Here is a 57,671-nt window from a genome sequence, read left to right as displayed (position 1 = left end):
TAACGGCTTTGGCCCGGCGCTGGACGACGTGCAGGCGGCGGAACAGGTTGAGATACAGGTAAAATATGAAGGGTACATTGCGCGTCAGCAGGAGGAGATCGAGCGCCAGCAGCGTAATGAGAACACTCTGCTGCCGGTCGATCTGGATTACCGCAACGTCAGCGGGCTGTCGAACGAAGTCATCGCCAAGCTGAACGATCACAAACCGGGATCCATCGGTCAGGCGTCGCGTATTTCCGGCATCACACCGGCGGCAATTTCTATTTTGCTGATTTACCTGAAAAAACAGGGTTTACTGCGTAAAAGCGCCTGATAACCGGGCGGCATCGCCCTCTTCTGTTTCCGGATGGTTCGCGCCGTCCGGCTGACCGCTGACCTGCGATTGATACTGTACGCGCAGGTGCTTTAACCGCCCTTAGTTACTGGAAGACGTTGTGATTAACAGACTCACTCAGCTGCTCAGCGCAGCCAATATTTCTCTGTCCGATCAGCAAAAACAGCAGCTGGTGGGCTATGTTGAGCTGCTGCATAAATGGAATAAGGCTTATAACCTGACTTCGGTGCGCGATCCGCAGGAGATGCTGGTGCGCCACATCCTCGACAGCATTGTGGTCAATCCCTGGCTGCAAGGGGAGCGCTTTATCGATGTTGGTACGGGGCCGGGCCTGCCGGGAATTCCACTGGCGATCGTACGCCCGCAGGCGCATTTTACCCTGCTGGATAGCCTTGGTAAGCGCGTGCGCTTTTTACGTCAGGTGCAGTTTGCGCTGGGGCTGAGCAACGTTGAACCGGTGCAAAGCCGCGTGGAAGCCTTCAATGCCGAGCCGCCTTTTGACGGCGTGATCAGCCGAGCCTTCGCCTCGCTGAACGATATGGTGAACTGGTGCCATCACTTGCCGGCGGAGCAGGGGCGCTTTTATGCCCTGAAAGGACAGCGTCCTGATGATGAAATCGCTGCGCTGCCGCCGCAGTTCCAGGTAACGGATATCGTGGCGTTAAGGGTTCCCGAACTGGAAGGGGAGCGGCATCTGGTGACGATTCAGAAACTGTGATGGTTTTACCGCCAGCGGCGCCGGGTTAACTTTGCGCTGTTGGCTGACGAACTGGTGAAAAAATGACCATTTAAACTGCATTTTTTCATGTCGCGGGCGAATAAATATTGTTGCAATAGTCTCAAAATCAAACACGGAAATTATCTGAAATCTTCCGTAATATTTAACTTGTGTATTACAAGTTATTATCACTAACGTTACGCGGCAAAAAAAGAATTCGACAATAATGCGTAACGTAAAGAAATAGCGCGGCTTAAACACGCGCGGCTGGTAATGATATTTTGGCGGTATAAATTTTCACTACGATGTCAAATTGCCCTTTTTATCAAGCTCTACGGGAAAACAGGCGATTTCTTTGTTTAACATCATGAGATAAAACGTTTTTATTCGAGATTTCGCTCAATTAGCTAAGATAAATCCTGAACGCTGTACCACGATTATATTGATGAATTGTGATCTATCGCACGCTTTATGAGCGCAAATTTGACGGAAATGTTGCCTGCGGCAACGGCTAATTTGTGCGCCAGATTTTTAAAAAACAGGGCTGTCGAAAGAAATTTAAATAATTGTTCACCTTTTCGCTACTTATCCATTGAAATCGCAGGTGCGGCCCGTATAATTTGCTCGTTTTTTGCTGCTTGACTCAAAAGAGCAAAGGCAGTTTTATACGACACGCGACATACCCCGATCGGGGCAGGAGAGTTTCAGCGTCATGTCAGTGTCTCTTTACAGTGTGAAATTAGCCCGAACCGTGCTGCTGTGGCAGCTGGCGACTCTGTTCGTTATCGGCGCGCTCTTTTTTGCCCTTAAAGATATCACGTGGGGCGTATCTGCCATCGCTGGTGGGCTGGCAGCCTGGCTGCCAAACGTGTTGTTCGTGATTTTGGCCTGGCGCCTGGGCGCGCAAGCACCGGCTAAGGGGCGTATCGCCTGGAGCTTTGCGCTCGGCGAAGCGCTAAAAGTGTTTGTCACCATTTTTTTGCTCATTCTGGCGCTGGGCGTGCTTGATGCGGTGTTTATACCTGTCGGGCTGACCTGGTTATCGGTGCTGGTGGTTCAGATTGTTGCACCGGCTGTAATTAACAACAAAGGGTAAGAGGCATCATGGCTGCAGGAGAAATCTCTACTCCGCAAGATTACATAGGTCACCACCTGAGTAACCTTCAGTTGGACCTGCGTACTTTCGAGCTGGTGAATCCGCACGACGCTCCGGCGACGTTCTGGGTGTTAAATATTGATTCCATGTTTTTCTCCGTGGTGCTGGGTCTGATTTTCCTGGTGCTGTTCCGTAAGGTGGCTAACAGCGCTACCAGCGGCGTGCCGGGGAAATTGCAGGCAGCTATTGAGATGGTGGTTGGCTTCGTTGACGGCAACGTCCGCGATATGTACCACGGTAAAAGCAAACTTATCGCCCCGCTGGCGCTGACCATTTTCGTCTGGGTTTTCCTGATGAACTTTATGGATCTGCTGCCAATCGATTTCCTGCCATATATTGGCGAGCATGTGTTCGGTCTGCCTGCGCTGCGCGTGGTGCCGTCCGCTGACGTTAACGTCACGCTCTCTATGGCGCTGGGCGTCTTTATTTTGATCCTGTTCTACAGCATCAAAATGAAAGGTGTTGGTGGTTTTGCTAAGGAGCTGACCCTGCAACCTTTTAACCATCCGCTTTTCATTCCCATCAACTTAATCCTTGAAGGGGTAAGCCTGCTGGCCAAACCGGTTTCTCTCGGTCTGCGACTGTTCGGCAACATGTATGCGGGTGAACTGATCTTTATCCTGATTGCGGGTCTGTTGCCGTGGTGGTCACAGTGGGTTCTGAGTGTGCCGTGGGCCATTTTCCACATCCTGATCATTTCGCTGCAGGCTTTCATTTTCATGGTCTTAACGATTGTCTATCTGTCGATGGCATCCGAAGAACATTGATTTTTTAATAACACTACTGCGTTTTAACTGAAACAAACTGGAGACTGTCATGGAAAACCTGAATATGGATCTGCTGTACATGGCTGCCGCTGTGATGATGGGCCTGGCGGCAATCGGTGCTGCGATCGGTATCGGCATCCTCGGAGGTAAATTCCTGGAAGGCGCTGCGCGTCAGCCGGATCTGATCCCTCTGCTGCGTACGCAGTTCTTTATTGTTATGGGTCTGGTGGATGCTATCCCGATGATCGCTGTAGGTCTGGGTCTGTACGTGATGTTTGCCGTCGCGGGTTAAGCGGCCAAACACGAGTTCATCGGCCTGGGGTTTAACGTCAGACGATGAGCGGATTCTGCGGGTTGTCTCTGATAACGGCAGAGTAAGTTAACTTAACGAGAGGCATTGTGCTGTGAACCTTAACGCAACAATCCTCGGCCAGGCCATCGCGTTCGTCCTGTTTGTCCTGTTCTGCATGAAGTACGTATGGCCGCCGATTATGGCTGCCATCGAAAAGCGCCAGAAAGAAGTCGCTGAAGGCCTTGCTTCTGCAGAACGCGCCAAAAAAGATTTGGATCTCGCACAGGCAACTGCGACCGACCAGCTGAAAAAAGCGAAAGAAGAAGCTCAGGTTATCATTGAGCAGGCAAACAAACGCCGCGCTCAGATCCTGGACGAAGTGAAAGCTGAAGCTGAGCAGGAACGTAACAAGATCGTGGCGCAGGCGCAGGCGGAAATTGAAGCCGAGCGCAAACGTGCGCGTGAAGAGTTGCGTAAGCAAGTCGCGATGCTGGCCGTGGCCGGCGCCGAGAAAATCATCGAACGTTCCGTGGATGAAGCTGCTAACAGCGACATCGTAGATAAACTGGTCGCTGAACTGTAAGGAGGGAGGGGCTGATGTCTGAACTAATCACTGTAGCTCGCCCCTACGCCAAAGCAGCTTTTGACTTTGCCGTTGAGCATCAAAGCATCGATCGTTGGCAGCAAATGCTGGCGTTCGCGGCAGTTGTCGCTCGCAACGAACAGATGGCCGAAATGATTTCCGGTGCGATAGCGCCGGAAACCCTGGCCGCCTCGTTCATCGCAGTCTGTGGCGAGCAACTCGACGAAGCAGGTCAGAACCTTATCAAGGTTATGGCGGAAAACGGACGTCTGTCCGCGCTGCCGGCAGTACTGGAGCAGTACATTCAACTGCGTGACGCCTGGGAGGCGACCGCTGAAGTTGATGTCATCTCTGCCAGTGCGCTGAGCGACGAGCAGCTGACCAAAATCAGCGCCGCAATGGAAAAGCGTCTGTCACGCAAAGTTAAGCTGAATTGCAAAATCGATAAGTCTGTAATGGCAGGCGTTATCATCCGAGCGGGTGATATGGTCATTGATGGTAGCGTACGCGGCCGTCTTGAGCGTCTGGCAGACGTCTTGCAGTCTTAAGGGGACTGGAGCATATGCAACTGAATTCCACCGAAATCAGCGAACTGATCAAGCAGCGCATTGCTCAGTTCAATGTCGTGAGCGAGGCTCACAACGAAGGTACTATCATTTCCGTCAGCGACGGCATCATCCGCGTACACGGCCTGGCCGATGTTATGCAGGGTGAAATGATCGCGCTGCCGGGCAACCGTTACGCTATCGCCCTGAACCTGGAGCGCGACTCCGTAGGTGCGGTAGTAATGGGCCCCTACTCTGACCTCGCCGAAGGCATGAAGGTTAAGTGTACCGGCCGTATCCTGGAAGTACCGGTTGGCCGCGGCCTGCTGGGCCGCGTGGTTAACACCCTGGGTGAACCTATCGACGGTAAAGGTCCGGTTGAGCATGACGGATTCTCTCCGGTTGAAGTTATCGCGCCGGGCGTTATCGAGCGTCAGTCGGTCGATCAGCCGGTGCAGACCGGTTACAAATCCGTCGATGCGATGATTCCAATCGGCCGTGGCCAGCGTGAGCTGATCATCGGCGACCGTCAGACGGGTAAAACCGCGCTGGCTATCGACGCCATCATCAACCAGCGCGATTCCGGCATTAAGTGCGTCTACGTAGCTATCGGCCAGAAAGCGTCCACCATCGCTAACGTGGTGCGCAAGCTGGAAGAGCACGGCGCGCTGGCCAATACCATCGTGGTAGTGGCCTCCGCGTCTGAATCCGCTGCGCTGCAATACCTGGCGCCTTATGCCGGTTGCGCCATGGGCGAATACTTCCGCGATCGCGGCGAAGATGCGCTGATTGTTTATGATGACCTGTCCAAACAGGCCGTTGCTTATCGTCAGATTTCTCTGCTGCTTCGTCGTCCGCCGGGCCGTGAAGCTTTCCCTGGCGACGTGTTCTACCTCCACTCCCGTCTGCTGGAACGCGCTTCTCGCGTCAACGCTGACTATGTTGAAGCCTTTACCAAAGGTGAAGTGAAAGGTAAAACCGGTTCGCTGACCGCCCTGCCGATTATCGAAACGCAGGCGGGTGACGTTTCCGCGTTCGTTCCGACCAACGTAATCTCCATTACCGATGGTCAGATCTTCCTGGAATCTAACCTGTTCAACTCCGGTATTCGTCCGGCGGTTAACCCCGGTATCTCCGTATCTCGTGTGGGCGGCGCCGCTCAGACCAAGATCGTGAAGAAACTCTCCGGTGGTATTCGTACCGCGCTGGCGCAGTATCGTGAACTGGCGGCGTTCTCTCAGTTCGCTTCCGATCTGGATGATGCAACCCGTAAGCAGCTGAGCCATGGTCAGAAAGTGACCGAGCTGCTGAAACAGAAACAGTATGCGCCGATGTCCGTTGCCCAGCAGGGTCTGGTGCTGTTCGCTGCCGAACGCGGTTACCTGAACGACGTCGAACTGGCGAAAATCGGTAGCTTTGAAGCTGCGCTGCTGGCGTATGCCGATCGCGAACATGCCGATCTGATGCAGGAAATCAACCAAACTGGCAACTACAACAACGAAATCGAAGAGAAGCTGAAAGGCATCCTCGAAACGTTTAAAGCAACCCAGTCCTGGTAATGTCTGGCGGCCTGTCTGAAAAGGCAGGCCGCAAGGCTTTGAGGAGAAGCTAATGGCCGGCGCAAAAGAGATACGTAACAAGATCGGAAGCGTAAAAAATACGCAGAAGATCACTAAAGCGATGGAAATGGTCGCCGCCTCCAAAATGCGTAAAACGCAGGAACGCATGGCGGCCAGCCGTCCGTATGCAGAAACCATGCGCAAAGTGATTGGTCACATTGCGTTAGGTAATCTGGAATACAAGCACCCTTACCTGGAAGAGCGCGACGTTAAGCGCGTCGGCTATTTGGTCGTTTCTACCGACCGCGGGCTTTGTGGTGGTTTGAACATTAACCTGTTCAAAAAATTGCTGGCAGAGATGAAAACCTGGTCTGATAAAGGCGTGCAGAGCGATCTGGCGATTATCGGCTCCAAAGGGGTAGCTTTCTTCGGTTCTGTTGGCGGCAATGTCGTGGCGCAGGTGACCGGTATGGGCGATAACCCATCCCTGTCTGAGCTGATTGGCCCGGTAAAAGTCATGCTGCAGGCCTATGATGAAGGTCGTCTCGACAAACTGTATGTGGTCAGCAACAAATTTAACAACACCATGTCCCAGACGCCAACCATTACTCAACTGCTGCCGTTACCGCCAGCGGAAGAGGAAGAAGAGTTGAAGCGTAAAACCTGGGATTATCTGTATGAACCCGATCCGAAATCGCTGCTGGATACCCTGCTGCGTCGTTATGTCGAATCACAGGTTTATCAGGGCGTTGTGGAAAACCTGGCCAGCGAACAGGCCGCGCGTATGGTGGCGATGAAAGCGGCGACCGACAACGGCGGCAACCTGATCAAAGAGCTGCAGTTGTTGTACAACAAGGCTCGTCAGGCCAGCATCACCCAGGAACTTACCGAGATCGTCTCGGGGGCCTCCGCGGTTTAACCAGGTATACCTCCGTCGTTGCCGCGGCCTTTCCGCCGCCGCAGCGAGTCGCGTCTCAGGCGCTGATTCGCCGCAGGGACAACGACGATGGGTAGAAACGAATTAGGTAGAGGATTCAAGATGGCAACTGGAAAGATTGTCCAGATCATCGGCGCCGTAGTTGACGTCGAGTTCCCTCAGGACGCTGTACCGCAGGTGTACAACGCCCTTGAGGTTAACAATGGTGATGCGCGTCTGGTGCTGGAAGTGCAGCAGCAGCTGGGCGGCGGCGTAGTACGTACTATCGCTATGGGTACTTCCGACGGCCTGAAACGCGGCCTCGAAGTTACCGACCTTAAGCAGCCGATTCAGGTTCCGGTAGGTAAAGCTACCCTGGGCCGTATCATGAACGTGCTGGGCGAGCCGATCGATATGAAAGGCGAGCTGAAAGAAGAAGACGGCAGCGACGTGGTGCACTGGTCTATTCACCGTGCAGCGCCTACTTACGAAGAACTCTCCAGCTCTACTGAGCTGCTGGAAACCGGCATCAAGGTTATCGACCTGATTTGTCCGTTCGCCAAGGGTGGTAAAGTTGGTCTGTTCGGCGGTGCGGGCGTAGGTAAAACCGTAAACATGATGGAGCTGATCCGTAACATCGCGATCGAGCACTCCGGTTACTCCGTATTCGCAGGCGTGGGCGAACGTACCCGTGAAGGTAACGACTTCTATCACGAAATGACCGAATCCAACGTACTGGATAAAGTTTCCCTGGTGTATGGTCAGATGAACGAGCCGCCGGGCAACCGTCTGCGCGTAGCGCTGACCGGCCTGACCATGGCGGAAAAATTCCGTGATGAAGGCCGTGACGTTCTGCTGTTCGTCGATAACATCTATCGTTATACCCTGGCAGGTACGGAAGTATCGGCGCTGCTGGGTCGTATGCCGTCTGCGGTAGGCTATCAGCCGACGCTGGCGGAAGAGATGGGTGTGTTGCAGGAGCGTATTACCTCCACCAAGACCGGTTCTATCACCTCCGTACAGGCCGTTTACGTTCCTGCGGATGACTTAACCGACCCGTCTCCGGCGACGACCTTCGCCCACCTTGACTCTACCGTTACCCTGAGCCGTCAGATCGCCTCTCTGGGTATCTACCCGGCCGTTGACCCGCTGGATTCCACCAGCCGTCAGCTGGACCCGCTGGTAGTTGGTCAGGAGCACTATGATACCGCGCGTGGCGTGCAGTCTATTCTGCAACGTTACCAGGAACTGAAAGACATCATCGCCATCCTGGGTATGGACGAACTGTCTGAAGACGACAAACTGCTGGTGGCGCGCGCGCGTAAAATTCAGCGCTTCCTGTCTCAGCCGTTCTTCGTGGCAGAAGTGTTCACCGGTTCTCCGGGTAAATACGTATCGCTGAAAGACACTATCCGTGGCTTTAAAGGCATTATGGACGGTGAATTCGACCACCTGCCAGAACAGGCCTTCTACATGGTTGGTTCCATCGACGAAGCCGTGGAAAAAGCGAAAAAACTGTAATTACTTCCCCGGCCGTCAGGCTGCGGTAAGCGTGTAAACCCGCTGCGTCAGAACAGGCTGCAGCGGGCCAGCCGCTAAACTTCAAGCAGCCTGAACGTTGGGGCGGTTTTCCGGGAGGTTAACTATGGCTATGACTTATCACCTGGATGTGGTCAGCGCTGAAAAGCAGATGTTCAGCGGCCTGGTGCAGAAGATTCAGGTGTCAGGCAGCGAAGGTGAGTTGGGGATCTATCCTGGCCATACGCCGCTGCTGACCGCCATTAAGCCTGGTATGGTGCATATCGTTAAGCAGCACGGCGAAGAGGAGTTTATCTATCTCTCCGGCGGCGTGTTGGAAGTTCAGCCGGGTTCGGTTACCGTACTGGCTGATACAGCGATTCGCGGTACCGACCTTGATGAAGCGCGTGCGCTGGAAGCGAAACGCAAAGCTGAAGAGCATATGAACAAAGCCCACGGCGATGTGGATTATGCGCAGGCTTCAGCAGAGCTGGCAAAAGCCATCGCCAAACTGCGCGTTATCGAACTGACTAAGAAAGCGATGTAATCAGGCTTAACAGCATCATCGATGCCAGCTCTTACGGGCTGGCATTTTTTATTGCCCTGCTCTTTTCTTCCAGTCTTGCTACTCGTCTAAAATTAAGCGGCTGAAATTAGCCATTTTTCATTGTATTTAGCCTTGATTCCGGTGCATCCTTTTTCGCTGCGATAGCGCGCAAGCCCGTTAATTTTGACATGAGAAAAATGTAGTAATCTCAGGGCGAAACCGTTTAACTTTCATCTGAAAAAATTCAATCAGGATAACTATGTCTAACAGCGCAATGAGCGTGGTGATCCTTGCCGCTGGCAAAGGCACCCGTATGTATTCCAGTCTTCCTAAAGTCCTGCATCTGCTGGCGGGAAAGCCAATGGTGCAACACGTGATCGATGCTGCAAAAGGTCTTGGTGCGCGCATGATCAACCTCGTTTACGGTCACGGCGGCGATCGTCTTCAGGCGATGCTGAACGATGAGACGCTAAACTGGGTATTGCAGGCGGAGCAGTTAGGCACCGGACATGCCATGCAGCAGGCTGCGCCCTTCTTCGCCGATGACGAAGATATCCTGATGCTGTATGGCGATGTGCCGCTGATTACCGTTGATACGCTGGCGCGGCTGCGGGCGGCGAAACCTGAAGGCGGCATTGGTCTGTTAACGGTAACGCTGGATAATCCAACCGGCTACGGGCGTATCGTGCGTGAAAATGGGCAGGTTGCCGGCATCGTAGAACAAAAAGACGCCACGCCGCAGCAGCTGGCGATACAGGAGATCAATACCGGTATCCTGGTGGCTAACGGCGGCGATCTGAAACGCTGGCTGAGCCAGCTGACTAACAATAACGCGCAGGGTGAGTATTACATCACCGATATTATCGCGCTGGCGTGGGCGGAAGGCCGACGTATCGAAACCGTGCAGCCGACGCGCATTAGCGAAACGGAAGGCGTGAATAATCGTCTGCAGCTGGCGACGCTGGAGCGCATTTATCAGACCGAACAGGCGGAAAGGCTGCTGCTGGCGGGCGTCATGCTGCGCGATCCGGCGCGTTTCGATCTGCGCGGCGAGCTGCAGCACGGACGTGATGTGGAAATTGACAGCAATGTGATTATCGAAGGTAAGGTTACGCTGGGCCACAACGTCAAAATTGGCGCGGGCTGCATCATTAAAAACAGCATTATCGGCGACGGTTGTGAAATCAGCCCTTACAGCGTTATTGAGGATGCGCAACTGGCGCCGGCCTGTACCGTAGGGCCATTTGCCCGTCTGCGTCCCGGCAGCCAGCTGGGTGAGGCGGCGCACGTCGGCAACTTTGTTGAAATGAAAAAGGCCACGCTGGGCAAAGGTTCAAAAGCTGGTCATCTCAGCTATCTGGGCGATGCCGAGATTGGCGACGAGGTGAATATCGGCGCAGGCACCATTACCTGCAACTATGATGGCGCGAATAAATTTAAAACCATTATCGGCGATCGCGTTTTTGTCGGTTCCGATACTCAGCTGGTGGCGCCGGTTTCGGTAGCCAGCGGTGCGACGATCGCCGCCGGGACCACGGTGATGAAGGATATTACCGCAGATGAACTGGTCTATAACCGTAAAGAACAGCTGCAAAAATCGGGCTGGCAACGCCCGGTGAAGAAAAAATAAAACCATAATCCCCACTCTCTACAAGGCTCGGGGAACCGGCAAAGCCGGAATATCAGGTCAGATGACAACGCTGGCGCATCAGCGCCATTAGTCAGGAAATAAACTATGTGTGGAATTGTTGGCGCCGTTGCGCAACGTGATATTGCTGAAATTCTGTTGGAAGGTCTGCGCCGTCTCGAATATCGCGGCTATGACTCCGCCGGGCTGGCGGTGGTGGATCGACAAGGGCACGTTACGCGCCTGCGTCGGGTAGGCAAAGTGCAGAAATTGTCTGAAGCGGCGGAACAGCATCCGCTGATCGGCGGCACCGGTATCGCTCATACCCGCTGGGCAACGCACGGCGAGCCTTCCGAGGCAAACGCGCACCCGCATGTCTCTGAGCATATCGTTGTCGTGCATAACGGCATTATCGAGAACCACGAACCGCTGCGTAACATGATGATCGAACGCGGCTATCGTTTCGCTTCTGAAACCGATACGGAAGTGGTGGCGCATCTGGTGCACTGGGAGCAGAAACAGGGCGGCACGTTGCGGGAAGTAATACTGCGCGTTATCCCTCAGCTGCGCGGCGCTTACGGCATGGTGATTATGGACAGCCGCGATCCGTCGCTGCTGGTGGCCGCTCGCTCCGGCAGCCCGCTGGTAATCGGCTGCGGCGTCGGGGAAAACTTTATCGCCTCCGATCAGCTGGCGCTGCTGCCGGTAACGCGTCGCTTTATCTATCTGGAAGAAGGCGACATCGCTGAAGTAACGCGGCGCGAAGTAACGATTATCGATCGCGATGGCAAACAGGCGAAGCGTGCCGAAATCGAATCGAGCGCCCAGTATGATGCAGGCGATAAAGGCATGTACCGCCATTACATGCAAAAAGAGATTTATGAACAGCCGAACGCGCTGAAAAACACCTTAACCGGACGTTTCAGCCATGGCGAAGTCGATCTCAGCGAGCTTGGCCCGCAGGCGGAAACGCTGCTGGCGCAGGTGGAGCATGTGCAGATTATCGCCTGCGGCACCTCCTACAATTCCGGCATGGTAGCGCGCTACTGGTTTGAAGCGCTGGCGAACCTGCCGTGCGATGTGGAAATCGCTTCTGAATTCCGCTACCGCAAATCAGCGGTGCGTAAAAACAGCCTGCTGATTACTCTGTCCCAGTCGGGTGAAACCGCCGATACCCTGGCGGCGCTGCGTTTGTCGAAAGAGCTGGGTTATCTCGGCTCGCTGGCTATTTGTAACGTGGCGGGCTCTTCGCTGGTGCGTGAATCCGATCTGGCGCTGATGACCAAAGCCGGGGTAGAGATTGGCGTCGCTTCAACCAAAGCCTTTACTACCCAGCTGGCGGTGCTGCTGATGCTGGTGGCGAAGCTGGGGCGGCTGAAGGGCGCGGACGCGCAGATTGAGCATGATATCGTTCACGCCTTGCAGGCGCTGCCGAGCCGCATCGAGCAAATGCTGGCGCAGGATAAATTAATCGAGTCGCTGGCGGAAGGTTTCTCTGATAAGCATCATGCGCTGTTCCTTGGCCGGGGCGATCAATATCCGATCGCGATGGAAGGGGCGCTGAAGCTGAAAGAGATTTCTTATATTCATGCGGAAGCGTATGCGGCAGGCGAGTTAAAACATGGTCCACTGGCGTTAATCGATGCCGATATGCCGGTGATCGTCGTTGCGCCAAATAACGATCTGCTGGAGAAGCTGAAGTCGAATATTGAAGAAGTGCGCGCGCGCGGTGGTCTGCTGTATGTGTTTGCCGATCAGGATGCAGGCTTTAGCGATAGCGAAGGGATGAAGATTATCCCGCTGCCGCATGTAGAAGAGGTGATTGCGCCTATTTTCTACACCGTGCCGCTCCAGCTGCTGTCTTATCATGTGGCGCTGATTAAAGGAACCGATGTCGATCAGCCGCGTAACCTTGCCAAGTCGGTGACGGTAGAGTAAAGCGGGGCGCCAGCTGTTACGTTTCGGCTATGTGCTTTAACAGGCATAGCCGAATTGTTAGTGCTAAATGCGCAACGACAGAAATAGTAAAAATAGCTGTCGCCATCTCTGGAACGATAGACGTTAATAAAAAGAGGAAAAATACTTTCCTCTTTTTTAATCTTTATCTTTACCTGTTAATAACGTATAAGCTTTTATCCCCCAGCGCGTTGTAGCGATGAGTACGATAATCATAACAATGAATTTAGAAATTAACTCACTTCTTGAATGAGTGTTTAAATCAAGTACGTTAGCGTTGTTAAGTAATGCAAAACCAATAATAAAAAGCGCCAGGTATAATGAAAAATAAATAATGGTTTTCATCGTGACGGCCTGTTTTTGGGTTCGTTTTTCTGGTGGTTACCAGGTACATTGACTGCCATAATTTGAATCAGATTTACCGCCACAGCCATTACTAAAGCTGTCCTTTGTACATTGACCAGCAATCATTCCTCCAGTAATACCTGCTGCCATACCAGGGCGTTTCCTGGCGCAGCTGCAGTCAGGCCGCCAATGAGCCCGGCCCCACATGAATCGACACTACTATAAGCACCCCCTTTATTTTTGACCAATTATTTCTGTTAACATTAAAACCAGAGTTAGAAGCGCCGCCTTGCACAAAGGAAAAAGCGGATTATGGATTCCTCTGCACGCTTTCCGCCTGTCACAAAACTGTCATATTTAATACATTTCACTGTCATTAAACTGTCCTATTTTTCCTCCTGCAGCAATCACAGATTCTTACTAAAACGGCGTACAGCCTGAATTTTACTCCCCCGGAGGGAATATGACACTGATGCGTAGCACCGTAGCCAAATTTGTTGCCGCCACCCTCTCCCTGAGCGCGGTATCTGCCTTTGCAGCCACCGATCTGACGGGCGCAGGCGGTACGTTCCCGGCTCCGGTTTATGCCAGGTGGGCAGCAGATTATCAGCAAGCGACCGGCAGTAAAATCAACTACCAGGGCATTGGATCTTCCGGCGGCGTGAAGCAGATTATCGCAAAAACGGTGGATTTCGGCGCCTCTGATGCGCCGATGAAAGATGAAGATTTACAGAAAAACGGCCTGTTCCAGTTCCCCACCGTGATTGGCGGCGTGGTGCTGGCGGTTAACCTGCCGGGCTTACAGTCTGGTCAGCTGACGCTGGACGGTCAGACGGTAGGCGATATCTATCTCGGCAAAATTAAAAAATGGAACGATCCGGCGATCGCTAAGCTGAACCCCGGAATCAAACTGCCGGAAACCAACATCGCCGTAGTGCGTCGCGCTGACGGCTCCGGTACTTCATTCGTCTTCACCAGCTACCTTTCCAAGGTCAACCAGGAGTGGAGCGAAAAAGTCGGCAAAGGCAACACGGTTAACTGGCCGACTGGTCTCGGCGGTAAAGGCAACGACGGCATCGCCGCCTTTGTCCAGCGTCTGCCCGGCTCTATCGGCTATGTGGAATATGCCTACGCGAAACAGAACAAGCTGGCCTATACCAAACTGATCGACGCCGATGGTCAGCCGGTATCCCCGACGGAAGAAACCTTCAGCAACGCGGCCAAAGGCGCCGACTGGAGCAAATCTTACGCTCAGGATCTGACTAATCAAAAAGGTAAAGACGCCTGGCCGATTACCACCACCACCTTCATCCTGATGTACAAGAACCAGACCAACGCGGAAAAAGGCGCCGAGATCATTAAGTTTTTTGACTGGGCTTATAAAGATGGCGACAAAACCGCTTCCAGCCTGGATTACGCGACGCTGCCCGATTCCGTGGTAGAGCAGATCCGCTCCGACTGGAAAGCGCAGATTAAAGACAGCTCAGGTAAGGCGCTCTATCAGTAATGCTTTTACGGTGTATCCGCCGTTACAGGGGGCGACGGAACGTCGGCCCGTAGTATCCGGGCGGCTGATGGCCGCCCCGAATTTCTTCTGTCGAGACTTTTATGGCTGAAACCAGGCCGTCTTTTAAGGCCCCAGGAAAACAAGGCGACATACTTTTCGGCGTGCTGGTCAAGCTGGCGGCGCTGATTGTGCTGTTGCTGCTTGGCGGCATCATTATCTCTCTGCTCTTCTCCTCCTGGCCCAGTATTGAGAAATTCGGTTTCTCGTTTCTGTGGAATAAAGAGTGGGATGCGCCCAATGAAAACTTCGGCGCGCTGGTGCCGATTTACGGCACCGTAGTGACCTCGCTGATCGCGCTGCTGATTGCCGTGCCGGTCAGCTTCGGTATTGCGCTGTTTTTAACCGAGCTGGCGCCCGGCTGGCTGCGACGTCCGCTCGGCGTGGCGATCGAGCTGCTGGCGGCGATCCCCAGCATTGTGTACGGCATGTGGGGGCTGTTCGTCTTCGCCCCGCTGTTTGCCGAATATTTCCAGACGCCGGTCGGCAACGTGCTTTCCAGCATTCCGCTGGTGGGCGCGCTGTTCGCCGGTCCGGCGTTCGGTATCGGCATTCTCGCCGCTGGCGTCATTCTGGCGATTATGATTATTCCCTATATCGCTTCGGTAATGCGCGACGTCTTCGAACAGACGCCGGTGATGATGAAAGAGTCCGCCTACGGTATTGGCTGCACCACCTGGGAGGTGATCTGGCGCATCGTGCTGCCCTTCACCAAAAACGGCGTAATCGGCGGCGTGATGCTGGGTCTGGGGCGCGCGCTGGGCGAGACGATGGCGGTTACTTTTATTATCGGCAACACCTACCAGCTCGACAGCGTCTCGCTTTATATGCCCGGCAACAGTATTACCTCCGCGCTGGCGAATGAGTTTGCCGAAGCGGAATCGGGCGTACACGTCGCCGCGCTGATGGAGCTGGGGCTGATCCTGTTCGTTATCACCTTTATCGTGCTGGCGGTTTCCAAACTGATGATTCTACGGCTGGCGAAAAGTGAAGGAGCGCGCTCATGACCACGCTCGATATACATGCCCGTACTGAACTGCAGGCATCGCGGCGCAAAATGCAGGCGCGCCGCAGTCTGCGCAATAAAATCGCCCTGACGCTCTCGATGCTGACCATGGCCTTCGGCCTGTTCTGGCTGGTGTGGATCCTGTTTACCACCATTACCCGCGGCGTCGATGGCTTCTCACTGGCGCTGTTTACCGAAATGACCCCGCCGCCGAATACCGCCGGCGGCGGGCTGGCTAACGCCATCGCGGGCAGCGGCCTGCTAATCCTGTGGGCTACGCTGTTCGGCACGCCGCTGGGCATTCTGGCCGGGATCTATCTGGCGGAGTATGGCCGTAAATCCTGGCTGGCCGAGGTGATTCGCTTTATTAACGATATTTTGCTGTCGGCGCCGTCGATTGTGGTGGGACTATTTGTCTACACCCTGGTCGTGGCGCAAATGCAGCACTTCTCCGGCTGGGCCGGCGTGATCGCGCTGGCGCTGTTGCAGGTGCCGATCGTTATTCGTACCACGGAAAATATGCTGAAGCTGGTGCCGGATACGCTGCGTGAAGCCGCCTATGCGCTCGGCACGCCGAAATGGAAGATGATCGCCGCCATTACGCTGAAGGCGTCGGTATCCGGCATTATTACCGGCGTGCTGCTGGCGGTGGCGCGTATCGCCGGCGAGACGGCGCCGCTGCTGTTTACCTCATTGTCGAACCAGTTCTGGAGCACCGACATGATGCAGCCGCTGGCAAACCTTCCGGTCACCATATTTAAGTTCGCCATGAGCCCTTTCGCCGAGTGGCAAAGCCTGGCCTGGGCGGGCGTTCTGTTAATTACCCTTTGCGTTCTGCTGCTGAATATTCTGGCGCGCGTGATTTTCGCTAAATCGAAACACTAAATTATTGCGCCGCGGCTGTCAGGCGGCGTTAACAGAAAGAGAAGACTATGGTTACTCAGACATCCGGTAAAATTCAGGTTCGCGATCTGAACTTCTGGTACGGAAAATTCCATGCGCTGAAAAATATTAATCTGGAGATAGCCCGCAATCAGGTGACCGCCTTTATTGGGCCGTCCGGCTGCGGCAAATCCACCCTGCTGCGCACTTTTAATAAAATGTTCTCGCTTTACCCTGAACAGCGCGCCGAAGGGGAAATTCTGCTGGATGGCGAAAATATTCTTACCGAAACCCAGGATATCGCACTGCTGCGCGCGCGCGTCGGTATGGTGTTCCAGAAGCCGACGCCCTTTCCGATGTCGATTTATGACAATATCGCCTTCGGCGTGCGCCTGTTTGAAAAGCTGTCGCGCGCCGATATGGATCAGCGCGTGCAGTGGGCATTGAGCAAGGCGGCGCTGTGGAATGAAACCAAAGACAAGCTGCACCAGAGCGGTTACAGTTTATCGGGCGGCCAGCAGCAGCGACTCTGTATCGCGCGCGGCATCGCCATTCGTCCGGAAGTGCTGCTGCTGGACGAACCCTGTTCGGCGCTGGATCCCATCTCTACCGGACGCATTGAAGAGCTGATCACCGAGCTGAAACAGGATTACACCGTAGTGATCGTCACGCACAATATGCAGCAGGCGGCGCGCTGCTCCGATCACACCGCCTTTATGTATCTCGGCGAGCTGATCGAATTCAGCGATACCGATACGCTGTTTACCAAGCCGCATCAGAAACAGACCGAAGATTATATTACCGGCCGCTATGGTTGATGACTGGAGAACCCGATGGATAACCTTAACCTGAATAAACATATCTCCGGCCAGTTCAACGCTGAGCTTGAGCACATCCGCACCCAGGTGATGATTATGGGCGGGCTGGTGGAGCAGCAGCTCACCGATGCCATTACCGCCATGCATAATCAGGATGGCGAGCTGGCGAAGCGGGTCATCGACGGCGACCAGAAGGTCAATATGATGGAGGTGGAGATTGATGAAGCCTGCGTGCGTATTATCGCCAAGCGGCAGCCTACCGCCAGCGATCTGCGTCTGGTGATGGCGATTATCAAAACCATCTCTGAGCTGGAGCGTATCGGCGACGTGGCGGAAAAGATCAGCCGCACGGCCCTGGAAAAATTTGGCCAGCAGCATCAGCCGCTGCTGGTGAGCCTGGAATCGCTCGGCCACCACACTATTCAGATGCTGCACGAAGTGCTGGATGCCTTTGCGCGGATGGATCTTAGCGCGGCGATCGAAATTTACCGCGAAGATAAAAAAGTCGATCAGGAATATGAAGGCATCGTGCGGCAGTTAATGACCTACATGATGGAAGATCCGCGCACCATTCCCAGCGTGCTCACCGCGCTGTTCTGCGCGCGCGCCATCGAGCGCATCGGCGATCGCTGCCAGAATATCTGCGAAATTATTTTCTATTTCGTAAAGGGACAGGATTTTCGTCACGTTGGCGGCGACCGGCTGGATAAGCTGCTGGCAGGCGATGAAAACGGCAGCAGCCCCGCCTGATCCTCTACCGCTCTGCATATCAGCCGCGCCGTTGACGCGCGGCTGGTTTTTACGCGCGGCTCTCCACGCTTCAGCGGGTTAATGCCCAGCCGCGCTCGCGCCAGAGCGTGGGAAGCTGGGCCAGATCGTTAAACGACGTAACCAGCGGATGATCGATTGGCCGGTTATGGGCATCGGCGCAGTAGTAAAATACCGGAATGCCTGCGGCGATGCCGGCGTGAGCGCCAGCTTCTGAGTCGTCAACCAACAGACAGCGCTCAATCGGCACCTGCATCTGCTGCGCTGCATGAAACATCAGCTGCGGATCGGGCTTCCAGTGGCCGATATCGTAGCCGCTGTACAGCCGGTCAGCAAAAAAGGAAAGCATGCCGGTCAGACCGAGCGAATGTTGCATTTTCGGCACCGTGCCGTTGGATACCACGCACATGGGCACGCAGACCTGCTCCAGCAGCGCTTTTGCGCCCGCAACAGGTTGCAGATGAGCATCAAACAGGCGCGCCACCTGCTGGCGATATTCCCGTTCGATCTCCTCTACCGGCGCGTTAAGAGGATGCTGACGCGCTACGTCGGCAATAATGTCGTAAAGCTTTACGCCTTTGTATTTTTCAAACATCTCCTGCAGGGAAAGGGCAGCGCCATAACGTGCGAAGGTGTCTACATAGGCCTGGGTGCAAAGACGTTCGCTATCCACCAGCGTACCGTCGCAGTCAAAAAACAGACATTCAATACTCATGTTGCTTCATCCTTAATGGTGCGGTCAGGCTCACTTTAACCGACCGGGCGCGGAAAGCGAGCCAATAACGGGATTTTGCAGCAAACCGCAACCGTTTGCGAAAAATAGTGTACAGTTCGGCCAAAATCGCTAGCATACGCAGCGACTCTTTCCTCCCGTTCGGATGTAACAAATGACAAAACAAGGCTTATTGCAACGCCTGTTCCGGCTTCAGGAGCACGGCACCACGGTGCGAACTGAAGTTATCGCCGGATTTACTACTTTTCTGACGATGGTCTATATCGTCTTTGTTAACCCGCAAATTCTTGGCGCTGCGGGCATGGATACCCAGGCGGTATTTGTCACTACCTGTTTAATCGCCGCGCTGGGCAGCATTTTAATGGGCGTGGCGGCCAACCTGCCGGTAGCGCTGGCGCCGGCAATGGGGCTGAACGCCTTTTTCGCCTTTGTGGTGGTTGGCGCTATGGGCTATTCATGGCAGGTCGGCATGGGGGCGATTTTTTGGGGAGCGACGGGGCTGCTGCTGCTGACGCTGTTCCGCGTGCGCTACTGGATGATTGCCAATATTCCGCTCAGCCTGCGCACCGGCATTACCGCCGGGATCGGTTTGTTTATCGCGCTGATGGGGCTGAAAAACGCCGGCATTATCGTCGCTAACGAAGCGACGCTGGTTTCCGTTGGGGATCTATCCTCGCACAGCGTTCTGCTGGGCGCGCTGGGCTTCTTTATTATCGCCGTGCTGGCGTCGCGCAATGTTCATGCCGCCGTGCTGATCTCCATTGTGGTGACCACGCTGGCCGGTCTGCTGCTGGGCGATGTGAAGTACAGCGGCATCTTTTCCGCGCCTCCGGCGATTGACTCCGTTATTGGCCAGGTCGATGTAGCCGGCGCGTTTAATATCAGCATGGCCGGAATCATCTTCTCTTTTATGCTGGTGAACCTGTTTGACTCTTCCGGCACGTTGATTGGCGTTACCGATAAGGCCGGGCTGGCGGATAAAGAAGGAAAGTTTCCGCGCATGAAGCAGGCGCTGCTGGTAGACAGCGTTAGCTCCGTTGCCGGCGCCGCAATCGGCACCTCTTCCGTGACCGCCTATATCGAAAGCTCTTCCGGCGTCTCCGTTGGCGGACGTACCGGCCTGATGGCGGTCGTTACCGGCATTTTGTTCCTGCTGGTCATGTTTCTGTCGCCGCTGGCGTCAATGGTGCCCGGCTATGCCGCCGCGGGCGCCCTGATTTATGTCGGCGTGCTGATGACATCCAGCCTGGCGCGCGTTAAGTGGGACGATCTGACTGAGGCGGTGCCCGCTTTCGTTACCGCCGCCATGATGCCCTTCAGCTTTTCGATTACCGAAGGTATTGCGCTGGGCTTTATCGCTTACTGCGTGATGAAGGCCGGAACCGGACGCTGGCGTGAAATCAGCCCCTGCGTAGTGGTGGTGGCGCTACTGTTTGTGCTTAAAATCGCGTTTATCGACGCGCATTAACCTTATGGCGCTGTAGCATCATGCTGCAGCTGCCTCTCCGCCGGCATACTGGTGAGCCGCAGCGTATGCGGCCCCATATTCGCCTTATTCATTTCAATATCACGCAGCGCGGTCCAGTTATGGCAATCGTCTATTTCCCACAGCCGCAGACGGCTGGTAGCAGGCGACAGCGCGCATGACCAAATCAGCAACGGTTCGACGTCGCATACCGCCTGCACATCGGCAAGCAGCTGCGACCGCAGGCGGCCGGAAGCGGGATGCAGGCGTAATGAGGTGCTGCTGTCGTTGCTCTCTCCGGTTAGCTTCAGCACGCTCTGGCGCAGCGTCCATATTTGCGTGATAGCTTCCAGCGGATCCTGCTGAGCATTAATCCACGCCCGCTCGCCGGAAGATAAGTGCTGAAGGTGATGTTCTACCGTTTGGCGGCTATGCGCCCGCACCATTTCCATATCCAGTCCGGCGCGGCTGTTTTCTTCAGCCAGCAGCACGCCAACAACGTTGCCGGCATAGGCAATACTAAAGTCGGGAAGATCGGGATCGATAAAGCAGGGACGACCGCTGTTGCTGGTGGTCAGAGCGGGTAGCTGCGGCATGCCGTAGACGCGCATCATCAGCTCAGCCAACAGCATACGCGCCGCCAGATAACGACTACGCCGTTTTTCGCCAAGGAAACGGGCGTTTTCCACTATATCCGCTGGGATACGTTGCACATCTGCCCGGTACTGGGCAAGCGTCCAGCGTACAAAATGACTTGCCATCTGTCGCTCCGTGAAAATGGTCCGATAATCATCCATCTTATTGTAAGAATTTTCTGAGGTATTTGCACCTCGCTTTAACAACAGGGTCCTTTTTTTCGGATTAAGTTGAATGCCGGCTCATAAGTTAGTGCCGACAGAGAAACCTTTACAGGCAGTATCACAGTAAAGCGTATGCCCCTTATAAAGCGTGGCTGGCCTGATTAATGTTTAGTTCTGCTAAAAATAATTAACAGCTTCATTATTGTGGTTAATGTCATTAGCGCCGGGGCGGCGCCGTATTAATTTATGGTAAGCCCCTGTCCGCCAGCTTACTGGAAGATATGCCGTTTTTTGTTTGCGTTATTTCTGGCTTAGCTAAACTATCAGGCGAGGCGTTATTCCTTTAGCTCCTTTCACCTCTCCAGTTTACTGGATTTCCCTGCCCGCTACGCTGCCGTAGTTAACAACCCTCTGACGCCATGCTTAAGCATGGTAAAAAATCACGCTTTCAGCCAGTTTGCCGTTGAGGTTAGCCATTTTTTGTGAAGGTATTTTGCTTTAAAACTGTTTTAAAACATATGGATAGATAGGTTTTATCAGTAACTGTTTATTTGTAAGTAATATTTTTCTGTAAGAGAAAACTGAACGGCCTTGCCAGAGGGAGAAGCTACCTGTCTTTACGATGTCAGAAAAACCGGCGCCGGTCGGCGCTGGACGATGGCGTTGAACACGCCTTTTTCTGGGGTTCGGCGCGCGACGGGCCTTTGGTAACCGTTGCCGCATAGCTAAGCAGGAAGAGAGTGTAACGAAAGGATGGTTTAAACCAAATGACATATTGCGCCTTAATGGCTTTAACAGCGCGCTAATATGGCTTCAATTAAATAGTTACGCAAATTTATTACGGTAATAATAGATTATTTCATCAATAGTCACCTGGTAAGCTAATTGCGTAATAAACGAATAGAAAACGCTTTTTTTCTCGGTTATGAAATTTCTTGTCGCGCGGATAGCTAAGTTAATTAACGTAAGTCTATCACCGGCAATAATAAAAGGGTATTAACGATAAAAGATAAGTCTTAGAAAATCTCTCTCCGATCTCAAACACTCCCATCGACGCTATTGAGAATGGTCTTCAAACCTGATCGAGACTTGTCTCATAAATTAAGGTTTTTTAGGTAAAATTGAGATATTAATTAGTTAACTTGAGATTTAAAGGTAAAATTCTCTTTTAAAAAGATAAGCATAGTTGCTATTTTTACCAGATCTCATATGAAGTCTCATCGTCTTAATTGAATCAAAATCAATAACTTACTATGTGATCTCAGGTTTCCCTGGTAGCAATGATAGCAATTAGCATTAAATGAGTTTATCGAAGCTTTGCTATTTTTGATTCGCTTGTTTAATGTAGGTATGTCTTGTTAATAGTTGAAGTAGCCATTAGGATTGATCAGAAATTATTGAGTGAAAAGAAATTAGCTCGTCTGCCTGGCCTAAGGAATTAAGCTGCGTGACGAGCTAATTATAGGGAACCAGCTGTCACCGGGTTAGCATCAGAGAAGGATATCTCAATATGTTGAAAATTAACTTAGCTATATCAGATAAGTATCCTGCCATTCAGTATTTCCTTTGTAACTACGTTAAGGATGAATTAGGTTGCAACATCATTTCTGACTTTTCATTGAGTGAAGCAGGCATTGTTCGCTCATCCTGTAAAGAGAAGATCGACGCGATAATCACAGACCTTTCTTATGGGAACGATGAAACGCAAATCTACGGCGTTTCGAAAATCAGAGCCATCCAGCGAGCTGCGCCAGAAGCCAAGGTAATACTATATGTAGAATATGACAATTTATCGATTCTGAAAAAAGCAATAAGCTATGGTGCTGATGCTATTGTGAGTAAATACGATCCCGTAAGCGAAATGAAAAAAGCACTGTGTGAAATCTTCAGCAAAAAGCGCAACAGCGCCTACCTTTCTAAGTTCATCTCTTCTATTCTCGAAAACGATGTTGAAAAGACCAGCCGCTTAACGGCCAAAGAGTGGGAAATTATTCGCCTTTACTCAATGGGTCTTTCGCTGTCGAATATTGCCAAAAAGCAAAACCGTGCGGTAAGTACCGTTGCCACACAAAAATACAACGCTATGAAAAAATTAAACGTGAATACTAATAGCGAGCTTATCCAGTACGCTTGCATGAATAACATTATTTAATCCTCGCTTTCTTATCAAAAAAAGGACTTGGTAATGAACACCAGGAAGGTTCACGTCATCATGGCGTCTCTTTGCGCGGCGCTGGCTATGATGCCGGCATGCAGCTATAGCCTGACATTACAGGAGGCGGTACTGTCAGCCAGCCTTTATGACAGCGAAATTAGCGCAGCGCGTAATGCGCAAAAAGCAGAAAGGCAGAAAAGGTGGCAGGGTCTTGCGGGCCTGCTGCCGGTCATTAGCCTGAACGGCTCCCACTCTAAGCAGGATCAGCCGAAAGCAACCTATGCCGCTGGCGTAACGCGCCACAGCTTCAGCGTTAATCTTTCCCAGCCGCTGTTCGATATGTCGAAATTCGCCACGTGGAAACGTGGCGATGCCATTGCAAATTACGCCGACGTTACGCTGATGCAGGCGGAACAGCAGCTCATCGCCAACGTAGCGGAAGCCTATTTTCGCGTTATCTTCCAGAGAGAGATCCTGCTCAGCGCCATTAATGCTAAGGAAGCCTTCGCAAAACAGCTCAGCCAAACGCAGGTAGCGTTAAAAGTTGGGGAAGGCACGCGTCTGGAGCGGGATGAAGCGCAGGCTAACTATGATAAAGCGGTAGCGGATGAGATAGCGGCCAGAAACGATCTTGAAGACGCCAATATGGTTTTCAACAGGATTACCGGGCGCAATGCCGATGAGATCCAGCCGATAGATATGGCCTGCGTCACACGTTCGCCGGTACCGCAGGATCACAAGGCGCTGTTGGCGAAGGCGGCGCAAAATAACCTCAAGGTGCGCGCCGCGCTTTTCCAGCTGGATCAGGCGAAAGCCGACGTGATGGGCGCGCATGGCGCTCACTTGCCGGTCGTCACCTTACAGGCCGCCTACGGCACCAACTGGAGCCGCGCTGAAAATGCGAATAGGTATGATGATATATTTGGTACCACCTCAAAAACGCGTAACAGCAACGTCGGCATTAACGTGTCCGTTCCGCTGTTTGCTGGCGGCTCGCAAATCTCCCAGTCTATTGAAGCTGTCCGTCGTCGGGAGCAGGGAAAAGATTTACTGGAAGATGCGCGTCGTAAAGCGCGTCAGGAATCGCAAAGCGCCTGGCTGAAGCTGAAAAATGGCAAAAGCCAATATCTGGCGGAAAAGAAAGCGCTGGCCTCCGCCAAAGATAAGGTCAATTCAACCGTCTATGGGCGTAAAGTTGGATTAAGAACCATTATCGACGTGCTCAATGCCGAGCAGGGTTATTATAAAACTCTGCAGGAACTGGCAAAAATACAGTACGACTATTTAAACGCAGGCCTGAAATTATCAATGGAACTGGGCGAGCTGGATTACTCAACGTTAAATCAGTTCCAGTGTCCGGCCAATAGTAGTCAGCAATCTACCAAACAAGGACGTTAAAGTAATGAGTGAATCCTTATTTCGCCAGGAGGCTTTAGAGGCGAACAAAACCACGATGATCGGTACCGTGGCTTTATATTGTCCTCCTTACCGCTGGCTGGTTATTTCTCTGGTTGGGTTTATTACCGTAGTTATCGCCGCATTTTTTATTTTCGGCAGCTACACCAAACGTGAAACGGCGGTCGGGCAGCTGATGCCGGCGAAAGGCATTATGAATGTCGCCTCGATGACGGCGGGAACCGTAGTGGATATTTCGGTACAGGAAGGCCAGCTGGTGACCAAAGGTCAGCCTATGGCCACTGTCTCTTCAGAGGTGTTTACCGCCATCGGACAGACGCGTGAAAAAGTCGCGCAGCAGCTTGAGTTACAGCGCGATCGTCTGAAAGCCGATCTGGAAAACCAGGAAAAGCTTTTCATTGAAGAAACCAAAGGCTATGAGGAGCGCGAACAGCTGCTGAGCTCACAGCTGCAGCAGCTTGAAGTACAGCAGCAGCAGCGTACCCGCCAGGCTCGGCTCGCCCAGCTCCAGCTGGATAAGCTGATTCTGATGCGTAAAGAAGGCTACGCCTCAAACAGCCAGGTCGAGCAGCAGGAAGCGGCGGTTATTGATGCCGATGCGCGCCTGCAGGATATCGCGCGTCAGCGGCTCGACGTGCAGCAGCAGCTGGTGCAAACGCGACAGCAGTTACGTGAAATGCCAATGAATAAGCGTAACAAGGAAAATGAGATTGAACGTCGGCTTTCCGAGCTGGAACAGTCGTTAGCGGAAAATGAATCACGTCGCTCTATCGTGCTGCGCGCGCCGGCTGATGGCCTGGTAGGTTCGATTATGACTAAATCCGGTCAAATGGTAAGCGCAGGACAGACGCTGTTTTCCGTATTACCTGATGATGGCAAATTACAGGCGCGCATTATGGTCAGCAGCCGCGCCATCGGATTTATTCGTCCGGGACAAAAGGTGGTTTTACGCTATCAGGCTTTTCCCTTCCAGAAATTTGGCCAGCAGTATGGCAAGGTCAGCGAGGTATCACGCGTCGCGCTTTCACCGCAGGAAGTCGCCACGCTTACCGGCAATAACAATATTCAGGAACAGCATTATCGCGTAGTCGTTGAGCTGGATAAGCAAGATATCAATGTTTATGGGCGTACAGAAAAACTGCGTCCGGGCAGCGCGCTGGAAGCTGACTTCCTGATCGATAATCGCCGTCTTTATGAATGGGTACTGGAGCCGCTGTATGCGCTTGGCCGTCGCTCAGGCAATTAATTTACCCCAGCCATTAGCTAACAACAGGGAGTTGTGATTGTTATGAAGTTTTTAGAAGCACTTAATTTTGGCTGGCGCCGTAAATTACCGGTTATGCAGCAAACGCAGGCTACCGAGTGCGGTCTGACCTGCGTTGGCATGATAGCCAACTATTTTGGTCACGGTATCGATATGGTGACCTTACGTAAACGCTTTCCCACTTCGCTGAAAGGGGCCACGCTGGCGGATGTGATGCTGATTGCGCATCAGCTGGGCATGGCGGGCAGGGCGTTACGTCTGGAACTGGACGAACTGCATAAGTTACGTCGCCCCTGCATCCTGCACTGGGAAATGAACCACTTTGTCGTTTTGAAAAGCGTTTCGAAAGACAAAATAACCATTCACGATCCCGCCAGGGGCAAGCGCGACGTGCCGATGGACGAAGTTTCGCGCTGTTTTACCGGCGTTGCGCTGGAACTGCTGCCGACTGCCACCTTTACCCAGGTGCAGGAAAAACAAACCATCTCGATGCTGAAGCTGATCGGCAACGTAACCGGCATTCGCTCCGCATTTGCTCAGGTTATGATCCTGTCCATCGCGCTTGAACTGTTCGGCATATTAAGCCCGTTTTACATGCAGTGGGTTATGGACCAGGTGCTGGTTTCCGCGGATTACGATCTGCTTACCCTGTTAGGCAGCGGCTTTATTATTGTTACGCTGCTGAATATCTCCATATCGGCGTTGCGATCCTGGGTAACGACATGGTTTTCCAGTTTGCTGAGCGTGCAGTGGACGGCCAACGTCTGTTCGCATCTGCTTGGCCTGCCCATGTCCTACTTTGAATCGCGCCATGTGGGCGATGTGCTGTCGCGCTTTGGCTCTATCAGTACCATACAGAGCACCCTGACTGGACGCTTTATCAGTTCGATCCTTGATGGCGTGATGGCGATTGTAACGCTGGGCATGCTGTTCATTTATAACATCAAGCTTGCCTGGCTGGTACTGGCCTTGCTGGCCGCCTATGTGGTGATTCGTTGGATATCGTTCCGTCCTTTCCGTCAGGCGAATGAAGATCAGATTACCGCCTCGGCGCGCGCGCAGTCGCAGCTGTTAGAGTCAATCCGCGGCGTGCAGGCGGTAAAACTAAACAACAAACAGGAAATTCGCGTTGCGGCCTATGCTAACGCCGTGGTGGAAAGCACCAATAAAGGGGTGGCGATTCAGCGTTTATCCATTGCCTTTAGCTCTATTCAGGGCACGATTTCCGGGGTTGGGCGTATTGTCCTTATCTGGATGGCGGCGCTGCAGGTATTAGAAGGCAACTTTACCAGCGGTATGCTGGTTGCCTTTATCAGCTTCTCCGATCAGTTTATTAGCCGTGCTTCTGGGCTGGTTGATGCGGTAATTGATTTCACCATGCTGCGTCTGCATGGGGAACGTCTGGCCGATATCGTTTTAACCGATCGCGAAGCGGATATGGAAACGCTGCTGCCGTCCATGCCTGACAGAGAGAATAAGGCGCCTTCGGTAACCATTAAAGATCTCTGCTTCCGCTATGCGGAAACCGAACCTTACGTTATTAACCACTGCAATATCGCTATCGCCGCCGGTGAATCGGTAGCTATTATCGGCCCTTCAGGCCAGGGTAAAACTACGCTGGCCAAGCTGATGATGGGGTTACTGAAAGCAGAATCGGGCGTGATTGAAATCGACGGCATCGATATTAAAAAGCTGGGAATGCGCAACTACCGCGACCGTATTGGCTGCGTTATGCAGGATGATATTCTGTTTGCTGGTTCGATATCCGATAACATCTCCTTTTTCGATGCTGAACCCAGTATGGAAAGGATCGAATATGCGGCAAAAATAGCGCAAATCCATGATGACATTACCGCGATGCCGATGGGCTACCACAGCCTGGTAGGGGATATGGGCTCTTCCCTGTCGGGAGGGCAGATACAGCGAGTGCTGCTGGCGAGGGCGCTATACCGTAAGCCTGACTTACTGATTCTTGACGAGGCCTCCAGTCATCTTGACGTCGAGCGTGAACGAAGCATTAACGAAGCGATAGGCAAAATGCCGGTAACGCGTATTATCATCGCGCACCGCCCGGAGACGATACGCAGCGCTGACAGGATTATATTACTGAATCAGGGGCAGGCAATTGAGGTGTCGCATGAACAGCTGGAGGCGATGCTGGCGTCAACAACTCTTAATTAATTGCGCAGTCACCCTTTACCTTTATTATTAAATTTTTGATATGCCGCAAACGCCGTCCTTTATCAGGGCGGCTTTTTTTTTGATATAAATAAACTTACGTCAATATTGAATAATTACTATTTTTAATAAAAACATGCTTATGGTCAATATTGGAATAATTACTATTGTACGAAATTTCAATGCTAATTAATATAAGCCCATCTGCTACGGAAGGTGGCTGATTAAAAAAGAACAGAAAATCAAAAAATAAAAAATTAAGGAAAATATCATGCGTGAACTAACTGTATTCGAAATGCAAAACGTAGCTGGTAGCGGTTTCTTTGACACCATCGGTGGCATGTTCCTCGGCGGTGCTGCGGGTTGCCTTTCTACCGCAATGAAATGGGCTACTATCGGCGGCCAGGCTGGCGGCATCTTAGGTCTGAGCATTCTGACTTCAGCCGTTTACGGCGTTGCCGGCCTTGTCTTCGGCGCAACTTTCGGTGCGATTGATGGCATGGTAAACGGATATGACTACGCGCTGGAAAGGTTCAATAATGTTATGGACCAGCTGTACGATATGGGTACTCCGCTGCCGGCTTAATTAGTAAACTTATAAAATAATAAAAATGAGGTGGGTGAAATCCGCTTTGCCCGCCCTTCAGGTTAATAATAACCCTAAAGCAGGATAAGACTATGCGCACTATTAATACTTTGGAAATCGAACAGGTTTCAGGTGCCGGATTTAGTATCTCTACTTCCGATATCCTTAATTTTTTCCGCCCGCAAAAGCCGGCAACCGACTGGGAAAGTAACTTTACTACCAATGCGGAATCTACCGGTTTTGGTAAAGGCGATCTCTTCGGTAAAATTTTCGTTGGTCTGTTCGCCGTTGCGGCAGTAACGGTAGCGGTAGCCGGCGCAATTGGCTCTGCTGGCGCCCTGGCCGTAGGCGGTGCGGTTTTCGCTGCTGCAAAATAATTATTTTAAAAGGATTATCGCCTGGTAAATATTACCTGTTCTCTGATGCTTTATCAGGCGATAAAAGGTGAGCCGCCAAATAAAACTTAAGCAGGCTGCTCACTTTAATTAAAATGTCATATAAAAAATGGAGTTTAAAATGAAAAAAACCTTATTAGGGACAATCGTAGCTGTAGCTTTCTCTTCTGCAGTTCTGCCGGCCAGCGCATCAAATGGTACTATTACCATCAATGGTAAAATCGAAAGCAATACCTGTGTTGCTAAGGTTAATGGTACTAATAAAGATGCCACTGTTACTCTGAACCCGCTGAACGCTTCTTCTCTGGCTACTGCTGGCGCCACCGCTGGTTATGCGTCCTTTACTATCGCTCTGACGGATTGCGGTACTGCAACTAACAAAGTAAACGCCTTCTTTGAGCCGGGCAGCACGGTAGATATGGACACCGGCTATCTGAATAACGTTGCTGCTACCACTCCCGCTCAAAACGTACAGATTCAGCTGTTAAATAAAAATGGTGGCGTAATCCAGGTTGGCGATGCCGAATCAGCACGTGTTGTACAGGAAACTATCGCCAATGGTACGGCAACCATGAAATATGGCGTTCGTTACTTTGCGAAGGGTGCCGTTACCGGTGGTAATGTTTCTACCAACGTAACCTATTCTATCGAATATAATTAATTTTGCTTTATATGCAGGGGGGCAGCCCCCTGCATTTTTCTACTTTATGTTCACATCAGGGATAACTTCAGTATGAAAACAAAAAAATTACTCTTAATTTTTACCACCCTGCTGTTAAATGCTAACGCGGCTTTTTCCGGCGTAATCATTAACAGTACCAGGGTGATTTATCCTGAAGGGAAAAATGAGATTAACGTCCGTATTGAAAGTAAAAACGACTATCCCACCCTGGTACAATCCTGGATTGATAGCGGAAAGAAAGAGGAAAATGTAAATAAAATAAAAGTGCCCTTTGTTCTGCTGCCGCCCGTTGCGCGGATAGAACCTTTTCAGGGGCAAACCCTGCGCATTAACTATACAGGTGAAGATGCTACCTTACCTGCCGATCGGGAGTCGGTTTTTTGGCTGAACGTGCTGGAAATTCCACCCAAGGCGTCTGAAGCAAAAGGCAATGCCTTGCAGATGGCGATTCGCTCACGTATCAAACTTTTTTACCGCCCGCTGGCCATTCAGCCTTTATCCGCTAGCGAAGCCGCTGAAAAACTGAGCTGGCGTTTGGTTAAAGAGAACGGCAAAACCCTGGTTGAAGCAGAAAATAGCACGCCGTTTCATATATCAATAACGACCATTACGGCCAGCGCTAACGGAAAATCGGTAAATGAAAATGGCCGTATGATTGCGCCCTTTAGTAAAGAAGCATTCACTTTTTCCGGCGCTAAGCTGCTGCCGAATAAAATAAGCTACACCTATATCAACGATTTTGGCGCAGTACAAACCCTTGAAAAGGGGCTTTGAAACGGATTATTTTTTATAAAAGGGAATTTTCATGTCGCTATTACAGATTATAAAAACAGGCATGAAATTAAAAAATAGCGCGCCGTTATTATGGTGCGTTATTGTTGCGCTTTATGGCCTGCCGTTGAACACCGCCGCACAGGACGTCGATTTTGACCCGGCATTTCTTAACTCCGCGGCGGGCGGCTATATTGATGTGTCAAAGTTCAGCGGCGAATATAGCGTGCCGCCAGGGGTATACGACGCGGACATCTATCTGAACGATAGTTTTTTAAGCAGGGAAACGGTTCATATTAAAGATAAAGACAATAAATCCGTTATCTGCTTCTCTCAGACGTTGATTAATCTGACCGGGTTTAAGGTAGCGCTGCTTTCAGCTGAGCATCAGGAGCTGCTGCGCCAGGGCAAAGAGTGTATCGCGTTAGAAACGCTGGATGCTTCCTCCAGTGCAAAATTCTTATTCTCTGATATGAGGCTTAACATTCATATCCCCCAGGCGCATCTGCATAATCTTGCCAGGGGCTATGTCGATCCGGCTTTATGGGAAGACGGGGCTAACGTTCTGTATGGCAGCTACGATAATAGCTATTTCAGGCAGGAAGCGGGAAAAGAAATTTCCGAGTCATTTTACAGTAAATTAAATGGCGGTATTAACCTTAACGGCTGGATCTTCCAGCACTCAGGTAACTGGGCGTGGAGCAATAGCAACACCAGGGGACAATACACCGTATACAGCAATAATCTGCAGCGTGATATCACTCCGCTCAGGGCGCGGTTAATGCTTGGCGATAACTCCAGCCCTGGCAACCTGTTTGATTCCTTTTCCTTTCGGGGCGTACAGCTGGCGACCGCTGAACAGATGCTGCCGGATTCCCAGCGCGGCTACGCGCCGGTGGTGCGCGGTATCGCCCAGACAAACGCGCGGGTTACCATTCGGCAAAATCAGTCGCTGATTTATGAAACTACCGTACCGCCAGGCGAATTTATGCTGAATGATATCTATCCGTCGGGCTATGGCGGCGATCTTCAGGTTAAGGTAACGGAGTCCGACGGGCGGGAAACTACCTTTTCCGTGCCCTACACGGCGATTTCCGAAATGCTGCGTCCCGGCAGCTATCGCTACAGCATGCTGCTGGGAGAGTTGCGCAATCAAAGCGCGAACTATTCGCCTGAAGTTTACCAGGCGACAATTCAGTATGGGATAAATAACTGGCTGACGGGCTACAGCGGGCTGACGGGCACTAAAAACTATTATGCCGGGCTGATTGGCGGCGCGGTAAGCACCCCGGCAGGCGCTTTCGCGCTGGATGTTACCGGCGCCAGATTTGAGGCCGGCGACAGCAGCCAGAGCGGCCTGAGTATACGCGCCGGCTATACCAAATTAATTACCGCTACGAACAGCTCTGTTTCGCTGTCCGCCTACCGTTTTTCCTCTTCCGGTTATTTATCCCTGGCTAACGCCGTCAGCCTTGCTGAAATATACCGCCGGGATGAAGACGCTAAGGTGCAGTTAAGCGGCCAGCCGCAGCAGCGTATCTCTTTAACGCTGAACCAGCCTTTGGGTAATGACAACGGCAACTTTTACGCCAACGGATATATAGAGCGTTATTGGGACAAAACGGGCAGCGATGTACAGTACCAGCTGGGTTATAATAATAGTTTTCACTCCCTGAGCTACGGCATCAGTATCAACCGGGCAAAAACCAGCACCAGTACGGAAACGCAATACATGCTTTCTTTATCCATGCCGCTGGGAACGGAAAGGCATGCGCCGCACGTAAATAGCTATTCCACAAAGGATGCGGACGGCATCTCCAGCCAGCTTGGCGTAAGCGGCAACCTGGGAACAAACGATCGGTTTGGCTATAGCCTGGGGTTTTCGCGCGGAAATATGGGCGATAACACGCAAAACCTGTCTGCTTCTTACCGTTTGAAACAGGCGCAGCTAAGTGCGGGCTATACGCATGGCCAGGGTTTCCAGTCCTATAACGCGGGTATGAGCGGCAGCGTGGTAGTGCTACCCAATACCTGGTTAACCAGCGCCTATACCGGAGATACCATGGGGATTGTTGAAGCGAAAGGGGCTGGCGGCGCATCGATTGCAGGCTATAGCGACATTGTGATTAATAAGGACGGCTATGCGCTGGTTCCTTATCTGGCGCCCTATCGTATTAATAAAATTGGTATTGATCCCGAAGGGATGCCGTTAGACGTTGAGCTGGAAACTACCGTTAAACAGACGGTGCCGCGCGCCGGCGCGATAGTCAAAATTAATTATCCAACTAAACAGGGACGGGTGGTATTAATCCATGCGCAGCTTCCGGATGGCGAGGAGTTGCCCTTCGGCGCCAGCGTGCATACCGATGAAGGTCAGGAGGTAGGCGTGGTGGCTCAGGGCGGACAAATCTATGTGCGCTTAGAGGAAAAAAACAGCCATTTACAGGTGCGCTGGGGGGCGGAAAGTCAAAACGTTTGCGCATTTGATGTCACGCTACCGGAAAATAACAACACAAGACAAACGCATTTTCAGCGGTTAGACACGGTCTGCCACTGACCGTTCAGACAGCGATTATGGAAAGATCGGCTCAATAAAACTGAGGAATCAGGGAGAATATAATGCTACCAAAAATAAAAAAATCCGGCTTTAAGACTGGGGGGCTACTGTTGCTGTTTGCCGCCCCTTTTATCTGCAACAAAAGCTTTGCGGCTACCGTTGAGTGTGAAAATGTTTCTAATTCCGTCGCCGCTATTAATGTTTTCGATTTTAACAGCCTGCCGGCTCAGATACCTAAGTCTGTGCCGGTAGGCACCACGATTTATGAAACCACCATTCACCTGGATGCGCGCTGTGCAAAAAGCCTGTCGGGGCTGGCCAGCGGGCCGCAAAAAATCTATGTCAGCAGAAACGCTATTAAAAATCCGTTAGGAAGCAAAAGCGGCCTGACGTTTTACGTTACCATCAAAGGTGAACGCGGGACGGAGCGAAAAAGCTATGATACCGGTCTGGTAACGGAAGCGTTTGTCGTCAGCGGCCTGGGTAATAAGGATGATTACACCAAAGTAAATATTCCCATATATGTAGAACTGGTTAAGACGGGAGAAAACGTCTCTATTTCTCCGTTAAGTAATGAAGTCTGGTTATTTTCCCTTGGCGATAGCGGGACGGGGAATCTTCGCTTTCGCGCTCAAAACGTGAAAAAACTCGCCTTTACTGACTACACCTGCAACGTTACTACGCCCAGCATTCAGCAGACTTTGCCATTAGTTAACGTGGCCGATCTAAAAAATGTGGGCCCCGTACCCGGCTATTCTACCGATTTTAACGTCTCGCTTAACTGTAATGGTAATCTATGGAGCACCTTAGCTATTAATATGGCGTTTAGCGGCCAGACGGTTACCGGGTTAGAGCAGCAAGGGGTTTATCAATTTTTAGGGCCGACAGGTACGGCGGCAGAGGGAATTGGTTTTCAGATTTTTCATAAAGACAGTTCCGGTGGTTATGTTTCTCCGGCAAAAAATGAGTGGTTTGAAATTGGTAATTTTGCTAATAATATTATCGGGCAGGGTGATATAATTACGGTGCCATTAAGAGCTGCTTATTACAGGACTAATGGTAATCTGAATCCGGGAATGTACTCCGGCACTGTTACTTATACCATTGACTATAAATAATAACGCTTATGCGCGCTTAACGGCGCATAGCGTTTATGCTGCCTGAATAACCTCTGCCTGGCCTACAGGTTGTAACAATCTGCTTATGTTTTAATGGAACGATATCAATACGAAGGATTGTTTATGAATAGCAAGAAATATCTGGGTTTTTTGCCGATTACCGGGTTAGGGGTGGGTAAAACCTGCTTGCTCATATCTCTGTTACCCTTTTCGGTAAATGGCGCATCGTCCTGGAGAGAAGAGAGCGGCGGCACCACGCAAGTTACCTCCGGCTATACCAGTACCGATGATAAAGACTATCCGCTTTATGTTTCCGGTGCAGGAAGCGAGCTGATTGCCAACGGCAATTATGAATTCAATGCCAACAGCGCTACCTCGGGCGCGGCGGAGATTTTGAACAACGGCAAGCTGACGGTTGATGGCGTAACGTTAAAAAATGACGGCTCTGCCAGTCCTGGCGTTACTGGTATTGCCGTGGTTAATATCGAATCAGGCCAGCTGGATATGAAAAACAGCTCGGTGATAACGAATGCCCAGACCGCTTATGGGATTAAGAGCAGCGGTGATTCGATTATCGATATTACAGACAGCGAGATCACCATGGGCAACGTTGCGTCAAACGCCATTGACCTGTCTGGTAATACAAAACTAACGGCCGATAATCTGACGATTAATGCTAATAGCGCTACGTCCCGTGGCCTGCTTATCAACGATGCCGGCGTATCGGTAGATTTGAAAAACAGCACCATAAACTTCAACGACCCTACAAATAACTATGTTGCAGCTATCGAGCAAAATGCGGGATCGCTGGTGGCGGATAATCTGACGATTAAAAACAAAGGCGTAGTAAGCGGTATTGTTATCGATGGCGGAAATAGTCATCAAGTTAGCCAATCCCGTATTAGTAACAGTAATATTAGCGTCGATGGCGGAAATGCACTTACCGTTAGTAATGCGTCAGTCACGCTGAATAATGTTAATGCGTCCACTGCTCAGGATAATAGCAACGTACTGGATCTTTATGCAGACGGGCACGCTGATATTAACGGCGGCAGCTATAGTTCTACAGGAAATAACGCCAATATTATCTGGCTGGCCAGCGCTGACAGCAGCTTAACGATTAAAAATGCCACGCTGTCATCTTCCGGTAATAGCTCTCATGCTCTGAACGCAGATTCTGCCGGCGCCGATGCCACCTCGGTAAAAATAATTACTAAAGGTGAAAAGAGCTATGGCTTTTATACCACTAAAGCCTCCAGCGGCACCGATCTGACCATTGAAACCACCGGTAAAACGGGCGTAGGCGTCTTTAGTGCCGGTGGCGGCTATTTAACGCTGAAAGACAGCACTATTACCACGCGCGGTGAAAATGCTTACGGCGCGGCGGTCAATCCCTCTTCCGTTTTAAAAGTAGAGAACAGCGAGGTGACGACCTATGGTGACAGCGCGGCAGCCATCTACAGTACGGTAGGAAAACTGGTGGCTAAGGACAGCGTCTTTACCAGCGCCGGCAATGCCGTAGGCATGTGGGCGCGGGGTTACAGTGAGCAGATGCAAAGTAATATTAGCTTTGATCACGTTACGCTTAGCAGCGCCAGCCTGGAAGCGATTAAGGTATCCGGCAGCAAACTGGTAATGTCCGCGACCAACGGCTCGCTGCTGGAAGGTAAAGGCGGCAAATTATTAAACGTGCTTACTAATCCCAACGACGCTACGCAAATATCAGACGCTACGCTGGAAGCGCGCGGTAATACCACTCTGAAAGGGGATATCTATGTCGATGCCGACAGCAAAGCTTCCATTAAGCTTTATGAAAACTCACTGTTGACCGGCGCCGTAGAAAATGCCGATATCAACGTCGATGGCAGCAGCCAGTGGCAGATGACCGGCAACTCCACGGTGCAGAACCTGATCAATGCGGGCACCGTGGCGTTTAACAGCGGCGTGGTTGCCGATGTACTGACCGTTAAGGGAAATTATCAGGGCAATAACGGCACGCTGATATTTAACAGCGCTCTGAACGGCGACGACTCTGCAACCAATAAGCTGATTGTGGCAGGCGATACGTCCGGTACTACCAACGTGGTGGTAAACAACGCGGGCGGCACCGGCGCACAAACGGTTGACGGGGTTGAGCTGATCCATGTCGACGGCGCATCTGACGGTGAGTTTGTACAACAGGGCCGTATTGTTGCCGGCGCCTATGAGTATCAGCTGGGACGCGGCGCAGGCGATAACGCCGGTAACTGGTATCTGACGAACTGGCTTACAGAAGAAGATACGCCGGAGGAGCAGCCGGGCGATAACGGTAACGGAAATAATCCCGGCAAGCCGGCTAAACCGACGCGCGCCGTGGTACGTCCTGAAGCCGGCGGCTATATTGCGAACAGCGCCGCGGCCGCCACGTTATTCAACCTCAGCCTGCACGATCGCCTCGGCAACCGTAGCCTGTCTGACGTGAACGACGAAGCGCGCTCCAGCCTGTGGCTGCGTCAGGTTGCCGGTCATAACCGCGCCTATATGGGTAATTCGCTGGATGCGAAAAGCAACCGCTATGTTGTGCAGCTGGGCGGCGATCTGCTGCAGGCTGACGTAGGCGAAGGTCGTCTGCATATCGGGCCGATGCTGGGCTACGGTCGTCAGTCAACCAACGTTCACTCAACCCTGACTAACCACAAAACCGACAGCTCTATCTCAGGCTATAGCGTCGGCGCCTATGCCAGCTGGTTTGCTAACCAGGCCAGCGACAGCGGCTTCTGGCTGGATAGCTGGCTGCAATATAACTGGTTTGACAGCAGCGTGGCAGGCGAAGGTCTGTGGACAGAGAAATACCGCACGCAGGGCGTCAGCGCCTCGCTGGAAGGCGGCTACGCCTGGAAAGCGCTGGAACGTCAGGGCAAAAACCAACGCACCTATGGCTTCTATCTTCAGCCGCATGCGCAGCTCATCTTTAACGGTCTGAAAACCGTCAGGATGGTTGAGCAAAACGGTACGCAGGTAGTTACCAATAAAAACCGCAACTGGTTATCCCGTGTTGGCGTACGTGGCTGGATCGAAGAGTCAAAACTGCCGGGCGAAAGCAACCTGAAGCCGTATGTAGAAGTAAACTGGCTGTATAACAGCGACCCTTACGAGGTCAACCTCAACAGCGTCAATGTACAGCAGGACAGCGGCAGCAGCCGCGCTGAGCTGAAAACCGGTATTGAAGGGAAAGTAAGCGATAACTTCCATCTCAACGGCAGCGTCGCGCTGCAGAAAGGGCGCGATCACTATCAGGATGCCAGCGTGATGTTAGGCGCGAAGTACACCTTCTGATAAATTCACCTACAGAAAAGGCGCCGCTTCGGCGCCTTTATTTTTTCCCATGCTTCGTTTTCCGTTCGGCGTGACGAAACTTATTTACCGATACAGAAGCTGGAAAAGATCCGTCCCAGCAGATCGTCAGAGGTAAATTCCCCGGTAATTTCACTTAGCGCCTGCTGCGCCAGCCGCAGCTCTTCGGCTAACAGTTCACCCGCCCATGCGCCGAGCAGCTGTGCTTTACCCTGCTGTAAGTGAGTATCCGCTAACTCAAGAGCCTGCAAGTGTCGCCGACGCGCCAGAAAACCTCCTTCCATATGGTCATTAAAGCCCATACTCTGTTTCAGATGATCGCGCAACAGATCTACGCCCTCGCCGGTACGCGCCGACAGACGAATAAGTGAGTAACCATTTACTTCCGTCAGGCCGGACGATTCGCCGGTGACGTCCGCCTTATTGCGCACCACGGTAATCGGCAGCGAAGCTGGCAGGCGGCTGATAAAATCGGGCCAGATAGCGGCCGGCTCGGTATCCGCGGTAGTGGTGCCGTCAACCATAAACAGCACCCGATCCGCCTGTTCAATCTCCTGCCAGGCGCGCTCGATGCCGATACGCTCCACCTCATCGCTGGCCTCGCGCAGGCCTGCGGTATCAATAATATGCAGCGGCATCCCGTCGATATGGATATGCTCGCGCAGTACGTCGCGCGTGGTGCCGGCAATATCCGTAACGATCGCGGCCTCACGCCCGGCCAGCGCGTTAAGCAGGCTCGATTTTCCGGCGTTGGGACGACCGGCAATCACCACCTTCATCCCTTCGCGCAGCAGGCTGCCCTGGCGCGCCTCGGCGCGCACGGCGTTCAGATCGTTGATGACCTCATTTAACCGGGCTTCAATTTTGCCATCGGAAAGGAAGTCGATCTCCTCATCCGGAAAGTCGATTGCCGCTTCCACATAGATGCGCAAGTTAGTAAGTGCTTCCACAAGATGATTGACGCGCATGGAAAACGCGCCCTGCAATGAATTTAACGCCGAACGCGCCGTCTGCTCTGAGCTGGCGTCGATCAGGTCGGCAATCGCCTCGGCCTGGGCTAAATCCAGCTTATCGTTAAGAAAGGCGCGTTCGGAAAACTCGCCGGGCCTGGCGATGCGCACGCCGGGCAGCGCGGCGATGCGCTTCAGCAGCAGATCGAGAATCACCGGGCCGCCGTGCCCCTGCAGCTCCAGCACATCCTCGCCGGTAAAAGAGTGCGGCCCAGGAAACCACAGCGCAATGCCCTGATCGAGGGTAGTGCCGTCAGCCGCCTTAAACGGCAGATAGTCGGCATAGCGCGGTTTCGGCAGTTTACCCAACAGCTGCCGGGCGACATCCGCCGCCTGGCTGCCGGAAATACGCAGAATACCCACGCCGCCGCGTCCCGGCGGTGTGGCCTGGGCGACAATCGTATCGCTGTGGCTCATGGAAACTCTCTCAACAGGCTGGTAAAAAAGAAGGGCAGCCGGCAGCCTCAGATGAAAGGCGCCTGCGCCTTGACTATGTTTGCTGGTTGTCGATCCGCTACATCAATTATGATGTCCGGACGGCCACAAATAAACAGGGGCGGTAAAATCCGCCCCTGTTGGGTTCTGCCCGAAACTGTTTCAGCTCAGGCCGTTACGCTTTCTTCTTGTCGCGGCTGTGCAGGCCGCGTTTTTCCAGCCCGCGATAGATCAGCTGCTGCTGGAGGATGGTCACCAGGTTGCTGACGATGTAATACAGCACCAGACCTGACGGGAACCACAGGAAGAATACGGTGAAGATTACCGGCATAAAGGTCATGATCTTCTGCTGCATCGGATCGGTCACGGTGGTCGGCGACATCTTCTGAATGAAGAACATCGTTACGCCCATCAGGATCGGCAGGATGTAGTAGGGGTCCTGCGCAGAGAGGTCGTGGATCCACAGCGCAAACGGCGCATGACGCAGTTCTACCGAGCCCATCAGCATGTAGTAGAGCGCCAGGAAGATCGGCATCTGAATCACCAGAGGCAGACAGCCGCCCAGCGGATTCACCTTCTCTGATTTATACAGCGCCATCATTTCCTGGCTCATACGCTGTTTATCGTCACCCAGGCGCTCGCGCATCTCCTGGATTTTCGGCTGCAGCATACGCATCTTCGCCATGGAGGTGTACTGCGCCTTGGTCAACGGGTACATGATGCCACGAACGATAAAGGTAATAACGATAATAGAGAAGCCCCAGTTGCCGATAAAGCTGTGCAGGAACTTCAGCAGTTTAAACAGCGGCTGAGAGATAAACCACAGCCAGCCGTAGTCAACGGTCAGGTCGAGATGCGGCGCTACGGCCGCCATTTTGTCCTGAATTTCCGGGCCTACCCACAGCGTGGCGGCCAGCGTCTGCTGCGCTCCTGCAGCGACGGCTACCGGCGCGGACTTATAGCCAACAGCGGCGATGCCGTTGCCCAGGTTGCTGGTATAAAGCGTGTTATTGCCGGCGGTGCGCGGCACCCATGCGGTAGCAAAATATTGCTGCAGCATGGCCACCCAGCCGTTAGCGGTGGTGGCGCTCAGGTTTTCGTTATCAGCGATGTTATCAAACTTATATTTCTGATATTTATCATCGCTGGTGGAGTAGGCCGCGCCGCGGAAAGTATGCAGAGCAAAGTTATTGCTGCCGGTATCGCGGTGCTTCGGCAGATCGATAGTCTGCTTCAGCTGGCCGAACATAGCGACTTCCAGCGGCTGCTGGGTAGCGTTATTGATCTGATATTCGACGTCGATGGCATATTCGCCGCGCTTCAGCACAAAGGTCTTGGTATAGACGGCGCCGTTTTCTGCGGTGAAGGTCATCGGAATACGCAATTCATTCTGGCCGTCGGCCAGCTCAAAGCTATCCTGCGTCGTGGTATACAGCGGGCGGGCGCCGTTATTCGGGTTATCCGGTCCGTTCCTGCCGGTCAGGCCGCTCTGCGCCTGATATAAAAAGGCGGGAGAGGTTTCCAGCAGCTGGAAAGGCTGAGAGGAACCCAGCTTATCCGGGAAAGTCAGCAGCTGCGCCTGTTCTACATCGCCACCGCGGGTATTGATGTTCAAAGACAGGACATCGGTCTTAACGGCGATCGTTTTGCCCTGACCGCTGGCGGGCACGCCCTGATTAGCGGCATCACCGGCAGCTGTCGTGTTTTGCGTGGTCTGAGTTTGCTGCGGCTGCGGAGCGTGGTCCGTCTGCCAGGCTTGCCAGATCATGAAAGACACGAACAGAAAAGCGATGAGAAAAAGATTGCGTTGCGAATCCATCGTTAATGTTCTCTGTTATCGTCGGTTTTTGGCGGCACCGGATCGTCGCCACCCGGGTTTAAAGGGTGGCATTTTAATACGCGTTTCAGCGTCAACCAACTGCCTTTTATCATCCCGAACCTGCGCAGGGCGACAACGCCATAATGCGAACAGGTCGGGTTAAAACGGCAGTGGGGTCCCAGAAGCGGGCTAATGACGCGTTGGTAAACGCGGATCAGCGCAATCAGGAGCCGCGCGCCAGGCGACAGTGACGACGCCATAATTTCTCCAACGCTTCCAGTAGCGCACGGTTATCGAGGTCGGCTACCCCTTTCTTGGCCACGACCACAAAATCCATTGCGGGGAGTTCGTGCTGGCGCAGGCGAAAGCTTTCGCGGGTCAATCGCTTGATCCGGTTACGCTCGTGCGCACGCTTAACGTTTTTTTTCGCGACGGTAAGACCGATACGGGGATGCCCCAGCGAATTAAGGCGGCCGAGAATAGTAATTTGCGGCGTGCCAGCCCGTTGTGGCTGCTGGAAGACGAAAGTGAAATGAGTGGGAGTTAGCAAACGTAACTCCCTGGGAAATGCGAGCTTAACCACTTATGGGTTAGCTTTTATTACTTAGAAACGGTCAGACGAGCGCGGCCTTTAGCACGACGACGTGCCAGAACCTGACGACCATTTTTAGTAGCCATACGAGCACGGAAGCCGTGAGAACGGTTGCGCTTCAGTACGGACGGTTGAAAAGTGCGTTTCATGGCGATTTCTACCTAAACTTGAAAAATTTCACGTGGTGACGCGTACCCGGTTCCGTAAAACGACCGACGCCTCAGTGTATCTTTAATAAAGAGGCGGGATTGTAATAATTGTACAGTCCGGAGTCAATTTACTTCGCTTGCTGCGCGCGCCTGGCTGCCCGAATCGACCTGCAATTCCTGTCGAAATCGACAAGGCGCATCACGCCGGGACGGGAATTATACGGCGTCCGTGCTAAAGCGCAAGGATCGCCCAGGATCTTCTGGCGATCGTTTTCATTGCCGTTGCGGTAATAACGTGACGGAGGCCGAATATTTGCATCAATATGGCGGATCGGTAGTCCCTTTTAACCAGCCTGACGTAAACTTAGCTTCGTCCGATGCCTGTGGATAAAATGGATCAAAACTGTGTAGAAAGTGAAGATCTCTGTCTCGCTTTGCGCTATGATCCGCCCTTCCGCTAACGATCCTCTCTGCGATCGCGATCGGAGCAACCGCGGATAGCGGTTCGTATGTCTGTCACTGACATGCGTCAACAATGATGATTGATCTGTTTCAGCGCCTGTTTTCTTATCGATTTTGTTCGAGTGGAGTCCGCCGTGTCACTTTCGCTTTGGCAACAGTGTCTTGCCCGTTTGCAGGATGAGCTACCTGCCACTGAATTCAGCATGTGGATACGTCCGCTGCAGGCTGAACTGAACGACAATACGCTGGCCTTATATGCCCCGAATCGGTTCGTACTCGACTGGGTAAGAGATAAATATCTCAATAATATCAATGGGCTGCTTAATGATTTTTGCGGAGCGGATGCGCCGCAGCTGCGCTTTGAGGTTGGCAGCAAGCCGATGACGCAGACCATCCCGCAGCCTGCCGTCGCCAGCGTTGCGGCGCCGGTAGCCGCCAGCGTCGCGCCGGTACAGCCTGCGGCGCGTCCCAGCTGGGACAGCGTGCCCGCGCCGGCGGAGCGCTCATGGCGCTCGAACGTTAACGCCAAACATAATTTCGATAACTTCGTCGAAGGTAAATCCAACCAGCTGGCGCGCGCGGCGGCGCGTCAGGTAGCGGATAATCCCGGCGGCGCCTACAACCCGCTGTTTCTTTACGGCGGCACCGGCCTGGGTAAAACTCACCTCCTGCACGCCGTCGGCAACGGCATTATCGCCCGCAAGCCCAATGCGAAAGTGGTCTATATGCACTCGGAGCGTTTTGTGCAGGATATGGTGAAGGCGCTGCAGAATAACGCCATCGAAGAGTTCAAGCGTTACTACCGCTCGGTGGATGCGCTGCTTATCGATGATATTCAGTTCTTCGCCAATAAAGAGCGCTCGCAGGAGGAGTTTTTCCACACCTTCAACGCGCTGCTGGAGGGCAACCAGCAAATTATTTTAACCTCCGACCGCTACCCAAAAGAGATCAACGGCGTGGAAGATCGCCTGAAATCGCGCTTTGGCTGGGGGCTGACGGTGGCTATCGAGCCGCCGGAGCTGGAAACCCGCGTGGCGATCCTGATGAAAAAAGCGGATGAGAATGATATCCGCCTGCCGGGCGAAGTGGCCTTCTTTATCGCCAAGCGCCTGCGCTCCAACGTGCGCGAGCTGGAAGGGGCGCTGAACCGCGTTATCGCCAACGCCAACTTTACCGGGCGCGCCATCACCATTGATTTCGTGCGCGAAGCGCTGCGCGATCTGCTGGCGCTGCAGGAAAAGCTGGTGACCATCGACAATATTCAGAAAACGGTGGCGGAATATTACAAAATCAAGGTGGCCGATCTGCTCTCTAAACGCCGCTCGCGCTCGGTAGCGCGCCCGCGCCAGATGGCGATGGCGATGGCGAAAGAGCTGACCAACCACAGCCTGCCGGAAATCGGTGATGCTTTCGGGGGTCGTGACCATACCACCGTGCTGCATGCCTGCCGTAAAATCGAGCAGCTACGTGAAGAGAGTCACGACATTAAAGAAGATTTTTCGAATTTAATCAGAACATTATCTTCCTGACGCTATGAAATTTATTGTAGAACGCGAGCAATTACTTAAGCCGCTACAGCAGGTGAGCGGTCCGTTAGGCGGACGTCCAACGTTGCCGATTTTGGGCAACCTGCTGCTGCAGGTAAACGACGGCAGCCTGTTGCTGACCGGAACGGATTTAGAAATGGAGATGGTTGCGCGCGTTACGCTGACGCAGCCGCACGAGCCGGGCGCCACTACCGTGCCGGCGCGTAAGTTTTTGGATATCTGCCGCGGCCTGCCGGAAGCGGCGGAAATCAGCGTCGTGCTGGAAGGCGACAGAATGCTGGTGCGCTCCGGGCGCAGTCGTTTCTCGCTCTCCACCCTGCCCGCCAGCGATTTTCCCAACCTCGACGACTGGCAGAGCGAGGTGGAATTTACCCTGCCGCAGGCGACGCTGAAGCGTTTGATTGAGGCGACGCAGTTCTCAATGGCGCATCAGGATGTGCGTTACTACCTTAACGGCATGCTGTTTGAAACCGAAGGGGAAGAGCTGCGCACCGTTGCCACCGACGGCCATCGTCTGGCGGTCTGTTCGATGCCGGTAGGGCAGCCGTTGCCAAACCATTCAGTTATTGTGCCGCGCAAAGGCGTGACGGAACTGGTACGCCTGCTGGACGGCGGCGAGACGCCGCTGCAGATCCAGATCGGCAGCAGCAATATTCGCGCGCACGTCGGCGATTTCATCTTTACCTCCAAGCTGGTGGACGGGCGCTTCCCCGACTACCGCCGCGTGCTGCCGAAAAATCCGGACAAAACGCTGGAGGCGGGCTGCGATCTGCTGAAGCAGGCGTTTGCCCGCGCCGCTATTTTGTCGAATGAAAAATTCCGCGGCGTGCGTCTCTACATCAGCCAGAACCAGCTCAGGATTACCGCTAACAACCCGGAGCAGGAAGAGGCGGAAGAGATCCTCGACGTCACCTATGGCGGCAGCGATCTGGAGATCGGCTTTAACGTCAGCTACGTGCTGGATGTGCTCAACGCGTTAAAATGCGAAAACGTGCGTCTGCTGCTGACCGATTCGGTCTCCAGCGTGCAGATTGAAGATGAGGCGAGTCAGAGCGCGGCTTATGTCGTGATGCCGATGCGTCTTTGACGGCGTCGCCCGCAGCCCTGGCGCATGCCGGGCTGCCTGCCGTTGCGGCAGCTTTGTCGCCCGGCGCGGCGCTATTACGGCATAGCCGGCCCTTGTAAAACGCGCGTTTAGCCCCATATTGTATGACAAGTAAGCGTTTACTCATGTTTGGAGTATTGCCTGACCTGAGAAAACCCGCCTCAGCACCACGGCCTTTACTGTCACGCCATCGCTTTGGATTATTTCATGGCTTTAACCCGCCTGCTGATACAAGATTTTCGTAATATCGAACAAGCCGATCTGGCGCTGGCGCCGGGCTTTAACTTTCTGATCGGCGCTAACGGCAGCGGCAAAACCAGCGTGCTGGAGGCGATTTACACCCTGGGACACGGGCGCGCTTTCCGCAGCCTGCAGGCGGGGCGCGTAATTCGTCACGAACAGGATGCGTTTATTCTGCATGGGCGCATCGACGGCGCCGAACGGGAAACCAACGTCGGCCTGACGAAAAACCGCGCCGGCGACAGTAAAGTGCGCATTGACGGCAGCGACGGGCATAAGGTAGCCGAGCTGGCGCAGCTGCTGCCGATGCAGCTGATTACGCCCGAAGGTTTTACGCTACTGAACGGCGGACCAAAATACCGGCGCGCCTACATCGACTGGGGCTGCTTTCATAACACTCCCGGCTTTTTTCTGGCGTGGAGCAATCTGAAACGTTTGTTAAAGCAGCGCAATGCCGCGCTGCGTCAGGTTACGCGCTATCAGCAGATTGAGCCGTGGGATCGCGAACTGGCGCCGCTGGCCGCGCAGATCAGCCAGTGGCGCGCCGAGTACAGCGCCGCCATCGCGGCGGATATTACCGCTACCTGCGCCCAGTTTCTGCCGGAGTTTGCGCTGGATTTCTCCTTCCAGCGCGGCTGGGACAAAGAGAGCGACTATAGCGAACTGCTGGCGCGCCAGTTTGAACGCGACCGGGCGCTAACCTACACCGCCAGCGGCCCCCACAAAGCGGATTTTCGTATTCGCGCCGAGGGGACGCCGGTAGAAGATTTACTGTCGCGCGGACAGCTGAAGTTACTGATGTGCGCGCTGCGTCTGGCGCAGGGTGAATTTCTCACCCGGCAAAGCGGACGCCGCTGCCTCTACCTGATCGATGATTTTGCCTCGGAGCTGGATGAAAGCCGACGCCGCCTGCTGGCGGACCGGCTGAAGGCCACCCGTGCCCAGGTTTTCGTTAGCGCTATCGGCGCTGAACACGTAGCTGATATGGCTGACGAAAAGGGCAAGATGTTCCGCGTAGAACAGGGTAAAATAGCGGTTCAACCTGAAGATTAAATGAGCGAGAAACGTTGATGTCGAATTCTTATGACTCCTCAAGTATCAAAGTCCTGAAAGGGCTTGATGCGGTACGCAAACGCCCTGGAATGTATATCGGCGATACGGATGACGGCACCGGTTTGCATCACATGGTATTCGAGGTCGTGGACAACGCCATCGACGAAGCGCTCGCAGGCCACTGTAAAGAGATTGTCGTTACCATTCATGCGGATAACTCCGTATCGGTGCAGGATGACGGTCGTGGCATTCCTACCGGTATTCACCCGGAGGAAGGCGTTTCGGCGGCGGAAGTGATCATGACCGTGCTGCACGCTGGCGGTAAGTTTGATGACAACTCCTATAAAGTCTCCGGGGGTCTGCACGGCGTAGGCGTTTCCGTGGTTAACGCCCTGTCTGAAAAGCTGGAGCTGACCATTCGTCGCGAAGGTAAAGTGCATCAGCAAACCTACGTGCACGGCGTGCCGCAGGCGCCGCTGGCGGTTACCGGCGAAACCGATCTTACCGGCACCCGCGTGCGTTTCTGGCCAAGCCACCAGACCTTCACCAACGTCACCGATTTTGAATATGACATCCTGGCCAAGCGTCTGCGTGAACTATCGTTCCTGAACTCCGGCGTTTCTATCCGCCTGCAGGACAAACGTACAGATAAAAGCGATCACTACCACTACGAAGGCGGTATCAAGGCCTTTGTTGAATATCTGAATAAGAATAAAAACCCGATTCATCCGAACGTCTTCTACTTCTCCACCGAAAAAGATGGCATCGGCGTGGAAGTGGCGCTGCAGTGGAACGACGGTTTCCAGGAAAATATCTACTGCTTTACCAACAACATTCCGCAGCGCGACGGCGGCACGCACCTGGCGGGCTTCCGTGCGGCGATGACGCGCACCCTGAACGCCTATATGGATAAAGAAGGCTACAGCAAAAAAGCGAAGGTCAGCGCTACCGGCGACGATGCGCGTGAAGGGCTGATCGCCGTGGTTTCCGTGAAGGTGCCGGACCCGAAATTCTCCTCGCAGACCAAAGATAAGCTGGTCTCCTCCGAGGTGAAATCGGCGGTTGAATCGCAAATGAACGAACTGCTGGCGGAATATCTGCTGGAAAATCCGTCCGATGCGAAAATCGTGGTCGGCAAAATTATCGATGCGGCGCGCGCGCGTGAAGCGGCGCGGCGCGCCCGTGAAATGACCCGTCGTAAAGGCGCGCTGGATCTGGCCGGGCTGCCGGGCAAGCTGGCCGACTGTCAGGAACGCGATCCGGCGCTGTCGGAAATCTACCTGGTGGAAGGTGACTCTGCGGGCGGCTCCGCCAAGCAGGGACGTAACCGTAAAAACCAGGCGATTCTGCCGCTGAAGGGTAAAATCCTTAACGTTGAGAAAGCGCGCTTCGACAAGATGCTCGCCTCGCAGGAGGTTGCCACGCTGATCACCGCGCTGGGCTGCGGCATCGGACGCGACGAATATAACCCGGACAAGCTGCGCTACCACAGCATCATCATCATGACCGATGCGGACGTCGATGGTTCGCATATCCGTACCCTGCTGCTGACTTTCTTCTATCGTCAGATGCCGGAAATCATCGAGCGCGGCCACGTCTACATCGCCCAGCCGCCGCTGTATAAGGTGAAAAAAGGCAAACAGGAACAGTACATCAAAGATGATGAAGCGATGGATCAGTACCAAATCGCCATCGCGCTGGACGGCGCCACGCTGCACACCAACGCCAGCGCGCCGGCGCTGGGCGGCGAGCCGCTGGAAAACCTGGTTTCCGCCTTCAACAGCACCCAGCGCATGATTAAGCGCATGGAGCGCCGTTACCCGCTGGCGCTGCTGAACGCGCTGATTTATCACCCAACGCTGGCAAGCCTGGAAAATCAGCAGGACGTTACCCGCTGGATTGAGACCCTGGTTACCCTGCTGAATGAGCGTGAAGTACACGGCAGCACCTATGTGGCTCAGGTGCGTGAAAACCGCGAGCTGAACATCTTCGAACCGGTACTGCGCGTGCGCACCCACGGCGTGGATACCGACTATCCGCTGGACAGCGAATTTATCCAGGGGCCGGAGTACCGCAAAATCTGCGCGCTGGGCGAGCAGCTGCGCGGCCTGCTGGAAGAGGATGCCTATATCGAGCGCGGCGAGCGCCGTCAGCCGGTTGCCAGCTTCGAGCAGGCGCTGGAATGGCTGGTGAAAGAGTCGCGCCGCGGCCTGTCGGTACAGCGCTATAAAGGTCTGGGCGAGATGAACCCGGATCAGCTGTGGGAGACCACTATGGACCCGGACAGCCGCCGTATGCTGCGCGTTACCATTAAAGACGCCATCGCTGCCGATCAGCTGTTTACCACGCTAATGGGCGATGCGGTTGAACCGCGTCGCGCCTTTATCGAGGAAAACGCGCTGAAAGCGGCGAACATCGATATTTAATCCAAACCCTTCTGCCGCGCACCGATGCGCGGCATTTTTTTATCCAGCCACTGGCTGTTACAGGACGTTTTAAACGCGACTAAGGAGCATTAAATGGGACTTTTCGATCAGGTTGCCGGCATGTTGTTGAACGGCGACGCGGCTAAATATCAGGCCATTTTAAGCTGGGTTAACCAGCAGGGCGGCGTTCAGGCGCTGCTGGAAAAATTTCGTCAGGGCGGGCTTGGCGAAATCGTTATGTCCTGGCTGAGCAGCTCGCAGGCTAACCAGCTGCTCAGCTCCGAGCAGGTGCTGGCGGTGCTGGGCAGCCCGGCGCTGGCGCAGCTTGGCGCCAAACTGGGCATCGATACCCAGGCCGCCTCTTCTATGGTGGCGCAGTATCTGCCGACGATTATCGATACGCTTTCACCGAAGGGTGAGGTTCACGCCGAAGCGGACAACGATTTACTGACGGCCGGCATGAACCTGCTGAAAGGTAAACTGTTCAGCTAACTTCTTACTTTCACCGTTTCATCATGGCGTTCATGGCGAAGCGGTGATTATTATCATTCAACGTCGTTTGTCGCCCGGTCATGCTGCTTTTCCCGCGCGTTAAAATCTTCAGGTTCCGCTCCGCCGCACCATGAATACTGTTTTTTGCCCCGGATCGTGCCAGGATGAGAACTGTCGCCATTACCCTGAAGAAAACTATGTCCATAAAACTTATTGCTATCGATATGGACGGCACGCTGCTGCTGCCGGATCACACCATCTCACCTGCGGTTAAGCAGGCTATCGCCCGCGCCCGTAAGCGCGGGGTTAACGTTGTTCTTACCACCGGGCGTCCCTATGCCGGCGTGGAAAGTTACCTGAAAGCGCTGGATATGAACCAGCCGCAGGATTACTGCATCACCTATAACGGCGCTCTGGTCCAGAAGGCGAACGACGGCAGCACGGTGGCGCAGACCGCGTTAAGCTACGATGATTATCGCTATCTGGAACAGCTTTCGCGCGAGGTAGGCTCGCATTTCCACGCGCTCGATCGCCATACGCTGTATACCGCTAATCGGGATATCAGCCGCTACACGGTACATGAATCCTTCGTTGCCACCATTCCGCTGGTTTTCTGCGAGGCGGAGAAAATGGATCCGAACACCACCTTCCTGAAGGTGATGATGATCGATGAGCCGGAAATTCTGGATCAGGCCATCGCGCGTATCCCGGCGGAAGTGCGTGAGAAATATACGGTGTTAAAAAGCGCCCCTTACTTTCTGGAGATTCTGGATAAGCGCGTCACCAAAGGCACCGGCGTTAAAGCGCTTGCCGATGCGCTGAATATCAGGCCGGAAGAGGTGATGACTATCGGCGATCAGGAAAATGATATCGCGATGCTGGAGTATGCCGGCGTCGGCGTGGCGATGGGCAATGCGATCGACTCGGTAAAAAAAGTTGCGGACTACGTGACTAAAACCAATCTGGAAGATGGCGTGGCTTACGCCATTGAGAAATTTGTACTGTAGGTTTTTGCCGCCGAATCTTTTACCCTGAGGCGATACTTCGCCGCAGGGTTTTTATTTATGAAACAGCTTACTTTCGCTCCGCGCCATCACCAGCTGACCAATATCAACGTCTGGACTGCCGACAGCCAGTGGCTGGCCTATGATGTGCGCCCTTCCGGCGCCTCTTTTACCGGCCTGACCATTGAGCGCGTCAACGTGGCGAGCGGAGCGACGGAAATTCTCTATCAGGCGCGCGACGGCGCGCACGTAGGCGTGGTTACCGTTAGTCCCGATCTGCCGCCGCGCTACGTCTGTATTCATGGCCCGGAGCATCCGGACGCCAGCTGGCGCTACGACTTTCACCATCGGCGCGGCGTTATCATTCAAAACGGCGTAGCGGAAAACCTCGACGCCTGCGATATCACGCCGCCTTTCACTCCCGGCGCGCTGCGCGGCGGATCGCATGTCCACGTCTTCAGCCCCGACGGCAGCCGCCTTAGCTTCACCTATAACGACCATGTGATGCATGAGTGGGACCGGCGGGAAGATCTGCGCAACGTCGGCGTCGCCGTACCGCTGCATGCCGTCTGCCCGGTTAAACAGCATCCGCGCGAATATGACGGCAGCCATTTCTGCGTGCTGGTCAGCCGCACTACCTCCGCGCCGCAGGCGGGCAGCGATGAAATCAACCGCGCATACGAAGAGGGCTGGGTGGGTAATCTCGGCTATCAGCGCCCGGACGGCAGCCGCCAGCGCTGGGCGCTGGCCTTTATTGGCGATACGCGCGCGCAGGACGGTACGACGGTGCCGGAAGTTTACCTTGTCGATCTGCCGGAGAGCCTGAGCGACTATGCCCAGCCGGGCGAGGCGCCGCTGGAGGGAACCGCTACTCAGCTTCCGGCGCCGCCGCGCGGCGTGCGGCAGCGGCGTTTAACCTTTACCCATCAGCGCCGCTATCCAGGGCTGGCCACCGCGCCGCGCCACTGGCTGCGCAGCAGCCCGGACGGCAGCGAAATCGCCTTTTTAATGCGCGATGACGCCGGCGTGGTGCAGCTGTGGAGCATTTCGCCCTGCGGCGGCGAACCGCGCCAGATTACCCGCGGCGCCGGGGATATGCAGTCGGCGTTTAGCTGGCATCCTGCGGGCGGAAGCCTGGCGATCGTCTGCGATAACAGCGTAATGCTGTGCGACAGTCAAAGCGGTGAGATGCGGCGACTGACGCCGCGCAGCGCGACGCCGCCGGTGGGCGATGCGGTAGTGTTTTCGCCCGATGGCCGCCACATCGCCTGGATGAGCGTGGTTGACGGCTATCAGCAGATCTTTACGGTGGCGGTGGATTAATTAGCCGCCAGCGGCGCGGCCTGGGAGAGCGTTTCCTGCGTGTTCGCCAGTCTTTCCGCCTCAGCGACGCGCGCGCGCGGTGAATCGATAGACTGGCAGTCATCGGCGCGCAGATAGTCCCAGGGCAGCAAGACGGTATCCAGCACGGCGGAAAAAGGAAGATCGATCAGCGCCAGCGGTTTTATCGCCCAGCTGCTGTTTTCATCGGTCAGCATATCAGCGCTGGCGCGGGTGCCGGGATAGTAGCCCTGGCTGGCGCCGGTATGGGACATCATGCTGGAACAGCCAGAGGTAGTAAATAATGCGCTACAGGCCAGTAGCCCCGCCAAACGGTATTTCTGTATGACATTCATTTTCTTTGTCCCTTCAGTCATAGCTTCGGCCATGCTGAGTTATTTCGTCTGCGGCGGGGAAGCTCCCGATCACTCTGTGGTGACTCGCGCCGGATGCACGACGATATCTTCCCCTGAGTGTATGACATTCTCTGTGCTTTGCTTAAAAAAATCGCGAAATCGATCTTGAAAGAATATCAGTAGACCCCATTTTACTAACACGGTCAGCGCGGCTCTCGCCGCATGGGTTTGCCAGCGCGACCGGACGGCCTGTCCATAACGGAAGGCTGCGTTTAACCTACTCGCTGAAATTCAGGAGCTTTGTATTATGCGTAACTTTGACCTTTCTCCGCTGTATCGTTCCGCTATCGGTTTTGATCGTCTGTTTAACCTGCTGGAATCCAACCAGAACCAGAGCAATGGCGGCTACCCTCCGTACAACGTTGAGCTGGTGGCTGAAAACCACTATCGCATCACCATTGCCGTGGCCGGTTTCGCACAGAACGAACTGGATATCACCTCGCATGACAATATGCTGATTGTGCGCGGCGCCCATGCCGAAGAGCAGACCGAGCGGAAATACCTGTATCAGGGCATTGCCGAGCGCAACTTCGAACGTAAGTTCCAGCTGGCCGATCATGTCGTCGTGCGCGACGCCCGCCTGGAAAACGGCCTGCTGTATATCGATCTGGAACGTATCGTTCCGGAAGAGATGAAACCTCGCCGTATCGAAATCCTCAGCTAATCTCTCTGATAACGCCGCGGAAACGCGGCGTTGTTGTATCCGCGTTCCGCTACTCCTGCGGCGCGCGCGCCATGCGCCATGAAGTTAACCGGCCGCCAAACATATTCATCAGCAGTCCCAGCACGATTGCTGCCGCTCCCGCCAGCTGCGGTAAGCTGAGCCTTTCGCCCAGCAGTAGCGCGGCGCTGAGAATGCCTACCACCGGCACCAGCAGCGAGAGCGGCGCCACACGCCAGGTTTCGTAGCGGCCCAGCAGGGTGCCCCAGATGGCGTAGCCTACGATAGTGGCGATAAACGCCAGATAAATCAGCGCCAGCACCGTCGACAGAGTGATATGCATCAGGCTGTCGGTTATCGCATCACGCCCTTCAAACAGCCAGGAACAGAGAAAAAAGGGCGCGATGGGCACCAGCGCGCTCCAGACTACCAGCGACATAATCGGCACGTTGCCGCGGCGCATAATGACTTTATTAGTGATATTGCCCAGCCCCCAACAGAGCGCGGCGGCCAGCGTCAACAGCATGGTGGTCAGGGTCACGCCGGCGGCGCTGCCGGTACCCGATATCGCCAGCAAAAACATGCCGCCCGCCGCAATGGCGATCCCGGCGATATGATGCCATTTCAGCGATTCCGCCAGCAGCAGCGCGCCAAGCAGCAGGGTAAAAAACGCCTGCGCCTGCAACACCAGCGAGGCCAGCCCGGCGGGCATTCCCAGCTTGATGGCTAAAAACAAAAAGCCGAACTGGCCGAAGCTGATGGTTAACCCATACAGCGCCAGCCAGCGCAGCGGAATACGCGGCGGCGGCACAAAAAAGATCGCCGGCAGCGCCACCAGCGAAAAACGCAGTCCCGCCAGCAGGAACGGCGGCATACCGTGCAGCCCCACCTTAATCACCACAAAGTTAATGCCCCAGGCGACCACCACGCAGAGCGCCAGCAACAGATCTTTTACCCTCATCTTCTCTCCTGCCAGTCAAAATAAATAAACTTTTAATTAACATACTCTCAGCATTGGCAGTTTGACAGCGACAGAGGGGGCGTAATGCTAATTGTTGGGCAGGTAAAGGATGGCGGACGCCAGCGGCGGAGGCCTGGGGCGCAGCTGCGGCGACGGTTATTTGCCTGAGCTGCGCCGGAAAGTGATGCCGGCGGGTGGGCGTTACGCGATAGCCTCGGCGTGGGCGCGTTCGATCTCTTCAGCCAGAATCCTGACGCCCTGCTCAATCTTCTCGTTATCCGGCACATAATTCATCCGCATACATTGATGAGTATGCGGCCACTCCTGCGCCAGACCGGGGAAAAAGAAGTGTCCCGGCACCATTAATACTCCACGCTGCTTCAGGCGCTGATAGAGCGTTTCGGTCGTAATCGGCAGATCCTGAAACCACAGCCAGAGAAAAATAGCGCCTTCCGGTTTATGGATCAGACAGCGCTCCTCCGGCAGATAGCGGCGAATAATGGCGATCGCCTCCTGTACGCGCTGACGGTAAAAGGGCTTAATCACCGTTTCCGACAGCCGCAGCAGATCGCCGCGCTGAATCATCTCCACCGCAATGGCCGGGCCAATGCTGCCGGGCGCCAGGCTGATAATGCCGTTCATATTGCCGATAGCGTCGATTACCTTCTCATCGGCAAGGATAATGCCGCAGCGCGAGCCGGGCAGGCCAAGCTTCGACAGGCTCATGCAGAGAATAATATTGGGGTTCCACAGCGGGCGCGCCTCGCTGAAAATAATGCCGGGAAAGGGCAGGCCGTAGGCATTATCGATCAGCAGCGGGATATGGTGCTGTTGCGCCAGCCGATCCAGCCGCCGCAGCTCTTCATCAGTAATGACGTTGCCGGTGGGGTTGGTGGGGCGCGAGACGCAAATCAGGCCGGTTTCTGCCGTTATCGGCAGATGATCGAAATCGATATGATATTTAAACAGCCCCTGCGGCAACCGCTCAATATGGGGACGGGCGGAGACAAACAGGTCTTCGTCCAGCCCGGCATCGGCATAGCCCAGATATTCCGGCGCCAGCGGAAAGAGCACGCGCCTGGTGGCGCCATCGGCGCAGCGCCCGGCGTAGAGGTTAAACAGATAGAAAAAGGCGCTCTGGCTGCCGTTGGTCAGCGCCAGGTTTTTGGCGGTGATCGGCCAGCCCAGCGTTTTGCTCAGCAGCGCCGCCAGCGCATCCAGCAACACCGCCTTGCCGCGCGGGCCATCGTAATTGCACAGCGCTTCGGTCAGCTTGCCTTCCTGCTGCATCTGCGACAGCAGCTGGTGAAAATAATCATTCATGGCGGGGATTTGCGCCGGATTGCCGCCGCCCAGCATGACCGTTTTGGCATCGCGCAGCCCTGCGCCCATATCTTCCATCAAACGGGCAATGCCGCTATGACGGGTAAATTTGTCACCGAACAGAGAAAAGCTCATAGCTGTAAATCAAATGTAATTGACAAGTAAGCTCCACCTTACCGTCAGCCGTGCAGGGATGCAAACCGCACGCGGCGGAAAAGGGAAGTTAAACAGCTATCTCAGAATTTTAGCAGTAAATACATCAGGTTGATCTGGCGGGACGCAGAAAATGCTGAGCGGGCGATCGTCGTTTGCCGGCGATCGCCCTGTCTTACAGCGGGCGGCTGGCGCCGCTTGTTTAACGCAGTACCTGCGGATTGACGCAGTTTTTCTCTACCTTGCCCGACAGCGCGGCAATCAGATTATCAACGGCGTCGCGCGCCATGCCGTAGCGGGTTTCATGCGTGGCGGAGCCGATGTGCGGCAGCGCTACCACGCCGGGCAGCTTCAGCAGCGGTGAGTCCACCGGCAGCGGCTCCTGCTCAAATACATCCAGCCCGGCGCCGCGAATGGTCTGGTTTTGCAACGCCTCAATCAGCGCCTGCTCATCTACCACCGGGCCACGGCCCGCGTTGATTAAAATAGCGTCCGGCTTCATTTTCGCCAGCTGCTCACGGCCAATCATATGATGCGTCTGTTCAGTCAGCGGCAGGCTGATGCAGAGAAAATCAGCTTCGCGCAGCAGCGTATCAAGATCGCAATACCGGGCGTTAAAGCGTGATTCGGCTTCTTCATGATGTTTACGCGCGTTATACAGAATTGACATACCAAAGCCGTGATGCGCGCGCTGCGCCAGCGCCAGGCCGATACGCCCCATACCGAGGATACCCATTTTTTTATGATGTACGTCGGTGCCAAACCAGTCGGGGCCAATGCTGCCGCGCCATTCGCCTGCTTTAACCCGTTCGGCTACCTCAACCACGCGGCGCGCGCTGGAAAGTACCAGCGCCATCATGGTATCGGCGACGGTTTCGGTCAGTACGGTCGGCGTATGCATTAGCACCACGCCACGCTGATTCAGGGCATCGAGGTCAAAATTGTCATAGCCGACGGAAATCGTTGAGGCAGCGCGTAGCTTCGGCAGCTTTGCCAGCAGCGCGGCATCCACTTTGCTGCTGGAGCCGATAATGCCCTCCGCGCGCGCAAAGGCATCCGCCTGCCGATCGGCATTTTCCAGCGTCAAATCTTTAATCACGGTTACGGTAAAATGCTCATCAAGACGGGCGCGTAAATCGTCAGGCAGGGGTTTGTACAGTAATACTTCAGGCTTCATCTCAGGCTCCATCCGCTTGCGCGGTAACACAAAAAGAGGCGATGCGACAATGTCGCTTAGCGTGCTGACAAGACTAACAGCGCGCAGCCTGCATGCGCTGCGCGGTGAGCTATTGCCGGTCCGGCCTCAGGGCGTGACGCATCAGGCGTGTTTTGCCGCGCGGTCCGGCGAGGAGGGCTGCTGGTTCTCCGCCGGCTTCACAATTAGCGTCAGCCAGACGGACACCAGCAGCGCCGCGCCCATAAAAATATAGGAGGCGGAAGGGCTGCCGGTCGCTCCGTTAAGATAGCCGACAATCCACGAGCCGACAAAAGAACCGAGCGCGCCCATGCTGTTGATCAGCGCCATTGCGCCGCCGGCCACGTTGCGCGGCAGCATCTCAGGAATAATGGCGAAGAAGGGGCCATAAGGCGCATACATCGCCGCGCCGGCCACTACCAGCAGGCCGTAAGAGAGCCAGAAGTTGCTGGAACCCACCAGCCATGAACCGAGGAATGCCAGCGCGCCGATTAACAGCAGCGGCCAGACGAACAGCTTGCGGTTTTGCATGCGGTCAGAGCACCAGGAAACCACCAGCATCGCTACGGTGGCCGCCAGATAAGGCGCCGCCGAAAGCCAGCCCGCTTCCACCATGCCCATCTGCGTGCCGTTGCGCAGAATAGAGGGCAGCCAGAGTACGAAACCGTAAACGCCGATGCTCCAGGCGAAATACTGTACGCAAAGGATAATCACATTGCGTGATTTAAAGGCCTCGCGGTAGTTGCGTACCGCCTTGATGCCCTCCTGCTCTTTGCGTAGCTGCTCCTGTAAGGCGGCTTTCTCGGCATCGCTCAGCCAGCGCGCCTGCGAGGGTTTATCCTGCACCAGAAACCACCACAGCACCGCCCAGATAACTGCCGGGATGCCTTCAAAAATAAACATCTCGCGCCAGCCGAAGGCGTTGATCAAATAGCCGGAGACAATAGACATCCAGAGCACGGTAACCGGATTGCCTAAGATCAGGAAAGTATTGGCGCGTGAACGTTCCGATTTGGTAAACCAGTTGCTGATATAGATCAGCATCGCCGGCATTACCGCGGCTTCCACCACGCCAAGAATAAAGCGGATCGCCGCCAGCATGGGGATATTACTCACCACGCCGGTCAGCGATGCGCACACGCCCCACAGTATCAGGCACCAGAACACCAGTTTTTTAACGCTGCGGCGCTCTGCATAAACCGCGCCTGGAATCTGAAAGAAAAAATAGCCGAGAAAAAACAGGGCGCCCAGCAGGGATGACATCCCTTTGGTAATGCCTAAATCTTCATTAATCCCCGCCGCCGAAGCGAAGCTGAAGTTCGCGCGGTCGAGGTACGCCAGGCTGTAGGTAATAAAGATGATGAGAATGATATACCACCAACGTTTTGGCGCGATTGTCTGCTTATTCATGAGCTATTCCTCTGTTGAGGGCGCATATTCTGATGACAACGTCATCGATGTGCAGCGTTTTACATTACGTCAGGATGATGCTCACTCTTCGCCCAGGCCGTCGCGCGTCGGCAGGCCTTCGCTGTCGCCGATCACCTGGATCGCCAGCGAGCCGATCTTATTGCCGCGGCGGATTGCCTGCGGAAGCGTTTTGCCTTCCAGCAGCGCGCTGATTACGCCTACGGCGAAACCGTCGCCTGCGCCTACGGTATCCACCACGTTTTCCACGCGAATCGCCGCCACCTGGCCTTTTTCGCCGTCGGCGGTTTTATACCAGGCGCCTTCGCTGCCGGTTTTAATGATTACCGTCTTCACGCCTTTATCCAGGTAGAAATCAGCGATAGCTTCCGGCTGGCGATGACCGGTGAGGATCAGCCCCTCTTTTTCACCCGGCAGCACCCAGTCCGCCTGGAAGGCGAGATTGTTGAGCTGTTTCACCATTTCCTGCTCGCTCGGCCACAGTACCGGACGCAGGTTAGGATCGAAGGAGATGGTTTTACCCATC

At 53.9% G+C, this 57,671-nt stretch carries 52 protein-coding genes (2 of these 52 cut by a window edge); 38 read left to right on the top strand and 14 right to left on the bottom strand.

What is annotated here, in order from left to right:
• From mnmG to glmS, 13 genes are all read left to right on the top strand, one after another.
• Positions 1 to 313, top strand: partial view of a tRNA uridine-5-carboxymethylaminomethyl(34) synthesis enzyme MnmG gene (gene mnmG, locus FKM52_RS17650; protein ID WP_141177466.1) — the final stretch only. Its footprint begins 1,577 nt before the window's first position; 313 of the gene's 1,890 nt are visible here — the last part of the coding sequence; the start codon falls outside the window, past its left edge; it ends in the stop codon at positions 311 to 313.
• Positions 314 to 434: 121 nt separating this feature from the next.
• Positions 435 to 1,052: a 16S rRNA (guanine(527)-N(7))-methyltransferase RsmG gene (rsmG, locus tag FKM52_RS17645; RefSeq protein WP_141177465.1), complete on the top strand. Its 618-nt coding sequence runs from the start codon at positions 435 to 437 to the stop codon at positions 1,050 to 1,052.
• Between the two features lie 712 nt (positions 1,053 to 1,764).
• The gene (atpI, locus tag FKM52_RS17640) at positions 1,765 to 2,148 is read left to right on the top strand and encodes a F0F1 ATP synthase subunit I (RefSeq protein ID WP_141177464.1); all 384 of its coding nucleotides are present in this window, start codon (positions 1,765 to 1,767) and stop codon (positions 2,146 to 2,148) included.
• A gap of 8 nt (positions 2,149 to 2,156) precedes the next feature.
• Positions 2,157 to 2,975 (top strand): F0F1 ATP synthase subunit A, encoded by an 819-nt coding sequence (atpB, locus tag FKM52_RS17635; protein ID WP_141177463.1) that lies wholly within the window; start codon positions 2,157 to 2,159, stop codon positions 2,973 to 2,975.
• A gap of 49 nt (positions 2,976 to 3,024) precedes the next feature.
• Complete coding sequence (gene atpE, locus FKM52_RS17630; RefSeq protein WP_108900914.1) at positions 3,025 to 3,267, top strand: F0F1 ATP synthase subunit C; 243 nt, start codon at positions 3,025 to 3,027, stop codon at positions 3,265 to 3,267.
• A 112-nt stretch (positions 3,268 to 3,379) separates the two neighbouring features.
• Positions 3,380 to 3,850 (top strand): F0F1 ATP synthase subunit B, encoded by a 471-nt coding sequence (gene atpF, locus FKM52_RS17625; RefSeq protein WP_038629270.1) that lies wholly within the window; start codon positions 3,380 to 3,382, stop codon positions 3,848 to 3,850.
• Positions 3,851 to 3,864: 14 nt separating this feature from the next.
• Positions 3,865 to 4,398, top strand: coding sequence for a F0F1 ATP synthase subunit delta (gene atpH, locus FKM52_RS17620; RefSeq protein ID WP_141177462.1), 534 nt, complete (start codon positions 3,865 to 3,867; stop codon positions 4,396 to 4,398).
• A 14-nt stretch (positions 4,399 to 4,412) separates the two neighbouring features.
• Entirely contained in the window at positions 4,413 to 5,954 is a 1,542-nt protein-coding gene (atpA, locus tag FKM52_RS17615) for a F0F1 ATP synthase subunit alpha (RefSeq protein WP_141177461.1), read from the top strand.
• A 52-nt stretch (positions 5,955 to 6,006) separates the two neighbouring features.
• Positions 6,007 to 6,873, top strand: coding sequence for a F0F1 ATP synthase subunit gamma (gene atpG, locus FKM52_RS17610; RefSeq protein WP_141177460.1), 867 nt, complete (start codon positions 6,007 to 6,009; stop codon positions 6,871 to 6,873).
• Between the two features lie 120 nt (positions 6,874 to 6,993).
• The gene (gene atpD, locus FKM52_RS17605; RefSeq protein ID WP_141177459.1) at positions 6,994 to 8,391 is read left to right on the top strand and encodes a F0F1 ATP synthase subunit beta; all 1,398 of its coding nucleotides are present in this window, start codon (positions 6,994 to 6,996) and stop codon (positions 8,389 to 8,391) included.
• A 124-nt stretch (positions 8,392 to 8,515) separates the two neighbouring features.
• The gene (locus FKM52_RS17600) at positions 8,516 to 8,935 is read left to right on the top strand and encodes a F0F1 ATP synthase subunit epsilon (protein ID WP_141177458.1); all 420 of its coding nucleotides are present in this window, start codon (positions 8,516 to 8,518) and stop codon (positions 8,933 to 8,935) included.
• A gap of 259 nt (positions 8,936 to 9,194) precedes the next feature.
• Positions 9,195 to 10,565, top strand: a complete 1,371-nt coding sequence (glmU, locus tag FKM52_RS17595) for a bifunctional UDP-N-acetylglucosamine diphosphorylase/glucosamine-1-phosphate N-acetyltransferase GlmU (protein WP_141177457.1) — start codon at positions 9,195 to 9,197, stop codon at positions 10,563 to 10,565.
• A 105-nt stretch (positions 10,566 to 10,670) separates the two neighbouring features.
• Positions 10,671 to 12,500 carry a glutamine--fructose-6-phosphate transaminase (isomerizing) gene (glmS, locus tag FKM52_RS17590; protein ID WP_141177456.1) on the top strand — a complete coding sequence of 610 codons (1,830 nt, stop codon included), beginning with the start codon at positions 10,671 to 10,673 and terminating at the stop codon, positions 12,498 to 12,500.
• A gap of 156 nt (positions 12,501 to 12,656) precedes the next feature.
• Here glmS and FKM52_RS17585 read toward each other — a convergent pair whose 3' ends face one another.
• Positions 12,657 to 12,863 (bottom strand): hypothetical protein, encoded by a 207-nt coding sequence (locus FKM52_RS17585; RefSeq protein ID WP_141177455.1) that lies wholly within the window; start codon positions 12,861 to 12,863, stop codon positions 12,657 to 12,659.
• Between the two features lie 463 nt (positions 12,864 to 13,326).
• On the opposite strand from FKM52_RS17585, the gene pstS reads away from it, so the two are divergent.
• From pstS to phoU, 5 genes are all read left to right on the top strand, one after another.
• Positions 13,327 to 14,370: a phosphate ABC transporter substrate-binding protein PstS gene (gene pstS, locus FKM52_RS17580; protein WP_141177454.1), complete on the top strand. Its 1,044-nt coding sequence runs from the start codon at positions 13,327 to 13,329 to the stop codon at positions 14,368 to 14,370.
• 101 nt (positions 14,371 to 14,471) lie between these two features.
• Positions 14,472 to 15,434: a phosphate ABC transporter permease PstC gene (pstC, locus tag FKM52_RS17575; protein WP_141177453.1), complete on the top strand. Its 963-nt coding sequence runs from the start codon at positions 14,472 to 14,474 to the stop codon at positions 15,432 to 15,434.
• A complete protein-coding gene (pstA, locus tag FKM52_RS17570; protein WP_141177452.1) occupies positions 15,431 to 16,318 on the top strand; it encodes a phosphate ABC transporter permease PstA in 888 nt (295 codons plus the stop codon). The genes pstC and pstA overlap by 4 nt, the downstream gene beginning before the upstream one ends.
• Before the next feature lie 47 nt (positions 16,319 to 16,365).
• The gene (gene pstB / locus FKM52_RS17565) at positions 16,366 to 17,133 is read left to right on the top strand and encodes a phosphate ABC transporter ATP-binding protein PstB (protein ID WP_141177451.1); all 768 of its coding nucleotides are present in this window, start codon (positions 16,366 to 16,368) and stop codon (positions 17,131 to 17,133) included.
• A gap of 15 nt (positions 17,134 to 17,148) precedes the next feature.
• Positions 17,149 to 17,883 (top strand): phosphate signaling complex protein PhoU, encoded by a 735-nt coding sequence (gene phoU, locus FKM52_RS17560; RefSeq protein WP_141177450.1) that lies wholly within the window; start codon positions 17,149 to 17,151, stop codon positions 17,881 to 17,883.
• A 70-nt stretch (positions 17,884 to 17,953) separates the two neighbouring features.
• Here the strand turns inward: phoU and yieH are convergent, their stop codons facing one another.
• Positions 17,954 to 18,616: a 6-phosphogluconate phosphatase gene (gene yieH, locus FKM52_RS17555; RefSeq protein WP_141177449.1), complete on the bottom strand. Its 663-nt coding sequence runs from the start codon at positions 18,614 to 18,616 to the stop codon at positions 17,954 to 17,956.
• A 172-nt stretch (positions 18,617 to 18,788) separates the two neighbouring features.
• Between yieH and FKM52_RS17550 the strand changes: the two genes are divergently transcribed.
• On the top strand, positions 18,789 to 20,102 hold the full coding sequence (locus FKM52_RS17550; RefSeq protein WP_141177448.1) for an NCS2 family permease: 1,314 nt from the start codon (positions 18,789 to 18,791) through the stop codon (positions 20,100 to 20,102).
• 2 nt (positions 20,103 to 20,104) lie between these two features.
• Here the strand turns inward: FKM52_RS17550 and FKM52_RS17545 are convergent, their stop codons facing one another.
• Positions 20,105 to 20,860, bottom strand: coding sequence for a 4'-phosphopantetheinyl transferase family protein (locus FKM52_RS17545; RefSeq protein ID WP_141177447.1), 756 nt, complete (start codon positions 20,858 to 20,860; stop codon positions 20,105 to 20,107).
• 1,549 nt (positions 20,861 to 22,409) lie between these two features.
• Here FKM52_RS17545 and FKM52_RS17540 point away from each other — a divergent pair.
• The 11 genes from FKM52_RS17540 to FKM52_RS17490 all read left to right on the top strand — a co-directional run bounded on the left by FKM52_RS17540 (position 22,410) and on the right by FKM52_RS17490 (position 37,336).
• Positions 22,410 to 23,051 (top strand): LuxR C-terminal-related transcriptional regulator, encoded by a 642-nt coding sequence (locus FKM52_RS17540; protein WP_141177446.1) that lies wholly within the window; start codon positions 22,410 to 22,412, stop codon positions 23,049 to 23,051.
• Positions 23,052 to 23,084: 33 nt separating this feature from the next.
• Entirely contained in the window at positions 23,085 to 24,452 is a 1,368-nt protein-coding gene (locus FKM52_RS17535) for a TolC family outer membrane protein (protein ID WP_246085550.1), read from the top strand.
• Positions 24,453 to 24,456: 4 nt separating this feature from the next.
• Positions 24,457 to 25,716, top strand: a complete 1,260-nt coding sequence (locus tag FKM52_RS17530) for an HlyD family secretion protein (RefSeq protein WP_141177445.1) — start codon at positions 24,457 to 24,459, stop codon at positions 25,714 to 25,716.
• A gap of 42 nt (positions 25,717 to 25,758) precedes the next feature.
• The gene (locus FKM52_RS17525; RefSeq protein ID WP_141177444.1) at positions 25,759 to 27,915 is read left to right on the top strand and encodes a peptidase domain-containing ABC transporter; all 2,157 of its coding nucleotides are present in this window, start codon (positions 25,759 to 25,761) and stop codon (positions 27,913 to 27,915) included.
• 268 nt (positions 27,916 to 28,183) lie between these two features.
• Positions 28,184 to 28,498, top strand: a complete 315-nt coding sequence (locus FKM52_RS17520) for a hypothetical protein (protein WP_141177443.1) — start codon at positions 28,184 to 28,186, stop codon at positions 28,496 to 28,498.
• A 92-nt stretch (positions 28,499 to 28,590) separates the two neighbouring features.
• A complete protein-coding gene (locus FKM52_RS17515; protein WP_141177442.1) occupies positions 28,591 to 28,875 on the top strand; it encodes a hypothetical protein in 285 nt (94 codons plus the stop codon).
• A 139-nt stretch (positions 28,876 to 29,014) separates the two neighbouring features.
• The gene (locus FKM52_RS17510) at positions 29,015 to 29,554 is read left to right on the top strand and encodes a fimbrial protein (protein WP_141177441.1); all 540 of its coding nucleotides are present in this window, start codon (positions 29,015 to 29,017) and stop codon (positions 29,552 to 29,554) included.
• Positions 29,555 to 29,626: 72 nt separating this feature from the next.
• Entirely contained in the window at positions 29,627 to 30,349 is a 723-nt protein-coding gene (locus FKM52_RS17505; protein ID WP_141177440.1) for a fimbrial biogenesis chaperone, read from the top strand.
• Between the two features lie 61 nt (positions 30,350 to 30,410).
• A complete protein-coding gene (locus FKM52_RS17500) occupies positions 30,411 to 32,903 on the top strand; it encodes a fimbria/pilus outer membrane usher protein (RefSeq protein ID WP_181407956.1) in 2,493 nt (830 codons plus the stop codon).
• 62 nt (positions 32,904 to 32,965) lie between these two features.
• Positions 32,966 to 34,021 (top strand): fimbrial protein, encoded by a 1,056-nt coding sequence (locus FKM52_RS17495; protein WP_141177438.1) that lies wholly within the window; start codon positions 32,966 to 32,968, stop codon positions 34,019 to 34,021.
• Between the two features lie 123 nt (positions 34,022 to 34,144).
• On the top strand, positions 34,145 to 37,336 hold the full coding sequence (locus FKM52_RS17490; protein ID WP_181407955.1) for an autotransporter outer membrane beta-barrel domain-containing protein: 3,192 nt from the start codon (positions 34,145 to 34,147) through the stop codon (positions 37,334 to 37,336).
• 80 nt (positions 37,337 to 37,416) lie between these two features.
• Here the strand turns inward: FKM52_RS17490 and mnmE are convergent, their stop codons facing one another.
• The 5 genes from mnmE to rpmH form a co-directional block, all read right to left on the bottom strand.
• Entirely contained in the window at positions 37,417 to 38,781 is a 1,365-nt protein-coding gene (gene mnmE, locus FKM52_RS17485; protein ID WP_141177436.1) for a tRNA uridine-5-carboxymethylaminomethyl(34) synthesis GTPase MnmE, read from the bottom strand.
• A gap of 193 nt (positions 38,782 to 38,974) precedes the next feature.
• The gene (gene yidC, locus FKM52_RS17480; protein ID WP_141177435.1) at positions 38,975 to 40,618 is read right to left on the bottom strand and encodes a membrane protein insertase YidC; all 1,644 of its coding nucleotides are present in this window, start codon (positions 40,616 to 40,618) and stop codon (positions 38,975 to 38,977) included.
• A gap of 2 nt (positions 40,619 to 40,620) precedes the next feature.
• Positions 40,621 to 40,878, bottom strand: coding sequence for a membrane protein insertion efficiency factor YidD (yidD, locus tag FKM52_RS17475; RefSeq protein WP_141177434.1), 258 nt, complete (start codon positions 40,876 to 40,878; stop codon positions 40,621 to 40,623).
• Complete coding sequence (gene rnpA / locus FKM52_RS17470; protein WP_141177433.1) at positions 40,842 to 41,201, bottom strand: ribonuclease P protein component; 360 nt, start codon at positions 41,199 to 41,201, stop codon at positions 40,842 to 40,844. The genes yidD and rnpA overlap by 37 nt, the downstream gene beginning before the upstream one ends.
• A gap of 17 nt (positions 41,202 to 41,218) precedes the next feature.
• Positions 41,219 to 41,359 (bottom strand): 50S ribosomal protein L34, encoded by a 141-nt coding sequence (gene rpmH / locus FKM52_RS17465; protein WP_000831330.1) that lies wholly within the window; start codon positions 41,357 to 41,359, stop codon positions 41,219 to 41,221.
• Positions 41,360 to 41,955: 596 nt separating this feature from the next.
• Here rpmH and dnaA point away from each other — a divergent pair.
• From dnaA to FKM52_RS17430, 7 genes are all read left to right on the top strand, one after another.
• A complete protein-coding gene (gene dnaA, locus FKM52_RS17460) occupies positions 41,956 to 43,350 on the top strand; it encodes a chromosomal replication initiator protein DnaA (protein ID WP_141177432.1) in 1,395 nt (464 codons plus the stop codon).
• Between the two features lie 4 nt (positions 43,351 to 43,354).
• Positions 43,355 to 44,455, top strand: a complete 1,101-nt coding sequence (gene dnaN, locus FKM52_RS17455) for a DNA polymerase III subunit beta (protein ID WP_141177431.1) — start codon at positions 43,355 to 43,357, stop codon at positions 44,453 to 44,455.
• A 225-nt stretch (positions 44,456 to 44,680) separates the two neighbouring features.
• Positions 44,681 to 45,766 (top strand): DNA replication/repair protein RecF, encoded by a 1,086-nt coding sequence (gene recF / locus FKM52_RS17450; protein WP_141177430.1) that lies wholly within the window; start codon positions 44,681 to 44,683, stop codon positions 45,764 to 45,766.
• 17 nt (positions 45,767 to 45,783) lie between these two features.
• Positions 45,784 to 48,192, top strand: a complete 2,409-nt coding sequence (gyrB, locus tag FKM52_RS17445) for a DNA topoisomerase (ATP-hydrolyzing) subunit B (RefSeq protein ID WP_141177429.1) — start codon at positions 45,784 to 45,786, stop codon at positions 48,190 to 48,192.
• Positions 48,193 to 48,285: 93 nt separating this feature from the next.
• A complete protein-coding gene (locus FKM52_RS17440) occupies positions 48,286 to 48,684 on the top strand; it encodes a YidB family protein (RefSeq protein ID WP_141177428.1) in 399 nt (132 codons plus the stop codon).
• A 197-nt stretch (positions 48,685 to 48,881) separates the two neighbouring features.
• Positions 48,882 to 49,691, top strand: a complete 810-nt coding sequence (yidA, locus tag FKM52_RS17435) for a sugar-phosphatase (protein ID WP_141177427.1) — start codon at positions 48,882 to 48,884, stop codon at positions 49,689 to 49,691.
• Positions 49,692 to 49,748: 57 nt separating this feature from the next.
• The gene (locus tag FKM52_RS17430) at positions 49,749 to 51,011 is read left to right on the top strand and encodes a YidR family protein (protein ID WP_141177426.1); all 1,263 of its coding nucleotides are present in this window, start codon (positions 49,749 to 49,751) and stop codon (positions 51,009 to 51,011) included.
• On the opposite strand, the gene FKM52_RS17425 is transcribed toward FKM52_RS17430, so the two are convergent.
• Positions 51,008 to 51,364 carry a YceK/YidQ family lipoprotein gene (locus FKM52_RS17425; RefSeq protein ID WP_141177425.1) on the bottom strand — a complete coding sequence of 119 codons (357 nt, stop codon included), beginning with the start codon at positions 51,362 to 51,364 and terminating at the stop codon, positions 51,008 to 51,010. The two genes, FKM52_RS17430 and FKM52_RS17425, sit on opposite strands and share 4 nt — an antisense overlap.
• Positions 51,365 to 51,671: 307 nt before the next feature.
• Between FKM52_RS17425 and ibpA the strand changes: the two genes are divergently transcribed.
• Positions 51,672 to 52,088 carry a small heat shock chaperone IbpA gene (gene ibpA, locus FKM52_RS17420; RefSeq protein ID WP_141177424.1) on the top strand — a complete coding sequence of 139 codons (417 nt, stop codon included), beginning with the start codon at positions 51,672 to 51,674 and terminating at the stop codon, positions 52,086 to 52,088.
• A 49-nt stretch (positions 52,089 to 52,137) separates the two neighbouring features.
• On the opposite strand, the gene FKM52_RS17415 is transcribed toward ibpA, so the two are convergent.
• The 5 genes from FKM52_RS17415 to FKM52_RS17395 all read right to left on the bottom strand — a co-directional run.
• The gene (locus FKM52_RS17415; protein ID WP_141177423.1) at positions 52,138 to 53,046 is read right to left on the bottom strand and encodes an EamA family transporter; all 909 of its coding nucleotides are present in this window, start codon (positions 53,044 to 53,046) and stop codon (positions 52,138 to 52,140) included.
• A gap of 201 nt (positions 53,047 to 53,247) precedes the next feature.
• Positions 53,248 to 54,504 carry a valine--pyruvate transaminase gene (locus FKM52_RS17410; RefSeq protein ID WP_141177422.1) on the bottom strand — a complete coding sequence of 419 codons (1,257 nt, stop codon included), beginning with the start codon at positions 54,502 to 54,504 and terminating at the stop codon, positions 53,248 to 53,250.
• A 220-nt stretch (positions 54,505 to 54,724) separates the two neighbouring features.
• On the bottom strand, positions 54,725 to 55,699 hold the full coding sequence (ghrB, locus tag FKM52_RS17405; protein ID WP_141177421.1) for a glyoxylate/hydroxypyruvate reductase GhrB: 975 nt from the start codon (positions 55,697 to 55,699) through the stop codon (positions 54,725 to 54,727).
• Between the two features lie 141 nt (positions 55,700 to 55,840).
• Positions 55,841 to 57,127 carry an MFS transporter gene (locus FKM52_RS17400; protein ID WP_141177420.1) on the bottom strand — a complete coding sequence of 429 codons (1,287 nt, stop codon included), beginning with the start codon at positions 57,125 to 57,127 and terminating at the stop codon, positions 55,841 to 55,843.
• A gap of 81 nt (positions 57,128 to 57,208) precedes the next feature.
• Positions 57,209 to 57,671, bottom strand: partial view of a sugar kinase gene (locus tag FKM52_RS17395; RefSeq protein WP_141177419.1) — the end only. 497 nt of this gene lie beyond the right edge of the window; only the last 463 of its 960 coding nucleotides appear in the window; its start codon lies beyond the right edge, outside the window; its stop codon occupies positions 57,209 to 57,211.

The sequence above is a fragment of the Mixta tenebrionis genome (assembly GCF_006517625.1).
Classification (GTDB): Bacteria; Pseudomonadota; Gammaproteobacteria; order Enterobacterales; family Enterobacteriaceae; genus Mixta; species Mixta tenebrionis.
This window is presented reverse-complemented; position numbering and strand designations above follow the sequence as displayed.

What these genes read in the sequence shown, in the direction of transcription:
- atpI (WP_141177464.1), top strand. Translation starts at nt 1,765, where the DNA reads ATGTCAGTGTCTCTTTACAGTGTGAAATTAGCCCGAACCGTGCTGCTG.
- atpB (WP_141177463.1), top strand. Translation starts at nt 2,157, where the DNA reads ATGGCTGCAGGAGAAATCTCTACTCCGCAAGATTACATAGGTCACCAC.
- atpE (WP_108900914.1), top strand. Translation starts at nt 3,025, where the DNA reads ATGGAAAACCTGAATATGGATCTGCTGTACATGGCTGCCGCTGTGATG.
- atpH (WP_141177462.1), top strand. Translation starts at nt 3,865, where the DNA reads ATGTCTGAACTAATCACTGTAGCTCGCCCCTACGCCAAAGCAGCTTTT.
- atpA (WP_141177461.1), top strand. Translation starts at nt 4,413, where the DNA reads ATGCAACTGAATTCCACCGAAATCAGCGAACTGATCAAGCAGCGCATT.
- atpG (WP_141177460.1), top strand. Translation starts at nt 6,007, where the DNA reads ATGGCCGGCGCAAAAGAGATACGTAACAAGATCGGAAGCGTAAAAAAT.
- atpD (WP_141177459.1), top strand. Translation starts at nt 6,994, where the DNA reads ATGGCAACTGGAAAGATTGTCCAGATCATCGGCGCCGTAGTTGACGTC.
- FKM52_RS17600 (WP_141177458.1), top strand. Translation starts at nt 8,516, where the DNA reads ATGGCTATGACTTATCACCTGGATGTGGTCAGCGCTGAAAAGCAGATG.
- glmU (WP_141177457.1), top strand. Translation starts at nt 9,195, where the DNA reads ATGTCTAACAGCGCAATGAGCGTGGTGATCCTTGCCGCTGGCAAAGGC.
- glmS (WP_141177456.1), top strand. Translation starts at nt 10,671, where the DNA reads ATGTGTGGAATTGTTGGCGCCGTTGCGCAACGTGATATTGCTGAAATT.
- FKM52_RS17585 (WP_141177455.1), bottom strand. Translation starts at nt 12,863, where the DNA reads ATGAAAACCATTATTTATTTTTCATTATACCTGGCGCTTTTTATTATT.
- pstS (WP_141177454.1), top strand. Translation starts at nt 13,327, where the DNA reads ATGACACTGATGCGTAGCACCGTAGCCAAATTTGTTGCCGCCACCCTC.
- pstC (WP_141177453.1), top strand. Translation starts at nt 14,472, where the DNA reads ATGGCTGAAACCAGGCCGTCTTTTAAGGCCCCAGGAAAACAAGGCGAC.
- pstA (WP_141177452.1), top strand. Translation starts at nt 15,431, where the DNA reads ATGACCACGCTCGATATACATGCCCGTACTGAACTGCAGGCATCGCGG.
- pstB (WP_141177451.1), top strand. Translation starts at nt 16,366, where the DNA reads ATGGTTACTCAGACATCCGGTAAAATTCAGGTTCGCGATCTGAACTTC.
- phoU (WP_141177450.1), top strand. Translation starts at nt 17,149, where the DNA reads ATGGATAACCTTAACCTGAATAAACATATCTCCGGCCAGTTCAACGCT.
- yieH (WP_141177449.1), bottom strand. Translation starts at nt 18,616, where the DNA reads ATGAGTATTGAATGTCTGTTTTTTGACTGCGACGGTACGCTGGTGGAT.
- FKM52_RS17550 (WP_141177448.1), top strand. Translation starts at nt 18,789, where the DNA reads ATGACAAAACAAGGCTTATTGCAACGCCTGTTCCGGCTTCAGGAGCAC.
- FKM52_RS17545 (WP_141177447.1), bottom strand. Translation starts at nt 20,860, where the DNA reads ATGGCAAGTCATTTTGTACGCTGGACGCTTGCCCAGTACCGGGCAGAT.
- FKM52_RS17540 (WP_141177446.1), top strand. Translation starts at nt 22,410, where the DNA reads ATGTTGAAAATTAACTTAGCTATATCAGATAAGTATCCTGCCATTCAG.
- FKM52_RS17535 (WP_246085550.1), top strand. Translation starts at nt 23,085, where the DNA reads ATGAACACCAGGAAGGTTCACGTCATCATGGCGTCTCTTTGCGCGGCG.
- FKM52_RS17530 (WP_141177445.1), top strand. Translation starts at nt 24,457, where the DNA reads ATGAGTGAATCCTTATTTCGCCAGGAGGCTTTAGAGGCGAACAAAACC.
- FKM52_RS17525 (WP_141177444.1), top strand. Translation starts at nt 25,759, where the DNA reads ATGAAGTTTTTAGAAGCACTTAATTTTGGCTGGCGCCGTAAATTACCG.
- FKM52_RS17520 (WP_141177443.1), top strand. Translation starts at nt 28,184, where the DNA reads ATGCGTGAACTAACTGTATTCGAAATGCAAAACGTAGCTGGTAGCGGT.
- FKM52_RS17515 (WP_141177442.1), top strand. Translation starts at nt 28,591, where the DNA reads ATGCGCACTATTAATACTTTGGAAATCGAACAGGTTTCAGGTGCCGGA.
- FKM52_RS17510 (WP_141177441.1), top strand. Translation starts at nt 29,015, where the DNA reads ATGAAAAAAACCTTATTAGGGACAATCGTAGCTGTAGCTTTCTCTTCT.
- FKM52_RS17505 (WP_141177440.1), top strand. Translation starts at nt 29,627, where the DNA reads ATGAAAACAAAAAAATTACTCTTAATTTTTACCACCCTGCTGTTAAAT.
- FKM52_RS17500 (WP_181407956.1), top strand. Translation starts at nt 30,411, where the DNA reads ATGAAATTAAAAAATAGCGCGCCGTTATTATGGTGCGTTATTGTTGCG.
- FKM52_RS17495 (WP_141177438.1), top strand. Translation starts at nt 32,966, where the DNA reads ATGCTACCAAAAATAAAAAAATCCGGCTTTAAGACTGGGGGGCTACTG.
- FKM52_RS17490 (WP_181407955.1), top strand. Translation starts at nt 34,145, where the DNA reads ATGAATAGCAAGAAATATCTGGGTTTTTTGCCGATTACCGGGTTAGGG.
- mnmE (WP_141177436.1), bottom strand. Translation starts at nt 38,781, where the DNA reads ATGAGCCACAGCGATACGATTGTCGCCCAGGCCACACCGCCGGGACGC.
- yidC (WP_141177435.1), bottom strand. Translation starts at nt 40,618, where the DNA reads ATGGATTCGCAACGCAATCTTTTTCTCATCGCTTTTCTGTTCGTGTCT.
- yidD (WP_141177434.1), bottom strand. Translation starts at nt 40,878, where the DNA reads ATGGCGTCGTCACTGTCGCCTGGCGCGCGGCTCCTGATTGCGCTGATC.
- rpmH (WP_000831330.1), bottom strand. Translation starts at nt 41,359, where the DNA reads ATGAAACGCACTTTTCAACCGTCCGTACTGAAGCGCAACCGTTCTCAC.
- dnaN (WP_141177431.1), top strand. Translation starts at nt 43,355, where the DNA reads ATGAAATTTATTGTAGAACGCGAGCAATTACTTAAGCCGCTACAGCAG.
- recF (WP_141177430.1), top strand. Translation starts at nt 44,681, where the DNA reads ATGGCTTTAACCCGCCTGCTGATACAAGATTTTCGTAATATCGAACAA.
- gyrB (WP_141177429.1), top strand. Translation starts at nt 45,784, where the DNA reads ATGTCGAATTCTTATGACTCCTCAAGTATCAAAGTCCTGAAAGGGCTT.
- FKM52_RS17440 (WP_141177428.1), top strand. Translation starts at nt 48,286, where the DNA reads ATGGGACTTTTCGATCAGGTTGCCGGCATGTTGTTGAACGGCGACGCG.
- yidA (WP_141177427.1), top strand. Translation starts at nt 48,882, where the DNA reads ATGTCCATAAAACTTATTGCTATCGATATGGACGGCACGCTGCTGCTG.
- FKM52_RS17430 (WP_141177426.1), top strand. Translation starts at nt 49,749, where the DNA reads ATGAAACAGCTTACTTTCGCTCCGCGCCATCACCAGCTGACCAATATC.
- FKM52_RS17425 (WP_141177425.1), bottom strand. Translation starts at nt 51,364, where the DNA reads ATGAATGTCATACAGAAATACCGTTTGGCGGGGCTACTGGCCTGTAGC.
- ibpA (WP_141177424.1), top strand. Translation starts at nt 51,672, where the DNA reads ATGCGTAACTTTGACCTTTCTCCGCTGTATCGTTCCGCTATCGGTTTT.
- FKM52_RS17415 (WP_141177423.1), bottom strand. Translation starts at nt 53,046, where the DNA reads ATGAGGGTAAAAGATCTGTTGCTGGCGCTCTGCGTGGTGGTCGCCTGG.
- FKM52_RS17410 (WP_141177422.1), bottom strand. Translation starts at nt 54,504, where the DNA reads ATGAGCTTTTCTCTGTTCGGTGACAAATTTACCCGTCATAGCGGCATT.
- ghrB (WP_141177421.1), bottom strand. Translation starts at nt 55,699, where the DNA reads ATGAAGCCTGAAGTATTACTGTACAAACCCCTGCCTGACGATTTACGC.
- FKM52_RS17400 (WP_141177420.1), bottom strand. Translation starts at nt 57,127, where the DNA reads ATGAATAAGCAGACAATCGCGCCAAAACGTTGGTGGTATATCATTCTC.